35 protein-coding genes are annotated in these 46,812 nt (G+C 63.5%); 15 read left to right on the top strand and 20 right to left on the bottom strand.

The features are described 5' to 3' along the window. Nucleotides 1-350: 350 nt before the first annotated feature. The 5 genes from J5J83_RS04250 to J5J83_RS04270 are packed head-to-tail and all read left to right on the top strand — an operon-like array spanning nt 351 to nt 5,817. Complete coding sequence (locus J5J83_RS04250; protein ID WP_212345818.1) at nt 351-1,139, top strand: SDR family oxidoreductase; 789 nt, start codon at nt 351-353, stop codon at nt 1,137-1,139. Between the two features lie 45 nt (nt 1,140-1,184). Further along, on the top strand, nt 1,185-2,471 hold the full coding sequence (locus tag J5J83_RS04255) for a styrene monooxygenase/indole monooxygenase family protein (RefSeq protein WP_212345821.1): 1,287 nt from the start codon (nt 1,185-1,187) through the stop codon (nt 2,469-2,471). A gap of 10 nt (nt 2,472-2,481) precedes the next feature. Then, nucleotides 2,482-3,681, top strand: a complete 1,200-nt coding sequence (locus J5J83_RS04260; protein WP_212345823.1) for an outer membrane protein transport protein — start codon at nt 2,482-2,484, stop codon at nt 3,679-3,681. 19 nt (nt 3,682-3,700) lie between these two features. Further along, nucleotides 3,701-4,225, top strand: coding sequence for a flavin reductase family protein (locus J5J83_RS04265; RefSeq protein WP_212345826.1), 525 nt, complete (start codon nt 3,701-3,703; stop codon nt 4,223-4,225). A gap of 11 nt (nt 4,226-4,236) precedes the next feature. After that, nucleotides 4,237-5,817, top strand: coding sequence for an NAD(P)/FAD-dependent oxidoreductase (locus J5J83_RS04270; RefSeq protein ID WP_212345829.1), 1,581 nt, complete (start codon nt 4,237-4,239; stop codon nt 5,815-5,817). Between the two features lie 71 nt (nt 5,818-5,888). On the opposite strand, the gene J5J83_RS04275 is transcribed toward J5J83_RS04270, so the two are convergent. The 11 genes from J5J83_RS04275 to J5J83_RS04325 form a co-directional block, all read right to left on the bottom strand. After that, nucleotides 5,889-7,523, bottom strand: coding sequence for a PAS domain-containing methyl-accepting chemotaxis protein (locus tag J5J83_RS04275; RefSeq protein WP_212345832.1), 1,635 nt, complete (start codon nt 7,521-7,523; stop codon nt 5,889-5,891). Nucleotides 7,524-7,609: 86 nt separating this feature from the next. Beyond that, entirely contained in the window at nt 7,610-10,219 is a 2,610-nt protein-coding gene (locus J5J83_RS04280; RefSeq protein ID WP_212345835.1) for an EAL domain-containing protein, read from the bottom strand. Between the two features lie 466 nt (nt 10,220-10,685). Continuing rightward, nucleotides 10,686-11,798 carry a histidine kinase dimerization/phosphoacceptor domain -containing protein gene (locus tag J5J83_RS04285; protein WP_212345838.1) on the bottom strand — a complete coding sequence of 371 codons (1,113 nt, stop codon included), beginning with the start codon at nt 11,796-11,798 and terminating at the stop codon, nt 10,686-10,688. A 206-nt stretch (nt 11,799-12,004) separates the two neighbouring features. Continuing rightward, nucleotides 12,005-12,895 (bottom strand): sensor histidine kinase, encoded by an 891-nt coding sequence (locus tag J5J83_RS04290; protein WP_249115878.1) that lies wholly within the window; start codon nt 12,893-12,895, stop codon nt 12,005-12,007. Nucleotides 12,896-13,221: 326 nt separating this feature from the next. After that, the gene (locus tag J5J83_RS04295; protein ID WP_212345842.1) at nt 13,222-13,812 is read right to left on the bottom strand and encodes a response regulator; all 591 of its coding nucleotides are present in this window, start codon (nt 13,810-13,812) and stop codon (nt 13,222-13,224) included. A gap of 170 nt (nt 13,813-13,982) precedes the next feature. Beyond that, nucleotides 13,983-15,560 carry a GMC family oxidoreductase gene (locus J5J83_RS04300; RefSeq protein ID WP_212345844.1) on the bottom strand — a complete coding sequence of 526 codons (1,578 nt, stop codon included), beginning with the start codon at nt 15,558-15,560 and terminating at the stop codon, nt 13,983-13,985. Continuing rightward, nucleotides 15,557-16,144 carry a gluconate 2-dehydrogenase subunit 3 family protein gene (locus tag J5J83_RS04305; protein WP_212345846.1) on the bottom strand — a complete coding sequence of 196 codons (588 nt, stop codon included), beginning with the start codon at nt 16,142-16,144 and terminating at the stop codon, nt 15,557-15,559. The genes J5J83_RS04300 and J5J83_RS04305 overlap by 4 nt, the downstream gene beginning before the upstream one ends. Before the next feature lie 96 nt (nt 16,145-16,240). Then, nucleotides 16,241-16,831, bottom strand: a complete 591-nt coding sequence (locus J5J83_RS04310) for a malonic semialdehyde reductase (protein WP_212345848.1) — start codon at nt 16,829-16,831, stop codon at nt 16,241-16,243. Further along, a complete protein-coding gene (locus J5J83_RS04315; protein ID WP_212345851.1) occupies nt 16,824-17,387 on the bottom strand; it encodes a flavin reductase family protein in 564 nt (187 codons plus the stop codon). Before J5J83_RS04315 ends, J5J83_RS04310 begins: the two co-directional genes overlap by 8 nt. Further along, entirely contained in the window at nt 17,384-18,514 is a 1,131-nt protein-coding gene (locus tag J5J83_RS04320; protein ID WP_212345854.1) for an LLM class flavin-dependent oxidoreductase, read from the bottom strand. Before J5J83_RS04320 ends, J5J83_RS04315 begins: the two co-directional genes overlap by 4 nt. 163 nt (nt 18,515-18,677) lie before the next feature. Beyond that, complete coding sequence (locus J5J83_RS04325; protein ID WP_212345857.1) at nt 18,678-19,694, bottom strand: AraC family transcriptional regulator; 1,017 nt, start codon at nt 19,692-19,694, stop codon at nt 18,678-18,680. A 322-nt stretch (nt 19,695-20,016) separates the two neighbouring features. On the opposite strand from J5J83_RS04325, the gene mobB reads away from it, so the two are divergent. From mobB to J5J83_RS04345, 4 genes are all read left to right on the top strand, one after another. Further along, nucleotides 20,017-20,592 carry a molybdopterin-guanine dinucleotide biosynthesis protein B gene (gene mobB, locus J5J83_RS04330; protein WP_212345859.1) on the top strand — a complete coding sequence of 192 codons (576 nt, stop codon included), beginning with the start codon at nt 20,017-20,019 and terminating at the stop codon, nt 20,590-20,592. Between the two features lie 110 nt (nt 20,593-20,702). Next, entirely contained in the window at nt 20,703-23,423 is a 2,721-nt protein-coding gene (locus J5J83_RS04335; RefSeq protein ID WP_212345861.1) for a molybdopterin-dependent oxidoreductase, read from the top strand. 3 nt (nt 23,424-23,426) lie between these two features. Beyond that, entirely contained in the window at nt 23,427-24,074 is a 648-nt protein-coding gene (locus J5J83_RS04340; RefSeq protein ID WP_212345863.1) for a 4Fe-4S dicluster domain-containing protein, read from the top strand. Next, nucleotides 24,071-24,934: a DmsC/YnfH family molybdoenzyme membrane anchor subunit gene (locus tag J5J83_RS04345; protein ID WP_212345865.1), complete on the top strand. Its 864-nt coding sequence runs from the start codon at nt 24,071-24,073 to the stop codon at nt 24,932-24,934. The genes J5J83_RS04340 and J5J83_RS04345 overlap by 4 nt, the downstream gene beginning before the upstream one ends. Before the next feature lie 179 nt (nt 24,935-25,113). Here the strand turns inward: J5J83_RS04345 and J5J83_RS04350 are convergent, their stop codons facing one another. Further along, nucleotides 25,114-28,461 (bottom strand): EAL domain-containing protein, encoded by a 3,348-nt coding sequence (locus J5J83_RS04350; RefSeq protein ID WP_212345867.1) that lies wholly within the window; start codon nt 28,459-28,461, stop codon nt 25,114-25,116. Between the two features lie 421 nt (nt 28,462-28,882). On the opposite strand from J5J83_RS04350, the gene J5J83_RS04355 reads away from it, so the two are divergent. Further along, nucleotides 28,883-29,671 (top strand): cyclase family protein, encoded by a 789-nt coding sequence (locus J5J83_RS04355; protein ID WP_212345870.1) that lies wholly within the window; start codon nt 28,883-28,885, stop codon nt 29,669-29,671. Between the two features lie 102 nt (nt 29,672-29,773). Here the strand turns inward: J5J83_RS04355 and J5J83_RS04360 are convergent, their stop codons facing one another. Continuing rightward, nucleotides 29,774-30,787 (bottom strand): AraC family transcriptional regulator, encoded by a 1,014-nt coding sequence (locus J5J83_RS04360; RefSeq protein ID WP_212345872.1) that lies wholly within the window; start codon nt 30,785-30,787, stop codon nt 29,774-29,776. A gap of 414 nt (nt 30,788-31,201) precedes the next feature. Here J5J83_RS04360 and J5J83_RS04365 point away from each other — a divergent pair, with 414 nt between their 5' ends. From J5J83_RS04365 to J5J83_RS04385, 5 genes are all read left to right on the top strand, one after another. Further along, nucleotides 31,202-32,287: a YCF48-related protein gene (locus J5J83_RS04365; protein WP_249115611.1), complete on the top strand. Its 1,086-nt coding sequence runs from the start codon at nt 31,202-31,204 to the stop codon at nt 32,285-32,287. A gap of 38 nt (nt 32,288-32,325) precedes the next feature. Continuing rightward, nucleotides 32,326-34,698, top strand: coding sequence for an MMPL family transporter (locus J5J83_RS04370; RefSeq protein WP_212345874.1), 2,373 nt, complete (start codon nt 32,326-32,328; stop codon nt 34,696-34,698). A gap of 67 nt (nt 34,699-34,765) precedes the next feature. Further along, nucleotides 34,766-36,382, top strand: coding sequence for a DUF1302 family protein (locus J5J83_RS04375; RefSeq protein WP_212345876.1), 1,617 nt, complete (start codon nt 34,766-34,768; stop codon nt 36,380-36,382). 20 nt (nt 36,383-36,402) lie between these two features. Then, on the top strand, nt 36,403-37,668 hold the full coding sequence (locus tag J5J83_RS04380) for a DUF1329 domain-containing protein (protein WP_212345878.1): 1,266 nt from the start codon (nt 36,403-36,405) through the stop codon (nt 37,666-37,668). Between the two features lie 189 nt (nt 37,669-37,857). Then, nucleotides 37,858-38,283 carry a VOC family protein gene (locus J5J83_RS04385; RefSeq protein WP_212345880.1) on the top strand — a complete coding sequence of 142 codons (426 nt, stop codon included), beginning with the start codon at nt 37,858-37,860 and terminating at the stop codon, nt 38,281-38,283. A 10-nt stretch (nt 38,284-38,293) separates the two neighbouring features. Here the strand turns inward: J5J83_RS04385 and J5J83_RS04390 are convergent, their stop codons facing one another. The 7 genes from J5J83_RS04390 to J5J83_RS04420 form a co-directional block, all read right to left on the bottom strand. Further along, nucleotides 38,294-39,052: an SDR family NAD(P)-dependent oxidoreductase gene (locus tag J5J83_RS04390; protein WP_212345882.1), complete on the bottom strand. Its 759-nt coding sequence runs from the start codon at nt 39,050-39,052 to the stop codon at nt 38,294-38,296. 104 nt (nt 39,053-39,156) lie between these two features. After that, nucleotides 39,157-40,611, bottom strand: coding sequence for an indoleacetamide hydrolase (gene iaaH, locus J5J83_RS04395; RefSeq protein WP_249115612.1), 1,455 nt, complete (start codon nt 40,609-40,611; stop codon nt 39,157-39,159). A gap of 44 nt (nt 40,612-40,655) precedes the next feature. Continuing rightward, on the bottom strand, nt 40,656-42,062 hold the full coding sequence (locus tag J5J83_RS04400; RefSeq protein WP_212345887.1) for an amidase: 1,407 nt from the start codon (nt 42,060-42,062) through the stop codon (nt 40,656-40,658). Beyond that, on the bottom strand, nt 42,059-42,817 hold the full coding sequence (locus J5J83_RS04405) for an aspartate/glutamate racemase family protein (RefSeq protein ID WP_212345890.1): 759 nt from the start codon (nt 42,815-42,817) through the stop codon (nt 42,059-42,061). Before J5J83_RS04405 ends, J5J83_RS04400 begins: the two co-directional genes overlap by 4 nt. Nucleotides 42,818-42,851: 34 nt before the next feature. Then, nucleotides 42,852-44,177: an acetylornithine deacetylase gene (locus tag J5J83_RS04410; protein ID WP_212345893.1), complete on the bottom strand. Its 1,326-nt coding sequence runs from the start codon at nt 44,175-44,177 to the stop codon at nt 42,852-42,854. 24 nt (nt 44,178-44,201) lie between these two features. Then, nucleotides 44,202-45,224: a 2Fe-2S iron-sulfur cluster binding domain-containing protein gene (locus J5J83_RS04415; protein ID WP_212345896.1), complete on the bottom strand. Its 1,023-nt coding sequence runs from the start codon at nt 45,222-45,224 to the stop codon at nt 44,202-44,204. 144 nt (nt 45,225-45,368) lie between these two features. Next, a complete protein-coding gene (locus J5J83_RS04420) occupies nt 45,369-46,709 on the bottom strand; it encodes a Rieske 2Fe-2S domain-containing protein (protein ID WP_212345899.1) in 1,341 nt (446 codons plus the stop codon). Between the last annotated feature and the right edge of the window lie 103 nt (nt 46,710-46,812).

A 46,812-nucleotide genomic window follows, 5' to 3' on the forward strand; every position in this document is an offset into this window, starting at 1 on the left:
CACCCCAACCCTCCCCTTGAAGGGGAGGGAGCCAGACAGCGCCTCCTCAACCCGGCAGCCAGCGCGGAGACGCGCTGTCGTTCAGGCGGCAGCGAGCGATGCCCGTTGAAACCCCGCCCTCACCCCCTTGAAGGGGAGGGAGCAAAAAGCTACCCACCCGAACCTGATTAGCTGCTTCCTTCCCATCCCCTGAACATACAAGGAGGAATGGAAGCTCCTGACGAAGCTTCGCAAGTCCGCGCGTTCCGGACAAGGATCTTGCGCAAAGCGGATAAACATTCATCACCCTGAAATGAACACTGTGTCCCACGGACGCCCCAAGCGGCGTCATCGACAGGAGGACACAGCAGATGAAAGGGATCAAGGGCAAGGTCGCCATTGTCACGGGTGGCGCCACGATGATTGGCGAGGCGGTCGCCGCTGAGCTGATCGCATGCGGGGCACGCGTCGTTCTTGCCGACATCGATGCGCTCAAGGGCGCCGCCGCGGCAGAGCGGCTTGGGCGGGACGCTCGTTTCCACCAGACCGACGTCAGCCACGATGCTGACATCGCGCGCTGCATCGATGCCACCGAAACCGCCTTTGGCGGCATCGACTACCTCGTCAATTGCGCGTGCACCTACGTCGATAACGGCGCCGCATCGACCCGCGCCGAATGGAACCAGGCCCTGGACGTCAATCTCGTGGGCGCCGCGATGATGCTTCAGGCCTGCCGTCCGCAGATGGTCAAGCGCGGTGGCGGCGCAGTGGTCAACTTCGCCTCCATCTCCGCCTCGGCAGCCCAGTCCGGACGCTGGCTCTACCCTGTCAGCAAGGCCGCCATCGTGCAGTTCACCCGATCTGCCGCACTGGATCTCGCCTCCGAAGGCATCCGCGTCAACGCCGTTTCGCCCGGCTGGACATGGTCTTCGATCATCGAAACCCTGTCCGGCGGAGACAAGGCGAAGGCCGACTCGGTCGCGGCCGACTACCACATCACCGGCCGCCTCGGCCTGCCTGAGGAAGTCGCACAGGTCGTCAGCTTCCTGCTCTCGGACCACGCCAGTTTCGTCACCGGTGCAGATTACGCCTGCGACGGCGGCTACAGCGCACTGGGCCCCGAAGGCAAGGCCGCTGCGATCACGCGCCTGATGGATTGATTCGCCTCACCCCACAACATCAAGGACACACCAAAGGAGCACTTCATGCATCTCGCCAATGAGAACTCGACCCCGCGCAGCATTGCCATCGTCGGCGCCGGCCAGGCCGGACTGTTGCTTGGCTGCGCCCTTCTGGACAAGGGCTATGCGGTCACCATGGTTACCAATCGCACGGCGGAAGACGTGTGGAACGGCAAGGTCATGTCATCGCAGTTCATTTTCGACCCCGCGTTGCAGATCGAGCGCGATTTCGGCCTCGACCAGTGGGAGGCCGACTGCCCGCGCACCGAAGGCATCAGCTTCTCCATCCCGACACCGGACGGCAGCGGTAACAAGGCCATTCACTGGCACGCTCGCCTCGACGCCTACGGACAGTCGGTGGACCAGCGTGTGAAGATGCCCGGCTGGATGAAGGAGTTCGTCCGCCGTGGCGGCGATCTGCGTTTCGAAGATGTCGGCGTACCCGGGCTCGAAAACCTTGCGGCTGCGCACGAACTGGTTCTGCTCGCCGGCGGCAAGGGCGAGATCGTCAATCTGCTCGGTCGCGACGACAGCCGCTCGCCGGTGCGCCAGCCGATGCGCCAGCTCGCGCTGAGCTACGTCACCGGCATGAAGCGCCACGACTACTACGAGTGCGTGAACTTCAACCTCATTCCCGGCGTCGGCGAGTACTTCGTCTTTCCCGCGCTGACCACCGCCGGTGCGCAGGGCACGCAGGCCTGCGACATCATGGTTTTCGAGGGCGTACCGGGTGGCCCGATGGACTGCTGGGCAGACGTCAAGAGCCCCGAGCAGCACCTCGAGACCAGCCTCAACGTTCTCAAGACCTTCGTCCCGTGGGAATACGAGCGCAGCCGCGACTGCCAGCTCACCGACCCCAATGGCATCCTGGCCGGTCGCATCACGCCGACCGTGCGCAATGCCGTGCTCACGCTGCCGTCCGGCCGCAAGGTGTTCGGCATGGGTGACGCCGTGCTGGTCAACGACCCCATCACCGGCCAGGGCTCGAACAATGCCACCAAGGGCGCGAAGCACTATCACGATGCGATCCTTGCCCGTGGCGCGGCGCCCTTTGACGAGGCGTGGATGCGGCAGACCTTCGATGCGCTGTACACAGGCTACGCGGAAAAGGTCGTGAGCTGGACCAACAGCCTGCTGTTCCCGCCACCGGAATACATCGTCAAGCTGCTCGGCAGCGCCCAGCAGGTGCCCGCGATCGCATCGCGCATCGCCAATGGTTTCAACGACCCGCGTGATTTCGCCAATTACTGGTTCGACCCGGCCGCGGCCGACCGTCTGATCGAGTCCGAAATGCAGAAACTTGCCGCCTGAGGAAACCATAATGAAAACATCCAGAAAAGCCACCCCCAGCACCCTGAGCCGTATCGCACTGGCCGTCTCGCTCACCCTTCCCGTCACCGCCTTCGCCACACAAGGCACCTTTCCCCACGGCTACGGCGTCAAGGCCGAAGGCATGGCCGGGGTGTCGATCGCCCTGCCGCAGGATGCCGTCGCCGGCGCAAACAACCCGGCCGGCATGGTTCATGTCGGCAGCCGCTTCGATCTCGGCGGCGCTTTTCTCAAGGTCGACAACGGTGCCGTGCTCGGCGGTACCGACTTCAATGGCGCCGAAGACAAGACCCTCTACATCATTCCCCAGCTCGGCTACAACCATATGCTCGACAACCAGCAGTCGATCGGTCTGTCGGTGGTCGGCAATGGCGTGGGGACCGACCAGGGCGGCCCGGTCGGCCCGCTCACCGAACCCAAGTCCGAACTGCAGCAGATGGTGAGCACGGTGAGCTATGCGCGCAGGATCGACGATGCCAACAGTCTGGGGGTCGGTCTCGTCCTCGGCTACCAGCGCCTGCGCATCGAAGGCCCGGCGGGACTGGGCTTGCCGCAGGGACGGGATTCGTCCTTCGGCTTCGGCCTCAGCCTCGGCTGGCAGGGTCAGGTCACGCCCGAGCTCGCGCTCGGCGCGACCTGGTCGAGCAAGGTACGCATGGGCAAGATGGACGAGTTCAAGGGCCTGCTCGCCGAGCAGGGCGATCTGGACATCCCCGAGCATTACGGCATCGGCGCCGCGTGGACGCGCGGCGCCACCACGGTGGCCGCGGACGTGATGCGCATCAAGTGGGCCGACGTGGCCTCGCTCGGCAATGCCGGCGTGGCCATTGCGCCGGGCGCACCCGGCGCGAACGATGGCCCCGGTTTCGGCTGGCACAACCAGACCGTCTGGCGCGTCGGCGTCGCCCACGCAGTCAGCGACAGCCTGACCTTGCGTGCCGGCTACAGCCATGGCACCCAGATCCTCGACTCGCAGAGCACCTTCCTCGGCATTCTCGCGCCGGCGGCAAACCGCAAGCACTGGACGCTGGGCGCCACCGTCGCCGTTGCGCCGAAGATGGAACTGTCGCTCGCCTATGCCCGGTCCCCCAAGGAAACCGTGCGCGGCGACGGCCCCGGCCCCAACAACGGCACCGACCTCTACATGGGTCAGCACTGGCTTTCGGCCAGCCTCGCCATCCACTTCGACTGAACACGACCGGAGAGCCGTCATGATCGATCCACGCGCCTACCGCAACGCGCTGGGGCACTTCGCCACCGGCGTGACCGTGATCACCACACGGGATGCCGAGGACAAGCCCGTCGGCGTCACCGTCAACAGCTTCAGCTCGCTCTCGCTCGATCCGCCATTGATCCTGTGGAGCCTGGCGAAGAAGTCCTACAGTCTGGACGCCTTCGAACGCCACCCGGCGTTTGCGGTACACGTGCTGGCAAGCGACCAGCAGAGCGTGTCCGACCGCTTCGCGCGCGCCGGTACCGACAAGTTCGCCGGCATCGATGCCGGCGAGGGCTTCGGCGGCGTGCCGCTGCTTCCGGGCTGCGCGGCGGTGTTCCAATGCACTACCGAACACCGCTATGACGGGGGCGACCATGTGATCATGGTCGGCCGCGTGCAGCGCTTCGATACCGCGGAGCGTCCGCCGCTGCTGTTCTACCGCGGCCGGTACGCGACACCTGAAACCGAGGCCGTCCCTTTCACCAGCCTGTTGCGCGCCTTTGCCGGCGCGGCGGCCTGAAGGGGGCGACGATGAGCAAGTTCGACGCGGTCATTGTCGGCAGCGGCATCAATTCGCTGGTGTGCGCAGGCATTCTTGCCAAGCGCGGCAAGAAGGTCGTGGTGCTCGAGCGCGAAGCCGTCCTCGGCGGCTGCATCCGCAGCGAGGCGCTGACGGCCCCCGGCTTCCTGCACGACACCCTGTCGACCGCCCATCCGCTGTTCGTCACCTCGCCCGGCTACGCAGAGCTGAAGGACGAGTTGCATGCCCGCGGCCTCGCCTACGGCAACAATGCGACGCCCACCGGCATTCTGATGCCGGACGGGCGCTCACTGGTGATGGGCACCTCGCGCGATGCCAACGTGCACGCAATGAACGCGCTCGCCGCGGGCGACGGCGATGCTTATGCCGAAGCCATGGGCTTTGTCGAGCGCAATGCCGAACTCATCTTCGCGCTGCTCGGCAACGAGTTGTGGAGTTCGCAGATCGGCAAGATGATGCTGGGACGGGTGTGGAAACAGGGCGCGCACGACACCATGGCCTTTTTCGGACCCGCCATGCAAACCTGCCGGGCATGGCTGGAGACGCGCTTTCGATCCGATCTGGTCAAGGGCTTGCTCGCGCCATGGGTCCTGCATACCGGCCTCGGCCCCGAGAGCGCGATGTCGGCACTGATGGCCCAGGTCGTCGCTTTCACGCTGGAGGCGGTCGGCCTGCCCATCGTCAAGGGCGGCAATGCAAGGACGGTGGATGCCTTCCGTGCGTTCATCGAAGGCTGCGGGGGCGTGTTCCACACGGCCGCAGACGTGGCGGAAATCCTGGTCGACGGCGGCAAGGCCCATGGCGTCCGGCTGGCCGACGGCCGCATCTTCGAAGGCAAGCAGGTCATCGCCAACGTCACCCCCACCCAGCTCTACGGCCGCCTGCTCAAGAACGGCAGCGCACCCGAGCCGATTCGCCGTCAGGCAGCCGAGTACCGTTACGGCAAGGGCAACATGCAGATCCACCTCGCGCTGTCGGCGCCACCGCAGTGGCCCGAGGCACATCTGCGGGATGTCATCTACCTGCATTTGACGGAGGGGATGGATGCCGTTTCGCGTGCAGTCAATGAAGCCGAGCGCGGACTCCTGCCCGCTGCGGGCACCATCTGTGTCGCGCAGCCGTGCGCCGTGGATGCGTCGCGCGCACCGGCCGGGCAGTGGGTGCTGTGGATACAGCTGCCCGAGTGCCCGCGCCATATCAAGGGTGACGCCGCCGGCGACATCCCGCCACCGGCAGACGGGCGCTGGAACACCGACATCGCCGAGCGCTACGCGGACCGCATCATCGGTCGTATTGCCCGTCAGGTGCCAAACCTGGAAAGCAGCATCGTCGGTCGCAAGGTGATTTCTCCGGCCGATCTCGAGGCGATGAACATCAACCTCGTCGGCGGTGACCCCTACTCCGGCGAGTGCAGTATCGACCAGTACATGTTCTGGCGTCCGCTTCGCGGGGTCAAGGATCACGCCACCCCGGTCAAGAATCTTTACCAGATCGGTGCATCGACCCACCCCGGCCCGGGCCTGTCCGGTGCGTCGGGCTTTCACGTAGCCAACGCGCTCGCAAGGCGCTGAGCCCAAATGCACTGCAGCAGCTTCACCGCAGATGGCGAAGCTGCTGCAGCGCCTCGTAAGTCGGAGGGCGTTCAGACGGTAAACTGGCCCATTGCCATCTTCATTCGTTCCACCGACCGGTCCAGGCTACCGACGGCGGCACGCGTCTGTGCCACCACCGACATGTTCTGGTCGGTCATCGAGGCGACCCGTTCGACACTTTGAGCCATGACGGCCATCGCATTGTTCTGCTCGGCCGAGGAATGGGTAATGTCATTGACCATACCCAGCGTCTTGCCCATCTGCGTGTTGATCTCAAGCAATGCGCCCTGCGCATCCTGCACCAGCTGAACGCCGCTTTCGACCTGCGCCGCACCCTGTCGCATGCCGCTGACCGCCTTGCCGGTTTCGGCCTGGATCGCGCTCACCATGGTGCTGATTTCCTTGGTCGCGTTTCCGGTGCGTTCGGCCAGCTTGCGCACTTCGTCGGCAACCACGGCGAAACCGCGGCCCTGCTCACCCGCTCTGGCCGCCTCGATTGCCGCATTGAGCGCCAGCAGATTGGTCTGATCGGCGATATCGCTGATCACACCGGTAATGCGGGAAATCTCGGCCGACTTGGCGCCCAGGAACTCGACCTGACCCGCGGCGTGCTTGACCGTGTCGGCCAGCGCCAGGATGGTTTCGCTCGCCTTTGCCGACAGGGTGCTGCCGCGTGCCGACACCTCGCTCGCCAGTTCCGCTGCGCTGCGAGTGGCCGCAGCATGGGCGGCCACTTCGCCAATGGAAACCGTGATCTGCTGAATACCCGCCGCGGCGGACGATGTCGCATCGCTCTGCACATGCGCCGCATCGCTGACGTTGCCGACCCCGCATCCCACCTCGCTGGAGACATTCGCCACCTGTTTTGCGGAATCGCTCATCCCCTGCACCGTGGCCTGCACCGAAGACACGAAGCGGTCGAGGCTGCGCGCGATGTCACCGACCAGATCGTGACGCGCAAGCACGAAACGTTTTCGCAGGTCGCCGCTCACCAGCAGGTGATCGACGTAGGCATGGAGCGATGAAATATCCCCTCCAAGGCGCGGCAAGCCCAGGAAGAGGAAGGACGTCGCCCACAGCACCGCCAGCACCGCCACGCCGGTTGCCAGCTCCTGGTGGAAGGGAAAGCGCGCAAGTTGCCCACCGAGTACGACAAGCGACAGCAACACGGTCAGCACCGCAAGTCCGAGCAGTTGCGTTTTCGCCGAATTGAATGCGGCCCACACTGAAGTTCGCGCCGGCACCACCCGTCCGTGGCGAATACAGATCGATCTGTCGCCCGCCTTGATGCGCTTGTACGCAACCTCAGCAGCCGCCACCTCTTCGCGATCAGGACGGCCCCGCACCGACTGATAACCGACCACCCGTCCGTTCTCTCGCACCGGTGAGGCGTTGGCCACCACCCAGTAGAAGCCACCATCGCTACGGCGGTTCTTGACGATACCGCGCCATGGCCGCCCGGCTTTCAGATCCCGCCACATGTCGGCGAAGGCCTCCGCCGGCATGTCCGGGTGACGCACGATATTGTGCGGCTGCCCAACCATCTCTTCAGGCCGGTAGGCACTGATCTTCGCAAAGGCGTCGTTCGCTTCGATGATGATGCTGTCGAGATCGGTGCGGGAATAGATGAACTCCCCCTCGGGCAGCAGGGTCTCTACGTCGATGACGGGTGCTGGATTACGCATGGTTGCCCCTTGTGGTGTTTCGGTCTTGATGATGAAACAGAAGCAATTGATGTGCCGGGGCTATCCCAGCTGATACAACGAAGGCATTAGCCTTGAGGCAGCAGATCCGCGCCCCCGGTGAGCCAGGTGTTGGCGAACGCCACCGGTGGCATCGGACGCCCGTAAAGATAGCCTTGAGCCTTGTCACATCCCAGTGACAGCAAGCTCTTCGCCTGATCTTCAGTCTCCACCCCTTCGGCGAGCGTACCCAGGCCGAGGCTCTTGGCCATCGCAATGATGGTGGCGACGATGCTGTGGTCGTTGCGATCCGACAGCATATGTCGAACGAACGACATGTCGACCTTGAGCGTACTGGCCGGAAAACGTTTCAGGTATGACAGGGAGGAGTGTCCGGTACCGAAGTCGTCGATGGCGAAGTGGAACCCGGCGTCGACCAGCGTGCGCGTCACCTTCATCGCGCTCGCGGGGTCGAGCATCACGCTCGACTCGGTGATTTCGAGTTCGATGCAACTGTTCGCCACCCCAGCCTCGCGCGCGATCGACTGCGCCCGCTGGGCGAAATCCTCGCGTTCGATCTGCTGCGCCGATACGTTGATCGCCATGCGGGCGGGCAGACGCAGCCCGGCCTGCTCCCAGAAGCGGATCTGCCTGCAGGCCTTCTTCAGCACCCATTCGCCCACGGCAACCATCATGCCGCGCTCTTCCGCAATCGGAATGAACTCCGCCGGGCTGACCCAGCCCCATTCGGGATCCTGCCAGCGCAGCAGCGCCTCGGCACCGATCAGGCGCCCGCTGTGCAGCTCCACCTGGGGTTGATAATGCAGCTGCAGGACGCCATCCTGCAGCGCCTTCCCGAAGCGCCGTGCAACCTCCAGTCTGCGTGCCAGCACCGCGCCCATCTCGGCGTCGTAGAAGCAGTAGCCACCGCCGCTCTGCTTGGCCCGGTACATGGCAATGTCGGCATGCTTGAGCAGAAACTGGGCGTCCGCGCCATCGTGCGGAAACAGCGCAACGCCAATGCTCGCCCCCAGCTCAAAGCGATTGCCCTTGATCTCGATCGGCTTGGCAAGCGAACGGTTAAGTCGCTCGGCAATGAGCGTCGCGCCCGAGCGCCCGGTTTCACTGGCGATGATGACGAACTCGTCGCCGCCGAGTCTCGCCAGGGTTTCGTCATGGCGCAGCGTGGTGCGAAACCGATGGGCCACTTCGGCCAGCACGAGGTCGCCGCAGCCATGACCTTGCGTATCGTTGACCTCCTTGAACCGGTCGAGATCAATGAAAAGCAGGGCAACGTTGTGACCATGCCGTCGTGCCGATGCCAGCGCCCGCTCCAGCCGATCCCGAAACAGTGCACGATTTGGCAGGCGAGTCAGCGAATCGTAGAACGCAAACTGCTCGATTCTGCCCTCTGCCGTCTTGCGCTCGGTGATGTCCTGCACCGTGCCGATGACCGAAACGAAATTGCCTTCCGCATCCATCTCCAGTTCGGCACGCTCTTCGAGCCACCGGATCTCCTCACCGCAATAGATGCGGTGCTCAACCCGGTAAGGTTCGCCGCCGAGCGCCCTCTGCCACGCCTCGTGCACCGCCTCGCGGTCAGCCGGATGGATCTTGTCGACAAAGAAGGGGTAATCGATTGGCGTTCCCGGCGCCACGTCGAACAGTCTGTACGTTTCCGCAGACCATTCGATTCCGTCGGGTTGCGCACCTTTGCGGTCCATGCTCCAGCTGCCGATTTTCGCCACCGACTGCGCATGGCGGAGCAAGGCCTCGCTGCGCGCGAGTTTCAACTCCGCCTGCCGGCGCAGCAACTCCGCCTCACTGACCTCCTCGATGACGACGAGAAGCCGGTCGCGTTCGTCGCTCAGGCAGATCGGCCGGATCGTGACCCTCGCCTGCTTGCACACCGGGCTGTGCGTGGCGTGCAGGCAGAACGACCTGTCATGCAGCTCTGCGCCCCCGCGCACGACGTCGAGCGCGGACGCTTCAAGCCCTTCGCAGTCGATCACCTCGGCCAAATGCCGTCCAAGCACCTTCTGCAGACTCAGACCGAACATCTTCAACGCCGAACTGTTGGCGGAGAGAACCACGAGCTCGGACGAGAGGACGAGAATGCCGTCATGCATGCTCTCGAACACCATATCCGAATAGTTTTTCAGCCCGCGTATGGTCTGATCTCGCGCATCGATATAGGTGTCGATGGCCAGACCCATGTCGAACAGCACGATCTTGATCAGCGACTGAACCACTTCCACCGCGCGCTCGGGCGAATCCTTCAGTCGATGACTGATTTCCGGCAGCAGGCCGACCAGGTACTTGGCGTAGGCGCCCAGGTACCAGGTTGGCGAAAGCCCGACGCGATGATGCGCGGTACCAACCCGCACGCGATGATGAATGTAGTCCCGTCCATAGTTGCCGGCGGTCAGGCCCTCGAAATACGCGGTCTGGGAACGCTGCAGTCGCCCGAGGGTCTCCGTGTCGGGCAGCAGCGCGCGCATTTCTTCAAACGACAGCAAGTGCCTGTAGAACTCGGAGGCGAAGTCCGGCGCATAGCCCGCCAGCATCTCGTGCAGTTGCCTGAGGCGGGCGATATCGTCCTCGCCAAACTCCAGAAAGGCCTTGCGCCGGTCGATCGCGGCATCGGACAAATCGAGCGTGCTGATCATCTGGCTGAGGCCCCGCATGTCGGCATTCATGCTTCGAGCCTCCACTGCTGAATCCGGTGCAGACACGCAGCCCGCGCTGACGCAAATGCAATGCCGGCCCGCAGGGGAAATCCTGTTCCATGACGTTGAGAACCGAGACTCTTAAGAGCAAGCGCCTGGCGATGTTCCGACATACTCCACCCACTGTCATGCGCCGAACCTCTGCCATGCAGGGTCGACAGTTAATTGTTTTCGGGGCGGAATTTGGGCCCAGACAGGCCGGCAACAAGCGCTGCCTGGCAACGACATCCCGGCGGGGGCTGGGCCGAGGTGATCAATTCAGCTGACAGACATCGCATGCCTTGCACACGATGCTCAGTGATTTCTTGTAACCAATTTGCCTGATGTGTTGACAAAAATCAATAATGAATCAGTAAATTCAACCTAAATATTTCACAATTAAATGCAAAACCACGGATCCGGCATGCCAGACGGATCGTGCAACGCGCGGATGCACTCACGAAACGGACAGTACCGGGGGCTGGAGGGTCATCTGTGCCTCGACACCGTCATGCAACGCTCGAAAGCCAAGCAGGATGCCTGGCGACGTCATCAGCGCTCTGACCAGGCCAAGCCCTACGCCGCACGCATTCCCGGTTTCAAAATCGAATCCGTCCGGCAGTTTTCCGGGATTGAAGATGGTCACGCAGCCGCTGTCACCCCGAATCGTCAAGTTCACCTGCGGCGGCCGAGTCGCGGCCATCGCACCTGCATGCGCGACCGCGTTGTTCAACAGTTCGTTGAGGATCAGGGCCACCGCGACCGTATCGCTCTCGGCAATCACCAGGCGCCCGCATGTCGGCGCCACGCCCGTCTGCTCGACCTTCACGCCGGACAGGCCCGACACGCTCTGGACCACCGCGGGCAACAGTTCGCACAACATCACACGTTCGGGATAGACCTGTCCGCACAGGCCATGGACCACCGCAACGGTGTGTACCTGCGCCATTGCGGATTGAAGCAGCCCCCCGACCTCCGGACGCTTGCCGGCCTCGCGGCTCAACAGACCGGTAACGACCTGGAGATTGTTCTTGATCCGGTGATGCACCTCGCGGGTGAGGTTGTCGCGCAGACGCAGGGCCTGCTCGATACGCGCCTGCTCCTCCCGCTTTTGGGCACTCACATCCTCAAGCGCCACCCGCAGCAATGGCCCGTCGCTTCCAGGGAGAAGCCGGAGGCAGCGCAGGAATGCGTCGAAGCGCGTCCCATCGTCGCGCTGCAAGGACAGTTCGCAGCGCTGCTTGCCGTCCTCTTGCAATGCGTACAGGAAATTCTGTCGCCACGCGTTGAGGCCGTCCGCCGGGATGAAGTGCTCGAAGGAATGTCCGACCAGCACCTCACGCGCGGCCCCAAGCAGCGCACTCCCGGTCTGATTGATCGCGGCAATGCGCGCCTGCCGGTTCAGGGTCAGGTAGCCAACCGGCGCGAACTCGTAGACGTCCAGGTAGATGTCGCGAAAGAAACCAATGGAAAGCGCGTCGGCGTCATCAAGATCACACCCCTGCGCCAGCGCGGCAATCCGCTCACGATCAGGCTGCCCCGCTATAGCTGGAGGTGGATTCAATTTCATTGATCTGCTCCTGAACGACACCCGGCTGCGGAAAAATCACATGCTCGCCACGCGCGCGGCGCAATCGATCACGGCAAACGCAGGAGGTTTCGACCCGCGACATTTCATGCCGGTCTCTGTCGCCACCATGTCATGTCGCCCAAGAATTCCATCGCGCCGCACCATCACCGTGTACCGTCATCATAGCGCGGCGCAAATCTGCCGCCCTATTGCGACAAACCCTCGACCGGACTGACGACGGGAAACCCGATCTCGACCTCGACCTTGACCCATTCCTCGACGCAAGTGAAACGCAGCGTCATTCCCGCATCGGGCAACAGCGTCCGGACCAGCCCGAGCCCGGTACCGATGCCTCGCCCGGAATCGAAATCGAAGCCCTCCGGCAGATGACCACGATTCGCAATGCAAAGCAGCCCGCTGCCATCGCGCCGGGCCAGGGTAACCTCCGGCGCCGACGCCGTGGCGTCCTGGTCCGAATGCTTCACCGCATTGGTGACCAGTTCATTGACGATCAGCGCAACGGCAACGGTGTCGCCTTCCCGGATCATCAGGGCACCTGTCGACGGCTCGATGCCGTTACGCGCAACCGGCACGCCGGTCAGATCCGACACACTGCTTACGATCACGGGCAAGAGCTCGCATAACAGGACGCTGCTGCGCGTGACCTGTCCATACAATCCATGAACCACGGCAATCGCGCCGACCTGGGCAATCGCCGCTTCGATCGCAGGAAGCGCCAGCGGATGCCTGCCGGCTTGCCGGCGCAGCAACCCGATCACCGTCTGCAGGTGGTTCTCGATCCGGTGGTGGACTTCTCTTGTCAACGCATTACCCAGGCCTGTCGCTTCACGCGCAGGTACGGCAACCTCCCATGGGCCACATACCCGCCCCGCTTCGGACCGCCCAATGCCCGAAGCGACTCGGTCAGCATGAACCGCCGGCCCCGAACATCCCCGCGTCAGCATCCACCAGCACGACGCCATCAAGGAGACGCAGCTCAGGAGCGACAGCCATTCCAGCAAGTCGCGCACGCTCAAGCCCTGGCTGAATCGAAGTTCCGCATTCGCGGCGAATGCCGCAGCCACAAGGGGGATCATCACGATGCAATGACTGCCCGCCAATCCGAGTGCGATTCTCAATTTGAAAGACATGGAAATCCCGTTCGATCACCCGCAACTGGGTGCGCAGAAACCTGTTCAAACCGTTTGCGGTTCTCCCGGGGCAGGGATTGGGCCCCGATTGAAAGGACGCCGCGAGGCACGGGCGACGTCCCGATGCGTTACCACTTGATTCCGATCCTTGGCGACTGTCGAGTCTCGAGGCGTGCAACCCGGCATGTTGACGCCGGCAACGAGATCTCGATATTCACCCGGTTCATCGATGGAAATTTCGCACAAGCGAGTCGTGACCACAAGCACTTGTGTCATTCGTCGCGGAGGATGTGGTTCTCACGCTCGACCGCCACAATCAACTCCTCGGCCAGTTCACTGAGCTTGCGCCGTTCCGACCGCGCCCGTCCGCGCAGAAAGTCAAACGCCTCCTGTCTGTCCAGCCCCTTTCGCACCATGACGATGCCAACCGCCGTACGCGTTTTCTGTTCGACGGACAAGGCCCGTTCGAGATGGCTGCTTGTGCTGCGCAACCCGTCGATCTCGCGTGCACGGGCGATCGACGCTTCGATGAAGGGAATCAGTTGCGGAATATCCACCGGCTTGATCAGATAGCCCATCGCGCCGGCTGCAGCAGCCTCCCGCACGATCGACTCGTCCCCGTATGCGGACAGGAACACGAACGGTGGCCCCCCACGGGCAGAGAAATGCTTGGCAAGATCAAGCCCGTTCATCCCCGGCATGACCATATCGAGCACGGCCAGGTCGAAGGTCCGACTTTCGACCGCCTTCATCGCATCGTCGCCGGAAGCGGCGATGGATACGCTGTACCCCATATCGCGCAAGCCCTCGGCGAGCAGATTCAGGATCACCCTGTCGTCATCGACGATCAGAACATTCATCATGTTGCGTGCGCTCCTCCAGGTGAAAGTACCAACTTGCGCGAGAAACCAAAGGTTGCGCACGATACCTCAGTCTGTCGGACGCGGGAGGAGATCACGCCTCAAAATGGGCAAAGAGTCACACATCAACGCACCTCGCTTCGCGGCCTGCCCCATGGCCCGGCCGCGAAGCGTCAGGTCGCGTACTGCGCCCAGTTGTTGGCCAGGTGAAGGGCTGCCCGATGCGCGAGGGCCGATGCAGTGAAGGTGGGATTGACCGCGCCGCCCGAGGGGAACAGCGACGGACCGGCAATGAACAGATTGCGCAGTTCATGGCAGCGGCCATGAGCGTCGGTGACCGAATTCCCCGGATCACGGCCCATTCTTGTGCCACCCAGCAGATGCATGCCCACCAGCGGCCCATGCCAGGCCGAGCGCGCGCCAGCACGACGCAGGATCTCCGTCCCCTCGCGCATCGCGTGCGCATGCAGGCGCACCGCATCGTCATCGAAGCGGTGAACGACCCGAATCCCGGGCATGGCAGTCGCACTGGCCCCGGCCACGAGCTCAACGCGATTCTCCGCAAGCGGCAAGCTCTCCCCCACCACCGTCATCGAGCCGAAGTGCGCACTCGCCTCCCTGATGAAGGCATTGAACGCCTCCCCGTGGAGATCGGGACGGGAGCAAGCCATGCCAAGCAGATCATTGGGTTTCGTCGCATGACCGATCAGCCACTGGTAGCCGCCATGAAACGGTTTGTCATCCGATCTCGCCTTGGCGTAACGGTCCTGACACACCAGTTGTCCACCGCTGACGCCAAGCTGGCAGTCGGTCTCTTCCGCAAAAAGCCCGAAAACGCCCCCCGCCGCATGCGTGTGCAAGTACCGCCCGACCGTGCCCGAACCGTTGCCCAGTCCCTGCGGGTGCGCGGCAGTGGCCGACGCCAGCAACAGCCGCGGGGTCTCCAACGCAAACCCGGCGATCACGACGACCGCCGCCGGCTGGAACACCCTCTCCCCCTGGGCGTCGGCAACAATCACGCCAATCGCGCGGCCACCGCTGGCATCCGTGACGATCCGCTCCACCCGCTGCCGGTAGCGCACCTGCGCGCCTGCCTCGACGGCCCACTTCAGATACGTGGACTGCGGATTCGCCAGCGCGCCGGTTGGACATCCCGCATCGCACCAACCGTCATAGACACACGCCCCCCGGCCGCGATAGGGCGCAGTTGCAATCGCAAGCGGCAGGGGCGCGACATGCATTCCAAGCTGCTCGAAGCCGCGAGCCAGGATATCCCCCTGGCGGAATCGCGGAATCGGCGGCAATGGATAGTCTGCGCCCGGCGGGCGCCAGCGCTCGGCCCCGGCATCGCCGGCGATGCCAACCTCCGTCTGCACGGCGTCGTAGGACTCGCGCAGATCGTCGTAGGCAATCGGCCAGTCGGCGCCGACGCCAAAACGCGTGCGAACCTCGAAATCCTCCGGATGAAGGCGGAACCAGCACGCGTAGTGGTGTGCCGCCGCACCGCCACCGCCCTGCCCGGTATTGAAGTTGATCCCCAGCGGGTGCGCGCCGGCACTCTCCACCAGATCGGGCGTACCCTTCAGGCGACGCGCCCATATCTGCGAGCTGACCATCGCCTGGGTGCCCCTTTCGGGACCGGCTTCGCAGATCACCACCGACCGTCCTGCAGCGGCGAGACGATGGGCCATCAGGCTGCCCGTCTGACCGCCTCCCACGACCACAAGCTCGACTTCTGGCAGCACCTTCATGTCAGCACCTCCGACTTCCCTGGCCAGACGGAGGGTGGCTCGATGTGCGCGCGATAGCTCAAGCCGAGCGCCTCGATCCCAGCCGTCGAACCAAACACCAGGTCAGCGCCATCGGCCTTGCTGACGAAGTAAAACAGGCCGGCCGGCGGTCCGCGCCAATCGCGCGGCTTGCCGCCGCCAACTTCATCGATCAAGCGCGTGCGCGCCTCCACGTCGAGTGCGCCGAAGTGACCGCCAAAGTGCTTTTGCGCCAGCCTATCGACCGCGCTCAGGCCATCCTGGTAGAAGGCGGCGTAAGACCCCGGCCAGTCCATGTAGCGAAGAAACAGCACGCTCGCCTCCCTTGGCAGCGAAAGCTGGCTCGCCAGATAACGCGCAGCACCGGCCGCCGCCGCACCGGGCACCAGCGCATCCAGCCATCGCGACCAGAGATCGAGCGCGTCAGCGTCGACACCTGCCTCAAGGGTTGCCGAAGCGGCAACCCCAGGCACCGGTACCACCATGGAAGCGGCGGCGAATGCCCCCGCTTTCAATAGCGCGCGGCGCGTACCGTCCTGCAATGAATCAAACCTGCTGATCGTCATTTCATCTTCTCTCCAATCGAGCCGATGCGGCGGATGAAGGCAGCTGCAGTTGCCCGCATTCATCGCTGGCCTGGGGTGGTCTGCTCGGCATTCGCCTCAGGCGAAGCGGCACGCCGTCTCGAAAGGCAAGCGAGGATTGCGCGGAAACAGCGCGGCCGCATCGCCATAGCCGAGATTGCACAGGAAGTTGCTGCGCCAGGGCGTGCCTTCGAAGAAGCATGCGTCGACCCGCTCGCGATCGAAACCCGACATCGGTCCGCAGTCGAGTCCAAGCGCACGCGCGGCCATGATCAGGTAGGCGCCCTGCATGGAGCCATTGCGAAACGCGGTCTCCCCGGCAAAGGCGGGGCTATCGCGAAAGTAGCCGCGAACGTCCTTGTGTGGCGAGAGCGTCGGCAACTGCGCCCAGAAATCCCGATCGTGAGCGACGATGACGCACACGGGTGCGGCCATCGTCTTGGCGACATTGCTCGGCAGCAGGGCCTCGCACAAACGCACCTTCCCTTCGGCCGAGCGCACGAACACGAGCCGCATCGGGCTCGCATTGAAGCTGGTCGGCCCCATGCTGGCGAGTGCATAGAGGCGTCGCAGCGTGTCGTCGTCCACCGCCCGGTCGAGCCATGCATTGTGCGTTCGGGCCGCAGTGAAGAGGCGCGCCAGACTGGCCTCGTCGAGCGCCTCACTCATCGCCCTGTGCCCCCGGCGCGAGGCCCGTGAAGCCGCCTGCTGCATAGAGCAGCGGGCCGTCGGTCGCAGCACCGCAGACGGCGACGACATCCACCGTCACGATGGAGTGCGTGCCCGCATCGACGACATCGCGCACACGACCATCGAACACCGTGAGCGCATCGCGCAGTACAGGCGCACCACACACCCCGGTGTCCCAGTGTCCGACGTCGAAACGGGTCTCACCCTTGATGCTGGAAGATGCAAAGCGCTGGCCCATTCCGGCCTGTCCCTGCGCCAGCACGTTGATGGCCATCGCCGCACCACGCGCAATCAGTGGAAAGGCTCCGGCCGAATGACTGATACACGCCATCACCCGCGGCGGATCGACGCTGAGCGAGCAGAACGAGGAAATGGTCAGACCCGCCCGCTCCTTTGCCCTGGCAACGGTGGCGATCGCCACCGGCTGCGCCAGTCGCCGCATGCCGTCCTTGAAGGCCTCCGCCGATGCATGGCCAAAATCTACCGGAACGACGGTACTTCCTGCTCTTGCCGGCGCGTGGGCGAGCCCGCTCATGACTGCACCTTGAACGCCTTGCGCAAACCGCGCGCTTCGAGAATCGGCAGCACATTGTCGCGGAAGTAGGGAAACTCCTCTGCATAGTCGACGAAGGACAGCGTAGACCCGGCAAAGCCGGCTTCGTGGAGTTTCTGGATGCCATCGGCCACCGTCACCGGATCACCCACCAGCGGATAACCGCCATGTCCGCCCGAGAACCGGTCGCGGATCAGCTTGAGCTGATCCTTGGGAAAGGACTCGGCATGGGCGAACATCAGGTTGATGATGTTGTCCACCGCGGCCCAGTCCGCATGCGTCTGCGAGTAGTAGTGGTGATAGTCCTCGGCCTCCTTCGCCGTCGGTCGGCACACGACATAGGAGAAGGTCAGCACGTCCACCTTGCGTCCCTGCGCGGCGGCGAGCGCCTTGATGCCGGCGATCTCGTCCTTCGATCGCCCGAGATCGATGGCCGAAGTAAACAGGAAGTCGGCATTGCGGGTAGCAAACTCGCGTCCCTGCGTCGAACCGGCCGCGTTGAAGATCGGCACCTTGCCGACGATCGGGTGCGGCTGGCCATACGCGCCCTTGAGCTTGAAGTACTTCCCGTCCCAGTCGAAACGCGCGTCCTCGTACCAGAGCTTGCGGATGATGTCGTACCACTCCTGGCCCATTTCGTAGCGGGTTTCGTGGTCGTCGGGCAGCGTTTGGCCCATCGCGTCATACTCCGGCTTGTTCCAGCCGCAGACGATATTGAGACCCGCGCGCCCACGACCGATCTGATCGATGGTGGCGATCTGCTTGGCCACGACGACCGGATGGTTGCACGCCGTATGGATGGTGGCAAATACGTTGATGTTCTTCGTATGGGCAAGCAGGCCGGCGGCCCAGGTCATGGTCTCGAGCACGTTGCCGTGAAAATCCGTTTCGCCGCCATAGCCGATCCAGCGTGCGATCGGCAGCATGAATTCGATGCCGGCGGCATCGGCAAGGCGTGCAAGACGGAGATTGTTTTCCCAGGTGTTCTGCCAGCGTTCGGCGACCTGGGTCACCGCCATGCCACCCGAACAGTTCGACGCGAAGAAGCCGAGCTTGAATGCGTTGTCGTTGAAAACGGGCGGTGCGACGCCATGGGTGTGCTGGGGCATGATCGTTATCCTTATTGAGTACAGACGCTTGTTGGGGCGTGCCTGAAACATCGTTCGGCACAACCCGAATCTAGTCCTCAACAAGGGGCGCAACTATCCCGAAACTCACCCGGCTATCCGCCGCCTGCACGAATCGGCCCGCGCGGCGGATGCCTTCGCGTCCTCAGCGATGCAGGGTCACCGAGGGACTCTCGCCAAAGCAACGCTTGTAGTCGACGGTGAAGTGACCAAGATGCGAGAACCCCCAACGCCCGGCAACCGTCGTTACCGTAGTCGTCTGCGGCGAGGCTCGCAGCAATGCTTCACGCACGCGCTGCATGCGTACGTCCTTGAGGTACTGCATCGGTGTGGTATTGCGATATCTGCGAAACCCTGCGAACAGCGAACGCGTGCTGACACCGGCCTCTTCGGCGAGGTCGCCTATGGTCAGTGCCTCATGCGCGTTCTCCTCGACGAACCGCTCGACCCGGCGAATGAAATGTGGCGCGATCGACGGACCGTCGTCGGCCAGCCGCTCCGAGTAGTTGTGGGGTTGGCACAGCAACAGGGTGGTGATGACCATCTGTTCGATCTGGGCCGCAAACAGCGGCGAGTCGAGTACCGAATGTCCATCCGGTGAGTCTTGCCCAAGCTCCTCGTAGAGCCATTTCATCAACCGCACCCACGACAGGCAACGCGGCGCCGTCAGCGACATCGCTGGCAGGAACTCGACCGGATCCTTGAGCTCGCCGCCAAGGTGCTGCCGACAATGGCGCTCAAGGACGTCGCGGTCGATCTTCACGAACAGCTTTTCGGTATCGGCACCATGGCAGATGCGCACCGGCAAGGTCGGGCTGAGGACAGAGGCGAGGTCGGGATTCGAGTCAACCGTATGCCCGCCGTGTGTGATCACCTCCGAGCCGTGTATCGGCATCTGGATCAGGGCGAAGTTCTCCAGCCTGCCGGGATCGATGTCCACGCTCGCCCCATAGCGCATGCGTCCGATGCCGATGCCGCGAATGGGCCTGAAATACATCTCGGCCCCCACCCGCGAACCGCCGCTGACCAACTTGAGCCGATGTTCGCAGAACACCTTCGACACCCGGGCTCGCGCTTCGTCCGGATCCGAGGTGCAGAACAAGGGGAAGTTTGCCAGCATGGGCCGCGCATGGCCTGGCCCGAAGTGATCCCGTGTCTCCATGGAGCGTCTCTCCAGTATCATCTGCAGTGCGCAGAATTTATTTATGTTTAAATTAAAACAGACCTAAGTCGCTCCCGTCTATACATTTTTCAGTACGTCACCGTACTGCAGCGAGCACGGCGGCTCCCATCACCGACACCGGCACCCAGCCGTTCGGCGGTCAACTCACGTCGGACTAACGCTCAGGCCAGTCTGCGCGCAAAGGTGTGCAGCCTCCGGATAGCCCTTGCGCCCGCGGGATAGGCTGCGCAAGCCCGATCTTCTAGCCTCTCCCCATCGCAATTGAAATCGCAGCCGTCCCGGTACGCAGGGAGAACTCAAGATGAAGCTGTTCGGTTTTGCCGGATTCAGCGGTGCGGGAAAGACGACGCTGATCGAGGGTGTCATTCCCTTTCTGACGCGTCGCGGCCTGCGCGTCGCGTTGATCAAGCACGCCCATCACGACTTCGATATCGACCACCCCGGGAAGGACTCATGGCGGCACCGCAAGGCCGGATGCGCCGAAGTCATCGTGGCCTCGCACAATCGCATCGCGCTGATGCGCGAACGCGCGGCGGATTCATCCTCACCACCGGGGCTGGAGATGCTCACGCAGATGCTCGCCCCCTGCGACCTCGTGCTGGTCGAAGGCTACAAGCACTCGCCCATCCCGAAACTCGAGGTGCGCCGGCGTGACTGCGCAGCCCCGGTTCTGCACGGTGACGATCCCTGGATCGTCGCGCTCGCGGGCGATTTTCGCGAGCGCTGCCACCTGCCCGTGTTCCGACTTGGGGCACATGGCAGCATCGCCGATTTTATCTGCCGCTATCTCGCCCTCGACCATGGCGCCGAAGGCGCAGTGCCACCGCGCGCGGAATCTGCAGCGCCGGGACAGAGGTTGCAGATATCGGATAGTTGAGCACCGTCACCGCGCCCTAAGCTGCAAGCACCTTTCCGACCCGAACCACCCCGCCCGCCGATCGCCAGTGCCCGCAACGGCGGGACTTCCGTCAGGAGCACGAGAACATCATGAGTACAACGCACAAGGTTTCCACCTACTGCTATCAGTGCGTCAATGGCCCCGACATGCTGACGGTCGAGGTCACAGACGGGGTTGCCACCACGGTTGCACCCAACTTCGCTGCAAAGGGCTACCACCCGGCCGACGGCAAGGTCTGCGTCAAGCCCTACGGTCTGGTGCAGAAGATCTACAACCCCAACCGCCTGCTGAAACCGCTCAAGCGCACGAACCCGAAGAAAGGGCGCAACGAGGATCCGGGCTGGGTCGAGATCGAGTGGGAAGAAGCGCTCGACACCATCGCCACCCGGCTCAACGCGATCCGTGCCACCAGCCTGGTCGACGAACAGGGCTACCCGCGCGTGGCCTTCACTACCGGCGGCGCCGCCACCCCCTATTTCTACATGGGCACCTTCGCCTCCTTCCTCGCGGCCTGGGGCCCGGTGGACCAGAGCCTGGGTGCGGGTGGCACGGTGAAGTGCTATCACACCGAGCACGTCTACGGCGAACTGTGGCATCGCGCCTTCACTGTCTGCCCCGACACGCCACGCTGCGAATACATCGTTTCCTTCGGCAACAATATCGACGCATCGGGCGGTGTTACCAGCGTGCGCCGCCATGCAGACGCCCGGGCACGCGGCATCAAGCGCGTACAGATCGAACCCCACCTGTCGATTACCGGCGCATCGGCCAGCGAATGGCTGCCCATCCGCCCCAAGACAGATCCCGCTTTTCTCTACGCGATGTTGCATGTGCTGCTGCATGAGCGTGCCATCGCCGAGCTCGATGTCGCGTTCCTGAAGCAACGCACCGGATCCCCCTATCTCGTCGGCCCCAACGGCTTCTTCATGCGCGATCCGGTGTCGCGCAAGCCCTTGATGTGGGATCTGACGAGCAGCCGGGCCGTGGTCTTCGACACACCGGGCATCGACCCCGCGTTGCAGGGCGAATTCATCATCGCCGGCATTGAAGTCGGCGCCGACGAACAGGTCTGGGAGCACGCATCGGTGCCCGCCAGCACCGCGCTCGAGGTCACCCGCCGCATGGTCGAGCCGCACACACCGGAGTGGGCGGCCGCCATCTGCGACATCCCGGCGTCGACCATCCGCCGCATCGCCGGCGAGTTTCTCGAACACGCGCGTATCGGCGAGACCATCGAATTCGAGGGCCGCACCCTGCCATTCCGCCCTGTTGCCGTCATGCTGGGCAAGGGTGTCAATAACGGCTGGGGCGCCTACGAATGCGTATGGGCACGCACGATGTTGATGATCCTGGTCGGCGGACTCGAAGTGCCCGGCGGTCTGCTCGGCAGCACGGTGCACATCTCGGGCATGGACTTCGACCGCATGGGTTCGGTCGCCCCCCATCCGGACGGCTTTCTGGACTACCCCTTCAACCCGACCGACAAGGAACACTGGGCATCGCAGCCACAGGTGCGCCACGGTCATACCACGCTGATCCCCATTATCGGCGGCGGCCTCACCAGCCAGCTGATGGGTTCCACCGTGCTCAGCTGGATGCGTCTGCAGGGCCGCGCGGCCGACAGTTGGGGCAAGCCGAAACCACCCGATCTGTGGTTCGTCTATCGCTGCAATCCGAACATCTCGTTCTCGGAAACGGACAAGATGGGCGAGACCATGGCGACCTTCCCATTTACCGTCGCCTTCTCCTACACCCAGGACGAAACCAACCACTTTGCGGACCTGGTGCTGCCCGAGGCCATCGACCTCGAAAGCACGCAGCTGATCCGCCTCGGCGGCACCCACTACTTCGAACAGTTCTGGGACAGCCAGGGCTGGGTGTTACGTCAGCCGGTCGTCAAGCCGCAGGGCGAGGCAAGGGACTTCACCTGGATCTCGACCGAACTGGCGAAACGCACCGGGCTGCTCGAGGCTTACAACACCATGATCAACATGGGCGCGGCCGGGCTGCCGCTGAAGACCGAGCAGTACGACTTCTCGCTCGACGTCGGCAAGGCGCATTCCGTCGACGAAACCTGGGATGCCGTGTGCCGCGCAGCCAGCGCCGATGTCACCGACGGCGTTGCCAGCGACGGACTGGACTATTTCAAGGAGAAGGGCTTCCGCGTCAAGCCCTTTCCCAAGATCAACTGGTATCTCTATCCGCGCATGGAGGATCTCGGCCTGCGCTTCGAGCTGCCCTACCAGGAACGCGTACTGCGCATCGGCAAGGAACTCGCTGCGCGCCTGCACGAACAGGGGGTGACGTGGTGGGACCGCCAGCTACATGAATACGAGCCCCTGCCGACGTGGAAGGACCTCAACAAGCTGTGGTCCGACGCCTATGAACGCGCCTACGGCATCAAGGCGAAGGATTACCCCTTCTGGCTGCTCACCGCACGCAGCATGCAGTACGCCTGGGGCGGCAACGTCAGTCTGCAGATGATCCGGGAAGTCGCCGCCAACGTCGCCGGTCACGACGGGATCATGATCAATGCCAGGGTCGCGGAGGACATGGGCATTGAACAGGGCGACCGCATCGAGGTGACTTCGCCGGTCGGCGTCACCACCGGCCGCGCCTTACTCAGACAGGGCGTGCGCCCCGACACCATCGTCATGGTCGGACAGTTCGGTCATTGGAAGACCCCCTATGCCAAGGACCTCGACATGCCCAGCCTCAACAACCTGGTGCCGATGAACATGGATCTCGTCGACGGCACCGGCTCGGCAGTGGATGCCGTGCTGGTCAAGATCAAGAAAATCAGGAGCTGAACAATGACCCGCTATGTCATGGTCGCAGACCTCAACCGCTGTGTCGGCTGTCAGACCTGCACCGCCGCCTGCCGCCACACCAACGCCACCCCACCGGGCGTGCAGTGGCGAAAGGTGCTCGATATCGAAATGGGCGAGTACCCCAATGTAGACCGCCTGTTCATGCCCGTCGGCTGCCAGCACTGTTCCGACCCACCATGCATGGAGGTCTGCCCCAGCACCGCCACCGGCCAGCGCAAGGACGGCATCGTCACCATCGACTACGACATCTGCATCGGCTGTTCCTACTGCGCGGTGGCCTGTCCCTACCAGGCGCGCTACAAGGTGGAGGAAGCCCGCTTCGCCTATGGCGACACCCCGACCGAGAACGAAGCCATCCGCTTCGATGCCGGCCGCATCGGTGTCGCACAGAAATGTACCTTCTGCGCCGACCGCGTCGATGCCGGGTTGGCGATGGGACTTACGCCGGGTGTCGACCCGGATGCCACCCCGGCCTGTGCCAACGCCTGCATCGCCAATGCACTGACCTTCGGCGACCTGGAGGACCCCAACAGCAAGGTCTCCGAACTGCTGACCGAGAACACCTGGTTTCGCATGCACGAAGAACTGGGCACCGATCCGGGCTTCTTCTATCTCTGGAACGAAAAATGATCAACGAGAAATTCGCCCGCTTCGGCACGGTTCACCAGACCAGCTGGGACGGCCGCGCCGCAGGCAACTTCATCTGTGGCGGCGCCGGCGCCGCCCTGCTCGCCATCGCCGTGCTCACCTCCTGGCCGACGGCCCCGGACTGGCGCCTGCTCGTCCTCGCACTGGCCTTGATCGGTGCAGGTCTTGCCTTCGTGTGGACCGAGATCGGCCGCCCATGGCGCGCTTTCAACGTGCTTTTCCATCCCCAGACCTCATGGATGACCCGCGAAGCCTTCGTCGCCGGTCTGATCGCCGTTCTCGTGTTCGCGACCATCGCCACCGGCATGGCGGCGACGGCATACGCTGCCGCGCTGGCGGGCCTGCTCTTTCTCTACTGCCAGGGTCGCATCCTGCGCGCCGCCAAGGGCATCCCCGCCTGGCGCGAACCGAGCATCGTGCGCCTGATCGTGAGCACCGGTCTGGTCGAAGGTCTCGCCCTTCTCATACTGGCGGATCTTGCCATCGGCGCCGCTCGGCCCAACATGCCGGCTGCTTTGCTCTTGCTGGCCGTGCTGCGCTTCGGTACATGGTGGCGCTACCGTTCGCGCATGCTCGGCTCGGACGCGCCACGGTCCACGCGGACGACACTTGCGGTCGTGCATCGCGCGCTGCTGGCTGGAACCGCACTTCCCGTGCTGGCGTGCGGCGCAGCCATTGCGGTGCCGGGCGCGGCCGCAGCCGGCTCAGCGGTGGCTGCCCTTTCAGCACTGGGGGCAGGCTGGTACTTCAAGTACCTGCTCATCACCCGCGCTGCGCAGGTACAGGGCTATGCGCTGGGCAACAAGCTGCGTCGGGGGCATCCGCTGGCTGCGCAGCGCTGATGGCAGGCGTGTGATCGCGCGGTAGCGGTCCATTGCGCTCAGCAAGCGCTCCCCCGCGAAGCGATCAAGCTTGAAACGTTCGCGCAGCTTGCCGTCAATGGCAGGAGATCGACATTGATGGCCAAGCTGCAAGAACCGACCTCCGAAATTACCGCGCGTGGATTCAGGCAGCAGAGCCTTCAAGTGCGGCGCAAGTGGTCTCCGACACCGTGGGCGCTCGCATAGGCGGTGATGTAGCCGTAACAGGCACGCGCGTCGTCGGCCAACTCTAGAAAACTGATTCGGCGGCGACTCCAGCGGTCGAAATCCGGCCGATTGAGCGCCCTGTCCGAATCACACAGCGCCATGCCCCAATCCGGGAAAAGACGGCGATGAGCAGGCCCCTCGATGACGACACGGATGTCTCGATGCCTGACATCGGCCCGAATCCGCTCCATTACCCTTTCAATGTTTTCGGATTTTCCCTCGAGGATCTGCATGAAGCAGCCGTCCTGATGCACCAGGCAGCCCGACACGCCGATACTGCGATTGAGCTCACCGGCCTTGCTGCACAGCGCCTCGAGTGTCTGGGCTGACAGTGGTACCACCGCCTGACTGACATACACGAGAAAGTGCAACGACTCAGCCTCGTGCGAGAGATCATCGCCCGCGGAATCTTCCACTCTCTCGATGAAGTGCTCCAATTCGAGGGGCCGATGAAAGTAGTAACCCTGAATGAAGTCACAGCCATAAGCGCAGAGCTCGCGCCATTGCGCCGCGTCCTCGACGCCTTCTGCAATCAGCTTCAGCCCAAGCGCGCGCCCCAGACCAATCACTGCACGGATGACAGTGCGACTCTCCGTACTGCGGTCGATGCCCTCCACGAACGCACGATCGATCTTCAGCACATTCACCGGCAGCCGGGTCAATTGCGCCAGGGAAGAATAGCCGGTACCAAAATCATCCACCGCAACCCGCAGACCGAACTCAGCCAGGCGACGCAGAATACTCAGGTTGGTCTCTACATCCGCCATCAGAGACGTTTCCGTGATTTCGAGCAATAATCTGGCCGGATCTGCACCCGTCTCCTGCAAGATCGCGGCGAAGTCGTTGGCAAGGGTCTCTTCACTCAACTGCCGCGTCGAGAGGTTCAGGGAAACATAGGGAGCACGTTGCCCCCAGCGCTGCCGCCAGTCGACCTCCGCCTGGCAGGCAGCCCGGAATACCCATGCCCCGATCGGCACGATCGCGCCGGTCGACTCGGCAATCGGAATGAATACGGCAGGAGAAACGTCCCCCGCCGGTGGCCTCCACCGAAGCAACAATTCGGCGCCGACGATACGACCACTCTCCGCGGCAACGATCGGCTGAAAACGCGGCGACAACTCATTGCGTTCGATCGCCGTGCGCAGGCCATTGGTGATCATGAGCCGCTGCCTGGCTTGCTCCTGCAGGGTTTCGCTGAAAAACTGCCAGCCGTCTCGTCCCTTTTCCTTTACCGCATACATCGCAGCATCGGCGTGGTGAATCAGGTCGTCCGCCGAATGCGTGCTTCCCGTACCAAGCGCGATACCGATGCTGGCCGAGACATACATCGGCAATCCATCATACTCAAAGGACTGCCGCAACCGCTCGTTGATGCGATCGGCGAGACCGTTCAACATCGCCGGCACCTCGACCTGCTCGCACAAGATCAGGAACTCGTCACCGGCCAGTCGCGACACCATGTCCCCTCGCCGCACCAGCTCGATCAGCCGGGCAGCCACCGTCTTCAGCAGGCTGTCGCCAGCGTCGTGCCCGTAGGTATCGTTGATCAGTTTGAATCCGTCCAGATCGACGAACAGGAGGCCAACCGGAAGGCCGGTGCGCTGGGACCGCTGCAGGATATTGACCAGTCGGTCCCGGATCAGGGCGCGATTGGGCAGACCGGTCAACGGGTCGTGCGTTGCGCGTCGCGTCAGCTCCTCTTCCGCCTTCTTGCGCTCGGTTACGTCGCGCATGGTGACCACGAGCAACCACGCATCGCCATGCCGTACCTTGGCAATCGAGGCTTCGAGCGGAAAGAAACTGCCATCCTTGCGGTAACCCATCACCTCCGTGCGGCCTGCCATACGGCGCTCGGTCTCCTCGCTGTCAAGGAAGTGCCGCACAAGCTCCACATGCCGTTGCCGGAAATGCGGCGGTACAAGCTGATGCAGGGACAGCCCGAGTAGTTCGCCTTCGGCGTAGCCGAAGATCTCACAGATATTTCGGTTGGCCTCGCTGATGATGCCATCGGCGTTCGCCGCCAGAACTCCCATATCGGCAATGCTGAGAATCTGCTGCGCAGTGCCGAGCGTGCGCTGGGCACCTGCCACCGCCGAAGCGATATCCGCCGAGAGGTCGGGCCTCGGCCACGACTCACGCAACCGTGCCGCCATCGATCGCGCCCGATAGCGTTCCGGAATCACTGGCGGAATCTGACCGAAATGCTCGATGATCTCGAAATCACCCTTACTCGTGCAGCGCGCCAGATACGTATTGACCACCGCATGGTGAGTCGTCGCATCCATGTCAACCCGCCCTTGCGGTCCGGTGATGCGCACCGCTTCCAGCGCATCGACCAGTGCTTCGGCTTCCACCGTTCCAGCCGTCTCGGCAGCCTTCGCAAATGCATGGACGCACAGGTAGGCGCCCTCGCCGAAATTCGTCAGGATCCCGTTCCCTTCCGGCCAGATGCCATCAATATCCGGCTCACGGGCGAGGCGCTGCAGGTAGCGATGGTTTTCAGCGCTATCAAGCGACATGAAATACGTATTGCTTGAATACAGCCCCTCTCGCACCTCGGGCGGCAGACAACTCGCCATCATTTCATCGAAGTGCCCCATCACCACCGCCATGCGCTTCGACAATCCCATTTCAGCAAAACAGGTCAGCAGCCTGATCTGATCATTTCCGGCGAAATAGGGCACGAACACGTCAGCACCAGATCGCGCTACCTTTTCAAGCAAGGTCCGGATCTCCTCATCGCTGGCGCCGATCGACAGATACTCCTCGCCGAGACAATCGCCTTCAATACCCTCGAGCGTGCGCTTGGCCGCGTCGATCGAACCACGCGGCCACTCATAGTTATTTCCTGCAAAAAACATCTTGAGCCCGTAACGACGGGCCATGAACGGGATCATCTTTTCGATCTGCTGGTTCGGCAGCGCAGCGATATTGAAAAAATAGCGCCCCGAGATGCTGCCCTCGTAGAACGAAAAGTTCAGATAGGGCATGTGCAGCGGCTCGGCAACCTGCTCAGCCACCGCGATCCGCGAATTGGACAGCAGGTTGCCGATGATGGCTGCGCAGCGATGCTCATTCACCAGCCTCAAGGCAGCGGGCACCGCCGTATCGGGCAGGCTGCCGTCGTCCTCGATGACCAGTTCGAGTGGTCGCCCAAGTACACCACCGCGCTCGTTGATCTCGTCGCAGGCAATCCGCGCCGCCCGGACGATCTCCGGCCCATACAAAGCCACCAGTCCGGTGAGGGGCGGCGTCAAGCCGATACGAACGGCAGCGGCCACCAACTTTCGTTCGTCAGAGACCGACGGATGGGGCTGCGGACATCCGCTGTGGTCGGGAGGGGCGGCAGTCTTGTGCAAATCAGCCAATACGAACTCCAAGCGTCAATGGCTGCGTCCAGGCAGCCAAGCAAGCCAATGACTGCACTCTAGCGGAAAACCTACTATTCCGTTATGGGTAATTTCGCACTCCATGAAGAACGCGCGGCGGCGCAGCAATGCGTATATCAGCCCCGAACCCCAAGTCTGCGAGAGGTAGCGACCCCCTCCAACTGCCTAGCTCTTTGGTGACATACTAGATCAATCTGCCGGCTCCGCCCTGCCCCGCACCATTTGCGCTTTACGGATAGCCACTCGCGCTTTTCGGATTTCCCCATCGGCCCGGATGCATAACAATGCGTCATCCACTTACCGGGAGATGTTCATGACCGCCAGCAGCGCACTGTCGCAATTCGCACTCGAGCTTGCGACCGGACAGATTCGCATTGTCGACCTGACGCAGACCTTGTCGCCCGAGTTCCCGTCGCTCCAACTGCCACCCCAGTTCGGCCAGTGCTGGCCATTCAGGATGGAAGAGATCTCGCGCTACGACGAGCGCGGCCCGGCGTGGTACTGGAACAATTTCTCGATGTCGGAGCACACCGGCACGCACTTCGATGCGCCGGTGCACTGGGTGAGCGGCAAGGATTTTCCGAACAACGCAGTGGACACGATTCCGCCGGAGAATTTCGTGGCACATGCCTGCGTGATCGACTGCAGCCGCGAAGCGGCGGAGAACCCGGACTTCCTGCTGACGGTGGAGTTCGTCGAACGCTGGGAAGCCACCCACGGCAAGATTCCCGCCCGCTCCTGGGTGCTGCTGCGCACCGACTGGTCCAAGCGTGCGATGCCCGACGAATACGTCAATGCGCGTGAGGATGGCCCGCATACGCCGGGGCCCGCGCAGGGCCTGGTGCAGTGGCTGATCGACGAGCGCGACGTGTTCGGGTTCGGCGTGGAGTCGATCAATACCGACGCCGGGCAATCCTTTGCATGGGACATGCCCTTCCCGTGCCACTACCTGATGCATGGCAACAACCGTTACGGTCTGCAGTGCCTGACCAATCTCGACCAACTCCCGGCCCAAGGCGCAATCATCGTCGCTGCGCCGCTGAAAATCCGGAATGGCTCCGGCAGTCCGCTACGCGTCATCGCGCTCGTCCCGGGCCAGTAAACGCCTCTCTGCCCGAACGGGGAACCTCTCCAGAACCCCGTCCCTAACCCGGACACCCCGTTCGCTTGATACCCGAGTGCACCGCACTCGGGTATTTTTTTGTCATCCGCGCGCCAGGGTGTCTGACGGCGACTCGCCGAAGCGGCGCTTGTAGTCGGCCGCGAAGTGGCCAAGATGGCTAAAGCCCCAGTTCAGTGCGACCGTCGTCACCCGCACCGAGAAGGGGTCGGATGCCCGCAGCTCGTCATGCACACGCTGCAGCCGCACATCCTTGAGATATTGCATCGGAGAAGTATCGCGAAATCGCCGGAAACCGGCGAACAGCGAGCGACAGCTCACCCCGGCATGCTCCGCCAGATCGACGACAGTGATGGCCTCGTGAGCATGCTCTTCGATAAAGCGCTCGACCCGCTTGACGAAGGACGGCGCAATGGCGGGTGCCTCTGCGCACAGCGCCTCGGTGTAGCTGTGTGGCTGGCAGGTCAGCAGCATCGTCAGCACCAACTGCTCGATCTGCGCCTCGATGAGTGGCGCGCCCATCGTCGTCTGACCCTCCGCTCCGGCCGCGTCGGCCTCGCAGACCAGCCAGTTGACCATCCGCATCCAGCGTTGCCCGGCCACCGTATCGAGCGGCATGTCCATGCGAAAGTCGATGGGCTTGCGCATCGAATGCCCCAGGTGCTGCTGGCAGTGGCGATCGAGCACCTCACGGTCGACCCGCACGAAGAGCTTCTCCGTGCCCGCGTGATGCGACATCGAGAACGGCCGCTGGTGGCCGATGACCGATGCCGTATCGCGGTTGGAGTGCACCACGATGTCGCCGCTGCGGATCATCTCGTGACCGCTCAAGGGCATCTGCACCAGAAGGAAGGAGTCGAGCGAGCCCGGTTCGATGGAGACGTTGCCGCCATAGCTCATGCGCCCGACGCCAACCCCCCTGAACCGCCGCAGGCACATGTAGGCATCGATCCGGGCGCGCGCGTCGAGCACACGCAGACGGTGCTCGCAGAACACGTTGGTGCCTTCGCAGCGCGCCTCATCGACGTCCTGGGTGCTGAACACCGTATATCTCGACAAGGGCGCGGTCTTCGCCAACTGAGGTATGTGAACGTTCATGGTGGTTCCTTATGTGCCTGCGCTCGGCGCGTGCTTAAGCGGGCACGCCGATTCAAGTTGATGACGCCCGCCGACGATCAGCGGCCGCATTCCGGTCATTCATCCAGCCCGCACCCGATCGGTGCGCCGCGGCCCATCTCAGTGCCACCTACCGGGCCGGAGGGGCAGATCTGGCCCACAGACAAGGGCGCTTGCCGATGCCCGTCTGATGACCACTTGCTTTAAGCAACAACTATTCCAATACGAACTTCCTTACCGCTTTCGGTCAATCGCACCTCCTGCGCGATTGAGCTGCGCGAATGGGATAGGACCTGCGTTGATTGGATAGTCGCTCGGGGGGCGAATCTCTAGGTTTACGGAAACGACTCGCCGTGCACCTGGCGACCCGATAAAACCTGACAGAGCACTCGCCCCATGGACAGAATTCCCGACCGAATCGTCGCCCCGACGGCCGGCCTTCAGCCGCCTGAAAGCGTATTGAAAGCGCCGGAGGCATCGCCCTCCCAGACATCCGCGCGCCTGATGCGGGCCCCTGTCGTCATTGCACCGTGGCTGATCATCGGTGGCCTGCTTTGGGCGGGCCTCTTCATCAAGCCGCAGCCGGTAGGCAAGACCGTGCAACCGCCGGTCCTCGAACGCCGCGATCACTTCTACGGCCTCGCCGTGGCAGAAGACGGCCGGATCTGGATCGCCGGTTCGAGCGGCAAGATCCTGTCCGTCGGGGCCGATGGACAGGTCGAACGCTTGCCGACACCAACGCAGCGCACCCTGCAGGACATCGCCACCTGGGGCGACGGCAAGGGCGTCGCGGTGGGCAACGACGGGGTCGTCCTGCACAGCGGCGATGGCGGCAGGACCTGGGTCGCAAGTGCTGAAGTTCCCCGTTCCGAAGTAGCCAACAAGCTCAACCGCGTCCGCGTCGGCGCAGACGGCATCGCGATCGCCACCGGCGAGATGGGGGCACTGTTGCAGAGCAAGGACTACGGCAACACCTGGACCCGGATGCGCGACGAAGAGGATGTGGCCTGGAACGACGTGGCCATCGTCGACGCCCTGCACATCCGTGTCGTCGGCGAGTTCGGCCGCATTCTGCTGAGCGACGACGGCGGCGCGTCATGGACCGAAGTCGAGGCGCCGGTGCCGAGTTCGCTGATGTCGGTCGCCTTTCGCGACGCGGACCACGGCGTCGCGGTCGGCCTCGAGGGCGTGATCCTGACCACCGCAAACGGCGGACGGGATTGGACGCCGGTCGAGCTCGACATCACCGACCACCTGCTTGACATCACCTGGGATGCAAAGGCCGGGCGCTGGCTGGGCACCGGCAACCTCGGACGCTGGGTGCGCGCCAATGCCGATGCCAGCCAGTGGGACACCGGCCGCCTGGATGAACGCGATCTGTCCTGGCACACCCGCATCGTTCCCGGCGACGGCGTCACCTGGCTTGCCGGTGCCAACGTCGGCCGCTGGAACGGCGACCGCTGGACGCCGATCGGCAACTGAACGCGCGCTGCACGCCCCCCCTTCGAGAGAGAAAAGACATGATCGAACGTATTGCGGAATTCTGCATTCGCCGGCGAAGCTGGGTCGTCGGCAGCCTCGGGCTGCTGACCCTGGTACTGAGCTGGTTTGCCCTTCACATCGAGGTGCGCACCGTCTTCGAGGACATGCTGCCCTCGCGCCATGAGTACGTAAAGACACACGAGAAGTTCAAGGACACCTTCGGCGGCTCGAACATGGTCACCATCATGTTCGAGGTCAAGAACGGCGACATCTTCCAGCAGTCGGTGCTGGACAAGGTACGTACCGTCACCCTGGGCCTGCGCGAAGTCTCGGCGGTCAACCCCTACCAGATCACCTCGCTGGCTTCGAAGAAGCTCAAGGAAGTGCGGGCATCCACCGCCGGGATCGAAACCCGGCCGCTGATGTGGCCCGACCTGCCGGCCAACGCCGCGCAGATGGCGGAGCTGAAACAGTCCGTGTTGCGCAACCCCCTCGTATACGGCCCCTATGTATCGAAGGACCTGCAGGCCACGCTCGTTACCGTCGATTTCATCGACCGCGATGTCGACTACGCCAAGGTCTTCAGCGAGATTCGCGCCCTGGTGGCCAAGGTCGAGGACGACAGCGTAAACATCCGCGTCGTCGGCGATCCCATCCTCTACGGCTGGGTGAACCACTACGTGCCAGAAACCATCGATCTCGTCGCTGCGGCGCTTGGCGTCACCCTGGCCATGCTCTTCGTGCTGCTGCGCACCTGGCGTGGCGTGCTGCTGCCCTTGCTCGCCGGCGCGGTCAGTGCAGTCTGGGCGCTCGGCATCTGTCGCCTGATCGGCATCCATTTCGAGCCGCTGGTCATCGTCGTCGCGATGCTGATCACCTCGCGTGCGGTGTCGCACTCGGTGCAGATCATCAACCGCTTCGACGATGAACTCGACCTGATCGCGGTGGGCGCGGAGAGCTCGCGCCATGCCGCCAAGATTGCCCTGGCCGACCTTTTCCGCCCCGGCATGCTGGGTGTGATCGCCGATGCGGCGTGCATGGCCGTCGTCGCGCTGAGCCCGATCCCGATGCTGCAGAAGCTCACCGTGCTGTCGGTGGTGTGGGTGATGACGCTGACCGTGAGTGCGGTGATCCTCACCCCGGTGCTGCTGTCCTACATCCGCAAGCCCCACGGCACCGTGCATCCGATCGATCTCGCGCCGCTGCTGCGCAAGGTGCTCGATCTCGGCGTATGGATGGCCACTTCGCGCTTTCGCTACGCGGTGATCGTGTGCAGCGTGATCGTGATGACGATCTCCGGCATCTACGCCTTCAACCTGAAAATCGGCGACGCCAACCCCGGCTCGCCCATCCTGTGGCCGGAATCGACCTACAACCAGGACTCTGCCGCGATCAACGCGCGCTTCCAGGGCGTAGATCGCATGTTCATCGTCATCGGCGAGGATGGCAAGGAAGGCCTGGTCAAGAGCAACGAGGTGCTGCAGGCGATGAACCGCTTCCAGCGCTTCATCGAAACCCAACCCGAGGTAGGCGGTTCGGTGTCGATTGCCGACGTGCTGCCGGTGGTCAACAGCACGCTGCGCGAAGGCAATCCGCGCTATCTCGAACTGGGCGACACGCAGACGGTGAATGGCAGCCTGATGGCCATTCTCGACTCCGTATCCGAGCCAGGCGACATCGACCGATTCGCCGACAACCAGTACGCCAACGCCGCCGTCACCATGATGTTCCGCGACCGCCAGGGCGAGACCATCCGCACTGCGGTCGCCCGCATCAAGGAGTTCATCGACCACAACCCGCTCGCCGAGGGCCACTGGCAACTCGCCGGCGGCCTGATCGGGGTGATGGCCGCAGTCAATGAGGTCATCCTCTCGAGCCAGATCGAGGCTGTGGCGCTGGCACTGCTGGTGCTGGTGATCATCTGTACGGTGGTCTATCGCTCGACGGTGGCCGGCATGCTGTTCATGGTACCGGTGATCATTTCCAACACGCTGACGTTCAGCTTCATGGCCTGGAAAGGCATCGGCATGAACATCAACACCGTGCCGGTCGCCGCACTGGGCATCGGCCTCGGCGTGGACTACGCCTTCTACATCGCCGACCGCATCAAGGAAGAGATGGCGGCAGGCAGCACGCCCGAACACGCCATCTACCAGGCATTGCACTCGGCAGGCATGGGCGTGATCGTCACCGCAAGCGTCCTGATCTTCAGCACCTTGCTGTGGTGGGCCTCGTCGCTGCGCTTCCAGGCCGAGATGGGCCTGCTGATGGCGATCTGGCTCGGCGTCTCCGCCATGTCCGCGCTGTTCGTGATGCCCTCGGTCATCTACGTCTTCCGCCCCGAATTCATCTTCGGCAAACGCGACCGCCCGGTGCTGGGCGGTCTGCAGCCGGCGTTGCAGTCAGCCTGAAGCACCGCCCATGACATCCCGTTTTACACCGAGCAGCACCTATCCGACCCATCTCAAGGGAGAAACCATGAACAAGAACAGGCATCAGGACGTGCCCGCAGCCCGTCTGAAGACACTCACCGTGGCACTCGCGCTTGCAGCCGCGAGCGGTGCCCTTCAAGCGGCAGACGACAATCTCAAGATCGACGGTTACCTGCGTCAGGAGTTTTCATGGAACACCCTGAACTGGGTCGACACGCCCGACTACAACGATCGCGGCAAGCTGTCGATGGCCCGTACTACCGCGCGCCTGAACGTCGACTGGAAAGCCACGCCCGATGTATCGGTCGTCGCCAAGCTGCGTGGCGTCGGTGAATTCAAGACCAATGCGCTGAACCATCTCGAAAAGATGGGGGCCAACAACTACCCGGACGGCGGCCGCGGCGACATCATGGCGCTGTACAACCGTAATGACATCGGCGATGTGGTTCGCGAACTGTATGTCGACTTCCCGCTGGGCGAGCGCACCCGCGTCCGACTGGGCAAGCAGCAGATCGCCTGGGGCGAAACCGACTTCTTCGCGGCCAACGATCTGGTCCACGGATTCGACCTCACCTGGCGCTCCTTCCTCGAACCCGCCAACGAGGAGCTGCGCAAGACCAACATCATGGCCAAGATCAACATCGACGTCCCCGAGCTTGACGGTGCGGTGGAGATGTTCATCCGCCCGGGCTGGGATCGCAAGGCCGACATCGGCACCGAGATCGACATCTACGGCGGCCGCTGGTCCAGCCAGCCCTATGCTGGCGTCGACTTCCGCAATATCGACCCCTACGACAACAAGAACAGCGAAGGCGACTACCGCGATGTCACCGGCGGCCTGCGCTGGAGTGGCATGGCGGGCGACATCAACTATTCCGTCTCGTACCTGAAGACGTTCTGGCCGAGCCCGATCATGAACGCGGCGAGCACGCTCAAGCTGCTCGGCATGCCCGACGTTCCGTCCGGCGCGGTCACGGTGGGACGTGCGGACACCAAGGGTGTGGCAGGCGACGTGATCTACCCGATCGTCGACGTCTTCGGTGCCACCGCCAGCGGTTACGCAGAATGGGCCGACGCGGTGTTCAGCACCGAGGTCGCCTACGTGAAGGACGCCCCCTACCAGATCCTGCTGCCGACCCCCACGCTGATCTCACAGGCCGTTGCGCCGGGCTTCGATGGCATCAAGCGCAAGGACGTGCTGACCTGGATGCTGCGCATGGACAAGAACCTATCCTTCACCCAGAGCCTGCTGGGTAGCGAGAAGCCGATGTTCTTCTCGGTGCAACTGTTCGACAAGTGGATCCAGGACTACAACTCGAGCGACCGTCTGATCAACTCGGTCGGCTGGGGTGCGCGAACCAAGGAGCACTCCTTCCTGCTGACCGGCATCTTCAGCCTCAGTTACGACAACGGCCGCGTCAAACCCGAACTCGTGCTCGGCAGCGACCTGACCTATGGCGGCGGCTTTGCGGTGCCCTCGGTCACCATGGAACTGGCCAAGAACTGGCGCTGGAAACTCGAGTACGACAAGTTCTGGAACGACGACTGGCGCGACGGCAAGAAGTGCAATTTCCCCAATGCCGCCAGTTGCGACGAGACCAGCCTGTTCGGCTACTTCCACAAGCGTGACCAGATCTACACCAGCCTGACCTACCTGTTCTGACCCCGGACGGAGAACCCCACATGAATACACTGCACAAGCCCCTTATCGCCTCGCTGGCCGCCGCGCTCGCCCTGCTCTCTCTGCCGGCACATGCCGCCGAGCTCCCGGCAGGCACGGTCATCTCGGCCGAAAACCTCGACAAGATCAAGAACGACACTTTCGAGGGCCACACCATCGCCAGCATGCTCAGCGAACGCATGGAATGGCGCATCCGCAACAACGGCTGGAAGCTGCCGCTGGCGAAGTCGAAGGAGGTTCCGCTCGACCCGAAGTGGGTCAAGGCCTCGCAGGCAAATGCCGGCAAGACCAAGATCAATGCCGAGACCTGTCAGATCGACGGCTGGAGTGCCGGCCTGCCCTTCCCCAATATCGACGACAAGGACCCCCAGGCCGCAGAAAAGGTGATCTGGAACTGGCACCTCGGTCAGCTCACCGGCGACGTGGCTTACGTACCGAATTTCACTCAGGTTCTGATCGACGGAGAGAAAGGTGTTCACGCCGAACCGGTAGCGGAATTCACCCGCTACTCGATGAAAGGGCGTCTCGCCGGTGAGGCGGTCGAAGGCGATGGCAGCGAACGCGGCCGCCAGTTGCTCTACTTCAAGTCGCCCTCCGACATGAAAGGCCTCGGCACCTTCACCATCATGTACGACTCGATCAAGGTCAATGACGTCTGGGCCTACATCCCCGCCGTCCGTCGCGTTCGCCGCCTGTCCGGCGGTGCGTGGATGGACCCGATCGGTTCGTCCGACCAGCTGCAGGACGACCTCGAGATCTTCAACGCACGGCCGTGCTGGTATCCGGGCTACAAGATGCTCGGCAAGCGCTGGGTGCTCGCCGTTGCCAACAGCAAGACCCCGCTGTGGAACAAGAACGGCAACAGCTTTGCCGAGAAATATCCGGTACTGGAAGACAAGGCCCCGTTCTGGAACATGAACAACAACCAGTTCGAACCGCGTGAAGTCTACGTCATCGAAGCCACGACGCCGTCCGAGCATCCCTACAGCAAGAAAGTGCTGTACGTGGACACCAAGTATCCGCGCATCTATTACGGCGAGGCCTACAACCGCAAGGGTGAGTTCTGGAAGTTCATGGAGTTCCACTCCTACCCGGCCAAGGCCGAGGACGGCTTCTCCGACGTCCGCACCGCCGGCGGCGCCATCATCGACTTCCAGCGCAACCACGCCACCGTGTTCCTGGTCGATTCGCCCACGTGGAAGACCAACGTGGCGGGCATGAGCTCGAAGGACTTCACGCTGCAGACACTGCAAGCCGCCGGACGCTGATCGGGCACGGGGGCAGGGCCCCATGCGAAAGCGGAGACTGCTTCAGCAGTCTCCGCTTTTTCTTTGTTCTCGAGCGCCGGAATGCGCCCCATCAATGCCGGATTTCGCGTCCATCCGGTGATACCTTAGCGGATACCAACGCATCGACATGCGCCATCGATCAACGCGACAACTCGTCCGGAGTCCCCCATGCCCCTCTCGCCCTTTCACCTTGCCATCCCCGTCCATGACCTCCCCGCCGCCCGCCGCTTCTATGGCGAGGTATTCGGCCTGGAAGAAGGACGTTCCAGCGCTCAATGGGTGGATTTCAACTTCTTCGGCCACCAGTTGGTCATCCACGAACACCCGATCACACCCTCACAGGCGGATGCGCACACCAACCCCGTGGACGGGCATGACGTACCGGTGCCGCACTTCGGAGTCGTGCTCGAGTGGAGCCAGTGGGAAGCACTTGCCGAACGCCTGAAGTCGTTCGGCACTGCTTTCGTCATCGAGCCCTACATCCGCTTCAAAGGACAGGTGGGCGAGCAGGCCACGATGTTCCTGCTCGACCCCTGCGGCAACGCCCTGGAATTCAAGGCGTTCAAGGACATGGGGCAGCTGTTCGCGAAATGACTTTCCGAACTCAGGCTGCGCTCATGCCGCCATCGACCGAGATGCAGCTCCCCGTGACATAGGCAGACTGGCTCGACAGCAGCCACAACACGGCCGACGCCACTTCGGATGCCTGGCCGATCCGGCGCATCGGCACGGCATCGGCATACATCATGTCATCGCCGCCGGTCACCCGATCCAGGCTCGGGGTCTTGATCGGCCCAGGACAGACCGCGTTCACCCGGATGCCGGACGCCGCGTAGTCCAGCGCGACCGCACGCGTCGCACCGACAATGCCATGCTTCGCCGCAACGTAGTAGGCGAGACGGGGCATCGCCTTCAGTCCGAAAATCGAGCTGTTATTGACGATCGACCCGCCACCGGTGGCCAGCATTGCGCGAGCGGCGTACTTCATCATGTAAAGCACGCCCTTGAGATTGACGTCGATGACGTCAGAGACATCCTCGTCGGGCGTCTCGTCCGCACTGTTGAATGCGCGTTGCAGCCCCGCATTGTTGAAGGCGCCGTCGACCCGGCCGAAGTGATCGACCGCGCATTGCACAAGCGCGGCACAGTCGGTCGCACGCGCCACGTCGGTACGAAGAAAAACAGCCTTGCCACCGGCCGATCGCACCGCGACAGCCACTGCCTCTCCCTCGCGTTCACTGCGATTTCCCAGCACCACCGTTGCTCCGGCAGCCGCAAGTGCAAGGCAGACCTCGCGCCCCATGCCACTGCCGCCGCCGGTCACCACGATGACCTTGTCCTTGAGATCGGAATAGGAATGCACGTCGTTCGCTCCATGTGAGTCAGCCCGCACTCCCCTGCGATGCGGAGTACGGGCTGCGTTCGATCCGGTGCCGGCGGAGATCCATCCGCGCCGGCATGCTGCCCTCAGAGGGCGGCCGGAATCCGTCCGAGCACTGCCTCGAGGGCCATGCCGATTGCCAGCATGCGGCGGTCGCTTGTCACGGGTCCGTCGAGCTCGAGCCCGACCGGCAAGCCGCTCTTCGGACCAAGGCCGATCGGCAGCTGGATCGACGGCAGACAGGCGCTGGCTGCGGGTTCGGTGTTCTGGATCAGAAGGTGAAAGTTCTCCGGAAGGCTCACCTCCGGCCTCGCCTCGGGTGCCACAATGGGCGTTGTCGGAAACACGAAGGCATCGAGGTCGTAACGTTGGAAGAGATCGCGGTAATGCGCCTTCAAGGTCGGACGTCCGCTACGGATCGCCTCCTGGAACAGGGGTTCGACATCGACCAGGGTGCCATCCGGGCCAAAGGTTCGGCGTGGCAGCACCAGATCCTTGTAGATGCCCTTCACATCCGGACTGGCGATCTGCTCGTACAATGCCTCGATGCTGATGCCGGGTCCCTGTTCGCGCAGATAGGCACTCATATCGTCGCGGGCCTCGCCAAACACCACCGGGAAACCGATGGGCTCGTTCAACGCCTGCATGCGCGCATCGGGCACTTCGACAAAAATCACGCCCACCGACTCCAGCCGTGCCACGGCCGCTTTCGACACCTGTTCCGTGTCGGCATCGAGATTGGCCCAGAAACCCTCGACCACACCGAGCCGTAACGCATCGAGCCGCACTGGCGGCAAGGCGGCGTCGCCGGTGATGATGGCATCGAGCAAGGCCACGTCGGCCATGCACAATGCCATCGGCCCGACCGTGTCTCGGCTGTTGGCAATCGGGATGACTCCGCGCCCAGAGTATCTGCCCCATGACGGGCGTAGCGACGCGCAACCGTTGAGCGCACACGGAATCCGCATCGACCCCCCGGTATCGGTACCCAGCGCCGCGAGCGCCATCCGCGCGCCGAGCGCGGCGGCGCTGCCGGACGATGAGCCCCCGGCAATCCGGGTCTGATCGTAGGGGTTGCGCACCCCAACGGTATTGGCGCTATGGAAGGCATGATTGAAACCGGTGGCACCAAACGCCAGTTCATGCATATTGGTCTTGCCCAGCACAATGGCGCCGGCATCGCGCAATCGCTTGACCGTTGGCGCATCCTCGGCCGGCACGAAATTCGCCAGCGCCGGCGTACCGGCCGTGGCAGGCAATCCAGCGGCGTGGATGTTGTCCTTGATGACGAGCGGCACGCCACTCAACGGCCCGGCCGGCTCGCCTGCGGCGCGTGCAGCATCGGCCGCGCGCGCTGCGGTGAGTGCGCGCTCGCTGTCAAGGGTAATGAAGATGTTGAGGTCGCGCCTGGCCTGCGCCTGATCGATGCACGCATGCATCAGTGCCTCACTGCTGAGCTCGCCTGCAGCGAGGCGGGCGGCGGCGCCGGCAATGGTCAGGCCGGACAGCCCGATATCGGATTTTTCTGTGGTTCTTGACATGCTTGCTCCTGTTCTTGGGGCGAATAGTGGGTCCATTCCGAAGCTCACACCGGGGGATGCATCCGGTGCCAGCGCGTCACGCGCTGGAAGGCCTCCCCGGCTGCGATCAGCGCGGACTCGCTGCCCCTGCGTCCAAGCAGCTGGCAACCGATCGGCATACCGCCGGCAGTCATGCCGCAGGGCAAGGCAAGCGCAGGATGGCCGCTGACATTGAAGGGCGAGGTGAACTGGATCAGGCGCTGGTTGAGCTCGGGGTCCTGCGCCAGGGCACCGAGCTGCTCGTAGGTGGGCGCGGCAAAGGGCTGTACCGGGGCCACCAGCATATCGATCGACTCGAGCAACATGCTCATTCGACCGCGAAAGGCGATGGCCTCGAGAATGGCGCGCTGGTACGTCATGCCATCGGCCGCCCGCCCCACATCGATCAGGCGGCTCAGCGCGGGGCCATACTCGGATGCGCGGGCTGGGTAGGTTTCGGCGTGTGCGACGGCGGTCTGCACACCGCACAAGACCTCCCACGTTCCCGCGACGTGCCATGATTCGGGTGTCACGACCTCGACGAGTTCGGCCCCCAGATCGCGCAGCGTGGTCAAGGTTTCGCCCATCGCCTTCAAGGTCTCGTCATCGGTCGCGCGTGCGTTCCAGGCCGGATCGACGCCCACTCGCACACCTTTCAGATCCTGCCGGGGCGTCAACGCGACGGAAGGCACGCCCGGCAGTGAACTTGGATCGAGCACGTCGGGGCCATCAATGGCCGCGAACATGATTGCCACGTCGCGCGCCGAGCGCGCCATCGGTCCCACATGGTCGAGCGTCGCCGCCAGCTCGAACACGCCGTGACGGCTCACCCGCCCCCAGGAAGGTTTCAGTCCGGTCAGCCCGTTCGCGGCACAGGGAAAGCGGATCGACCCACCGGTATCGGTTCCGAGCGAGGCGACGCACAGTCCGGCGCTGGTTGCGACGGCCGAACCGCTGGATGATGCACCAGTCCAGTGATTGGCCCCCCAGGGATTTACCGGCGGAACGGACGACGGATGCGGGGTCGCAAACGCCCCTTCGGTCAGCTGCAACTTGCCAATGATGATGGCGCCCGCATCGCGCAGGCGCTTGACCACCGTCGCGTCCTCATCAGGAACGAAATTGCCATGCACTGTCGTCCCAGCCGCAGTCACCACGCCGCGAGTCCAGAACAGATCCTTTACCGCTACCGGGATGCCATGCAACGGTCCCCGATAGCGCCCGCGCGCGATCTCGGTCTCCGCCTCGCTGGCCGCCGCCAGGGATTCATAGGCCATGACCCGGGCGTAGGCGTGCAAACGCGAATCGAGCGCCTCGATGCGGTCGAGCTGGCTGCGCACCAGCTCGACCGGCGACAACGCACGCCGCTTCAGCAAGGGCGCCAGCTCGCTGATGTCGAGATAGTGCCAATCGTTCAGATTGAGCGAGCTCACGATGCCACCCTGCCGCCAGCAAACGAGAACGCCTCATCCTTGAACTGCTCGGGCGCGGGATACGCCACCCGGCTCTGCACCAGGCCGAGGTCCAGAAAAAGTTCGCACAATTTGTAGGCCACTACACCAGGGTTGAGCACCGGCACCGGCAGTCTTCCCGCCAGCCACGCATGCGACTGGTGCATCGTCGTCGACCCGAGCACGATGACATCGGCGCCATCCTCTTCGATCGCCCGCAGCGCTTCGGCCTCGAGTTTCGCGAACACGACATCCTCCTTGCCGCTCAGCAGGGCCTCGGTATCGGGACGGACGTCGATGGCCCGAATCGAGGCCAGCCGCGAGGCCAGACCATATTCGCTGATTGTCTTGCGGTAGAGCGGGAACCAGCGCTTCCACATCGTCAGCACGCTGAACTTGTGCCCCAGCATGGCTGCTACGTGAAAAGCGCTCTGGCCCGGGCCCAGTACCGGGATCGACAGCCGGGCGCGCAGTGCGGCAAGACCGGAGTCGCTGACGGTGTTGATGCACACCGCATCGAAGCCCTCGGCTTCGGCACGCATGCCGGCCTCGATGACGGCCATCTCCATGATCGCCATGTCGTAGTAGCTATCGGCCAGCGTCATCACCCTGCCCGCCCCGACGAATTCGACCTCGATGTCGGGACGCCTGAACCCGGCCGGCAACTGCGACTCGACCATCGGTCGCGTGGCCTCGCTCATCGGCACCGGGAAAATCATCTTCACTTTCTTGCTCATTCTCGACTCCACATGACGGATGGGTGGTGCGGGGTCAGAGACCAAGCTCACTGCGCTTACGGGTCAAGGTGTCGATGACGATGTACATGATCTTGCGCGCGCATGGCATCAGGTCGGGAATATAGGTCGCGCCCATGCCGCCCAGCCCCTCGGCCAGCACCTCGGGCGAGCCCTGCGCCGGCCACGGCCAGCCGATGCGGGCCGTCGGCACACCGTAGCGGCGCAACGCGGTGCCGTCAGTCTGGCCTCCCAGCAGATCGGGTTGGCCGTGAGGACGTTGCTCGATATGCTCCCAGCCGCGCTTGGCCGACTGGATGACCCAGTTGCGCTCGTCCGTGGTACCACCCGGCACCGAACCGTACATTTCCCAGTCCAGCACCAGATCGGGCCGCTTTGCCTGCAGGTTGCGAACAAATGACGCGAATTGCGCCTTGACCTCCGCTGGCGAAGTGCGCGGGTTGATGCGCACGTCGAAGAAGATCTCGGTGATGGCCGACGGAAATGCCGCACGCTCGGGGTCACCCGAACGGATGCCCGAGATCCAGCCATGCGGCGCGACCACCCCCGAGGTATTGCGCTCGGCATAGGCGATCAGCCATGCCTCAAGGGCCTCGATCACCGCGGCGGCGGGCACCACCGAACTGCGGAACCCGGGTGTGCCGCGCGGGACACCGGCATAGCCGAGGGTGCCGTGCACCCGCAGCTTGAACCAGCCCATGCCGGGCTCCTCGTGGTACACCCAGTTCCACGGCTTCATCACCACCGCGAAATCGGCCGCGGCGCCACGGTTGAGCATGTGCAGCACCCCGTTCGACATACCGGCGTGCTGGCGCGCGGCCACATCGACCGGCATGCCGCCGTCGGCCATGCCCACCAGCAGGTCGCCCAGCGTCGGCACGCCGGACTCGATCAGCGCGGTGGCGATCTCGGTCAGCGTCGCGACCATCGCCTTGGGATTGGATGCGCCAAGACCGAACACCCAGTCGCCCTCCATCTTCGCCCGCGGCTGCATGTCTGCTTCGGTGTGTCCACCGGTCCACGCCCGCTCTGCAGCGTCGCACTCGAGGTGGGTGTCGATCGGTGCATAGAGCATCAGCGCTGCACCGCCCCCTGCGCCGCGATATTCGGCAAGCACATTGCCACTATTCTCGGTCATCGGCTGATAGCGGGCCTGCAGCCCCGCCGCGGACAGGCGCGAAGCCATGAACTCGCTGGCGGCACGGGCCGCACCGGTGGGGCTATGAATGTCGGTGATGGCGAACAGCAACTGCTTGAGGCGCTCGGGGTCGAGCCTGGCGCAGGCTTGCTCGTACCATTGCTGCTGCTCGGCGGAAAAGGGAACGGGTGTGGTCTCTGTCATGGCGATGGGATTCCGTTGTCGTGGTCAATTGCTGGGGACGAACTGCTCGGCAAACACGTTCTCCGGCGCGACGCCAAGCTCGACCAGGCGTCGCGTGGCGGCATCGATCATCCCCTGCGGGCCGCACAGGTAAGCCACGGTATCGGGGTCGCTGACGTCTTCGGGTCGGAGGGCCGAGACCGGGCTGCCGTTGTGGTAACAGCTCCCCGGCTCGCGATCGACGCAAATGCGCACATCGAGACCAGGCAACCACTGGCGTCGAAGCTCGAGCTCGTCGAGATAGAACAATGCATCCGACGTGGCGCAGCCGAAGCTCAGCAGCATGGGCGGCTTGCGGCCGCCGATCTGGCGCATGCGGTCGATCATCGACAGCACCGGCGCAAGGCCGGTCCCGCCGGCGACGAAGATGTGCGGCGCACGGCGTTTCTCGCGCAGGAAGAAGGCGCCGTAGGGTCCCTTGAGCTTGACCACGTCATCGACGCGGGCCTGCTTCTTCAACCAGGTGGACATCACGCCCTCGGGCAGCAAGCGGATCAACAACTCCAGCCGCGGCAGCTCGGCCTCGGTGGACACCGGCGAGTAGCTGCGCAACTGGCTCACGCCCGGCACCTCGACCTGAACGAACTGACCCGGCTTGAAGCTCAGCCAATTGTCGTCGGCCAACTCCAGCGACAGCTTCACCACGTTCGATGCGATGGGCTCGACGGCATTGACGAAGGCATGCACCTCGACCGGCACCACGCCGCCTTCGGCGCTGCCGTAGGACAGATCGAACGTGCAATCGCTCTGCGCACGGCTCACGCACAGCAGCCGATGACCCGCTTCGTATTCGCTGGCAAGAAGCGTGGAGCTGCTGCCGGGCTGATTGACCACTTCGCCGTCGCACAGCGTCGCCAGGCAGCTGGAACAGCTGCCCGAACGACACTGGTGCATCAGCGGCACGCCGCCCGCAAGCGCCGCGTCGAGCAAGGTATCCCCTTCGCGCACGTCAACGACGCGGCTCGCGCCGTCGGCGAAACGGAAGGTCACCGTATGGGTTTGACTCATGATTGTTCTCTGCTCTGTTGGGGGTATCGGCGGCGCCGATGACGGTTGCCGCCCGCGACCGGCGCACCCGGCGGCAACCGCAACCGCTGCCACGCTCAGTCGTCGATCTGTTCGACGAAGTAGCCAGGCGGCTTGCCCGCGCGCTCAGTCGTCGATCTGTTCGACGAAGTAGCCAGGCGGCTTGCCCGCGGCCGTGTCCTTGAAGCGGATTGCGTGCGTCTTCACCGCCCCCGCCACGCCCTTGCCCGGCTTCGCAATCCCACGGTTCCAGCGCGAGGCCAGCTTGCGCCACGTGATCGGCGAGATGTCGGTCGCCACCAGCTGCTCGTCGTCCCAGCCCGTGCCGTCGGCGTAGAAGTTCTGCATCGCTTCGCGCGCATACAGGTCGCAGTCGTTGAATCCGTGCAGGCACAGCGGCTTGTACACACGCTCGAACTTGTACTGGAAGTCCGTGCGGGCCTTCTCGCTCGGGCACACCTTCACCAGCACTTCCCAGTATTCGTGCAGGTCGTCGGTGATCGGCACGTACCATTCGTATTGCACGATGTGCTCACCCGGCCAGTTCTCCACCATCAGCACCCCGGGCAACACCACCGAGGTGCGGTAGAAGCGCCCATTGACCCCTTCCACCTTCAGCCCCAGCGACTCGTTCTCCAGTACCGGTGCCCACTTCTCGGTGAACAGCCACTGCATCATCCCCTTGGGGCCGTGCTCGTCTTCCACCACCGTGATGCACTCGTCGCTCGTGGGCAGAATGCCCAGCGGCAGCACCCAGTCCATCGCGTGCACAATGGTGTTGTCCTTGTGCACCAGAATGTGCGCGTTGTCGAAACCGTTCTCGCACGCAATGCGCCAGTTGCCATAGCCGGTGCGGTGCATGCCGTGCGCCACCGCGTCCGCGTCGAGCAGGCTCGGTGCGGCCGGCCACAGCGGGTGCGGGAAGCGTTCGCTGTTCTCCGGAAACCGGAACGGCAGGTCTTGCGACAGCGGCGGCACGTCCTCGTCGGCAAAGTCGTCTTCGCGCACGAACACGAACACCATCCCCGCCACCTCTTCGGTCGGGTAGCTCGTGATCCCGGTCGTGCCCACCAGCTTGTCGTCCGGGTTGGCCACGATCGTCGACAGCTTGCCGTCCTTCAGATCGAAGGTGAAGCCGTGGTACCAGCACGAGATCGTCTTCTTGTTGAAGCACATCGGCTTCTCCGACAATCTCACCCCACGGTGCAGGCACTGGTCCTTGAGCGCATACACCTTGCCGTCGACACGGCGCAGCACGATCGGGATGCCGCAGATCTGGATCCCCTTGACTTCGTCCTCCGCCAGCTCCTTGCTGAACACCGCCGGATACCAGTGGTTGATGAAGCCCCACGCCGCGTCCTTGTACGGCTGGTACTGACTCTGCGTCTTCTGCCCATTGACCCGTGCATCACTGATCCCGTGCGCCGCCTTCACCACCCGACGACGTACCACCGTCTCGTCTGCCATCGATTCGCTCCCTGTCCAAATGCGCTCAACCCGCGCTTACGTCCAATGCGTCACCCACCCCGGCAACGCTTCCATGAGCCACATCCTAGGCACCCCTCAATCA

Source organism: Azoarcus sp. L1K30 (genome assembly GCF_018122735.1).
In the GTDB taxonomy this organism is placed as follows: Bacteria; Pseudomonadota; Gammaproteobacteria; order Burkholderiales; family Rhodocyclaceae; genus Parazoarcus.

Excerpts from the sequence above, each read along its gene's own strand:
- J5J83_RS04250 (WP_212345818.1), top strand. The coding sequence starts at position 351 with ATGAAAGGGATCAAGGGCAAGGTCGCCATTGTCACGGGTGGCGCCACG.
- J5J83_RS04255 (WP_212345821.1), top strand. The coding sequence starts at position 1,185 with ATGCATCTCGCCAATGAGAACTCGACCCCGCGCAGCATTGCCATCGTC.
- J5J83_RS04260 (WP_212345823.1), top strand. The coding sequence starts at position 2,482 with ATGAAAACATCCAGAAAAGCCACCCCCAGCACCCTGAGCCGTATCGCA.
- J5J83_RS04265 (WP_212345826.1), top strand. The coding sequence starts at position 3,701 with ATGATCGATCCACGCGCCTACCGCAACGCGCTGGGGCACTTCGCCACC.
- J5J83_RS04270 (WP_212345829.1), top strand. The coding sequence starts at position 4,237 with ATGAGCAAGTTCGACGCGGTCATTGTCGGCAGCGGCATCAATTCGCTG.
- J5J83_RS04275 (WP_212345832.1), bottom strand. The coding sequence starts at position 7,523 with ATGCGTAATCCAGCACCCGTCATCGACGTAGAGACCCTGCTGCCCGAG.
- J5J83_RS04280 (WP_212345835.1), bottom strand. The coding sequence starts at position 10,219 with ATGAATGCCGACATGCGGGGCCTCAGCCAGATGATCAGCACGCTCGAT.
- J5J83_RS04285 (WP_212345838.1), bottom strand. The coding sequence starts at position 11,798 with ATGAAATTGAATCCACCTCCAGCTATAGCGGGGCAGCCTGATCGTGAG.
- J5J83_RS04290 (WP_249115878.1), bottom strand. The coding sequence starts at position 12,895 with ATGATCCCCCTTGTGGCTGCGGCATTCGCCGCGAATGCGGAACTTCGA.
- J5J83_RS04295 (WP_212345842.1), bottom strand. The coding sequence starts at position 13,812 with ATGATGAATGTTCTGATCGTCGATGACGACAGGGTGATCCTGAATCTG.
- J5J83_RS04300 (WP_212345844.1), bottom strand. The coding sequence starts at position 15,560 with ATGAAGGTGCTGCCAGAAGTCGAGCTTGTGGTCGTGGGAGGCGGTCAG.
- J5J83_RS04305 (WP_212345846.1), bottom strand. The coding sequence starts at position 16,144 with ATGACGATCAGCAGGTTTGATTCATTGCAGGACGGTACGCGCCGCGCG.
- J5J83_RS04310 (WP_212345848.1), bottom strand. The coding sequence starts at position 16,831 with ATGAGTGAGGCGCTCGACGAGGCCAGTCTGGCGCGCCTCTTCACTGCG.
- J5J83_RS04315 (WP_212345851.1), bottom strand. The coding sequence starts at position 17,387 with ATGAGCGGGCTCGCCCACGCGCCGGCAAGAGCAGGAAGTACCGTCGTT.
- J5J83_RS04320 (WP_212345854.1), bottom strand. The coding sequence starts at position 18,514 with ATGCCCCAGCACACCCATGGCGTCGCACCGCCCGTTTTCAACGACAAC.
- J5J83_RS04325 (WP_212345857.1), bottom strand. The coding sequence starts at position 19,694 with ATGGAGACACGGGATCACTTCGGGCCAGGCCATGCGCGGCCCATGCTG.
- mobB (WP_212345859.1), top strand. The coding sequence starts at position 20,017 with ATGAAGCTGTTCGGTTTTGCCGGATTCAGCGGTGCGGGAAAGACGACG.
- J5J83_RS04335 (WP_212345861.1), top strand. The coding sequence starts at position 20,703 with ATGAGTACAACGCACAAGGTTTCCACCTACTGCTATCAGTGCGTCAAT.
- J5J83_RS04340 (WP_212345863.1), top strand. The coding sequence starts at position 23,427 with ATGACCCGCTATGTCATGGTCGCAGACCTCAACCGCTGTGTCGGCTGT.
- J5J83_RS04345 (WP_212345865.1), top strand. The coding sequence starts at position 24,071 with ATGATCAACGAGAAATTCGCCCGCTTCGGCACGGTTCACCAGACCAGC.
- J5J83_RS04355 (WP_212345870.1), top strand. The coding sequence starts at position 28,883 with ATGACCGCCAGCAGCGCACTGTCGCAATTCGCACTCGAGCTTGCGACC.
- J5J83_RS04360 (WP_212345872.1), bottom strand. The coding sequence starts at position 30,787 with ATGAACGTTCACATACCTCAGTTGGCGAAGACCGCGCCCTTGTCGAGA.
- J5J83_RS04365 (WP_249115611.1), top strand. The coding sequence starts at position 31,202 with ATGGACAGAATTCCCGACCGAATCGTCGCCCCGACGGCCGGCCTTCAG.
- J5J83_RS04370 (WP_212345874.1), top strand. The coding sequence starts at position 32,326 with ATGATCGAACGTATTGCGGAATTCTGCATTCGCCGGCGAAGCTGGGTC.
- J5J83_RS04375 (WP_212345876.1), top strand. The coding sequence starts at position 34,766 with ATGAACAAGAACAGGCATCAGGACGTGCCCGCAGCCCGTCTGAAGACA.
- J5J83_RS04380 (WP_212345878.1), top strand. The coding sequence starts at position 36,403 with ATGAATACACTGCACAAGCCCCTTATCGCCTCGCTGGCCGCCGCGCTC.
- J5J83_RS04385 (WP_212345880.1), top strand. The coding sequence starts at position 37,858 with ATGCCCCTCTCGCCCTTTCACCTTGCCATCCCCGTCCATGACCTCCCC.
- iaaH (WP_249115612.1), bottom strand. The coding sequence starts at position 40,611 with ATGTCAAGAACCACAGAAAAATCCGATATCGGGCTGTCCGGCCTGACC.
- J5J83_RS04405 (WP_212345890.1), bottom strand. The coding sequence starts at position 42,817 with ATGAGCAAGAAAGTGAAGATGATTTTCCCGGTGCCGATGAGCGAGGCC.
- J5J83_RS04410 (WP_212345893.1), bottom strand. The coding sequence starts at position 44,177 with ATGACAGAGACCACACCCGTTCCCTTTTCCGCCGAGCAGCAGCAATGG.
- J5J83_RS04415 (WP_212345896.1), bottom strand. The coding sequence starts at position 45,224 with ATGAGTCAAACCCATACGGTGACCTTCCGTTTCGCCGACGGCGCGAGC.
- J5J83_RS04420 (WP_212345899.1), bottom strand. The coding sequence starts at position 46,709 with ATGGCAGACGAGACGGTGGTACGTCGTCGGGTGGTGAAGGCGGCGCAC.